At 63.6% G+C, this 55,832-nt stretch carries 54 protein-coding genes and 2 pseudogenes (2 of these 56 only partly in view); 21 read left to right on the top strand and 35 right to left on the bottom strand.

The genetic code is table 11. The annotated features are described in order from the left end of the window. Positions 1–1,176: the 5' portion of an asparagine synthase (glutamine-hydrolyzing) gene (gene asnB / locus JOH52_RS21605; RefSeq protein ID WP_014530173.1), read on the bottom strand. It extends 762 nt beyond the left edge of the window; only the first 1,176 of its 1,938 coding nucleotides appear in the window; its start codon is at positions 1,174–1,176; its stop codon lies beyond the left edge, outside the window. A gap of 355 nt (positions 1,177–1,531) precedes the next feature. Between asnB and JOH52_RS35935 the strand changes: the two genes are divergently transcribed. The 5 genes from JOH52_RS35935 to JOH52_RS21625 all read left to right on the top strand — a co-directional run bounded on the left by JOH52_RS35935 (position 1,532) and on the right by JOH52_RS21625 (position 4,677). After that, positions 1,532–1,654, top strand: coding sequence for a hypothetical protein (locus tag JOH52_RS35935; RefSeq protein ID WP_013850378.1), 123 nt, complete (start codon positions 1,532–1,534; stop codon positions 1,652–1,654). Between the two features lie 342 nt (positions 1,655–1,996). After that, positions 1,997–2,173, top strand: a complete 177-nt coding sequence (locus tag JOH52_RS21610; protein ID WP_015008144.1) for a hypothetical protein — start codon at positions 1,997–1,999, stop codon at positions 2,171–2,173. A 192-nt stretch (positions 2,174–2,365) separates the two neighbouring features. Then, on the top strand, positions 2,366–2,842 hold the full coding sequence (locus JOH52_RS21615) for a VOC family protein (protein ID WP_014530170.1): 477 nt from the start codon (positions 2,366–2,368) through the stop codon (positions 2,840–2,842). Between the two features lie 225 nt (positions 2,843–3,067). Next, positions 3,068–3,982 carry an aldo/keto reductase gene (locus JOH52_RS21620; protein ID WP_014530169.1) on the top strand — a complete coding sequence of 305 codons (915 nt, stop codon included), beginning with the start codon at positions 3,068–3,070 and terminating at the stop codon, positions 3,980–3,982. A 38-nt stretch (positions 3,983–4,020) separates the two neighbouring features. After that, the gene (locus JOH52_RS21625) at positions 4,021–4,677 is read left to right on the top strand and encodes a DUF6064 family protein (protein ID WP_010976182.1); all 657 of its coding nucleotides are present in this window, start codon (positions 4,021–4,023) and stop codon (positions 4,675–4,677) included. A gap of 7 nt (positions 4,678–4,684) precedes the next feature. Here JOH52_RS21625 and JOH52_RS21630 read toward each other — a convergent pair whose 3' ends face one another. The 9 genes from JOH52_RS21630 to JOH52_RS21670 all read right to left on the bottom strand — a co-directional run bounded on the left by JOH52_RS21630 (position 4,685) and on the right by JOH52_RS21670 (position 13,880). Next, positions 4,685–5,584, bottom strand: a complete 900-nt coding sequence (locus tag JOH52_RS21630; RefSeq protein WP_003526374.1) for a carbohydrate ABC transporter permease — start codon at positions 5,582–5,584, stop codon at positions 4,685–4,687. Between the two features lie 14 nt (positions 5,585–5,598). Further along, positions 5,599–6,531, bottom strand: a complete 933-nt coding sequence (locus tag JOH52_RS21635) for a carbohydrate ABC transporter permease (protein WP_014530168.1) — start codon at positions 6,529–6,531, stop codon at positions 5,599–5,601. A 192-nt stretch (positions 6,532–6,723) separates the two neighbouring features. After that, positions 6,724–8,028, bottom strand: coding sequence for an ABC transporter substrate-binding protein (locus JOH52_RS21640; protein WP_014530167.1), 1,305 nt, complete (start codon positions 8,026–8,028; stop codon positions 6,724–6,726). 134 nt (positions 8,029–8,162) lie between these two features. After that, positions 8,163–9,227 (bottom strand): ABC transporter ATP-binding protein, encoded by a 1,065-nt coding sequence (locus JOH52_RS21645; protein WP_014530166.1) that lies wholly within the window; start codon positions 9,225–9,227, stop codon positions 8,163–8,165. Between the two features lie 84 nt (positions 9,228–9,311). Continuing rightward, positions 9,312–10,088, bottom strand: coding sequence for an SDR family oxidoreductase (locus JOH52_RS21650; RefSeq protein WP_014530165.1), 777 nt, complete (start codon positions 10,086–10,088; stop codon positions 9,312–9,314). A gap of 1 nt (position 10,089) precedes the next feature. Then, positions 10,090–11,073: a D-erythronate dehydrogenase gene (denD, locus tag JOH52_RS21655; protein ID WP_014530164.1), complete on the bottom strand. Its 984-nt coding sequence runs from the start codon at positions 11,071–11,073 to the stop codon at positions 10,090–10,092. 44 nt (positions 11,074–11,117) lie between these two features. Beyond that, positions 11,118–11,882 carry a FadR/GntR family transcriptional regulator gene (locus JOH52_RS21660; RefSeq protein WP_014530163.1) on the bottom strand — a complete coding sequence of 255 codons (765 nt, stop codon included), beginning with the start codon at positions 11,880–11,882 and terminating at the stop codon, positions 11,118–11,120. A gap of 299 nt (positions 11,883–12,181) precedes the next feature. Beyond that, positions 12,182–12,859 (bottom strand): 3-oxo-tetronate 4-phosphate decarboxylase, encoded by a 678-nt coding sequence (gene otnC, locus JOH52_RS21665; protein ID WP_014530162.1) that lies wholly within the window; start codon positions 12,857–12,859, stop codon positions 12,182–12,184. Positions 12,860–12,875: 16 nt separating this feature from the next. Further along, on the bottom strand, positions 12,876–13,880 hold the full coding sequence (locus JOH52_RS21670) for a LacI family DNA-binding transcriptional regulator (protein ID WP_014530161.1): 1,005 nt from the start codon (positions 13,878–13,880) through the stop codon (positions 12,876–12,878). A 142-nt stretch (positions 13,881–14,022) separates the two neighbouring features. On the opposite strand from JOH52_RS21670, the gene ltnD reads away from it, so the two are divergent. The 3 genes from ltnD to otnK are packed head-to-tail and all read left to right on the top strand — an operon-like array spanning position 14,023 to position 16,997. Continuing rightward, on the top strand, positions 14,023–14,928 hold the full coding sequence (gene ltnD, locus JOH52_RS21675; protein WP_041862621.1) for an L-threonate dehydrogenase: 906 nt from the start codon (positions 14,023–14,025) through the stop codon (positions 14,926–14,928). A gap of 11 nt (positions 14,929–14,939) precedes the next feature. Next, entirely contained in the window at positions 14,940–15,716 is a 777-nt protein-coding gene (otnI, locus tag JOH52_RS21680) for a 2-oxo-tetronate isomerase (protein ID WP_014530159.1), read from the top strand. A gap of 3 nt (positions 15,717–15,719) precedes the next feature. Then, entirely contained in the window at positions 15,720–16,997 is a 1,278-nt protein-coding gene (gene otnK, locus JOH52_RS21685; protein ID WP_010976194.1) for a 3-oxo-tetronate kinase, read from the top strand. 116 nt (positions 16,998–17,113) lie between these two features. Here the strand turns inward: otnK and JOH52_RS21690 are convergent, their stop codons facing one another. Genes JOH52_RS21690 through JOH52_RS21700 form a run of 3 tightly spaced genes read right to left on the bottom strand, consistent with a single transcriptional unit; the run spans position 17,114 to position 20,978 of the window. Next, complete coding sequence (locus JOH52_RS21690) at positions 17,114–18,082, bottom strand: substrate-binding domain-containing protein (protein ID WP_010976195.1); 969 nt, start codon at positions 18,080–18,082, stop codon at positions 17,114–17,116. Continuing rightward, complete coding sequence (locus tag JOH52_RS21695) at positions 18,079–19,401, bottom strand: ABC transporter permease (protein ID WP_014530158.1); 1,323 nt, start codon at positions 19,399–19,401, stop codon at positions 18,079–18,081. The genes JOH52_RS21690 and JOH52_RS21695 overlap by 4 nt, the downstream gene beginning before the upstream one ends. Next, positions 19,398–20,978, bottom strand: coding sequence for a sugar ABC transporter ATP-binding protein (locus JOH52_RS21700; RefSeq protein WP_014530157.1), 1,581 nt, complete (start codon positions 20,976–20,978; stop codon positions 19,398–19,400). The genes JOH52_RS21695 and JOH52_RS21700 overlap by 4 nt, the downstream gene beginning before the upstream one ends. A gap of 211 nt (positions 20,979–21,189) precedes the next feature. Between JOH52_RS21700 and JOH52_RS21705 the strand changes: the two genes are divergently transcribed. Continuing rightward, positions 21,190–22,209, top strand: a complete 1,020-nt coding sequence (locus JOH52_RS21705; RefSeq protein ID WP_010976198.1) for a LacI family DNA-binding transcriptional regulator — start codon at positions 21,190–21,192, stop codon at positions 22,207–22,209. A gap of 32 nt (positions 22,210–22,241) precedes the next feature. Here the strand turns inward: JOH52_RS21705 and JOH52_RS21710 are convergent, their stop codons facing one another. The 7 genes from JOH52_RS21710 to gcl form a co-directional block, all read right to left on the bottom strand. Continuing rightward, complete coding sequence (locus tag JOH52_RS21710; protein WP_010976199.1) at positions 22,242–22,817, bottom strand: DUF1349 domain-containing protein; 576 nt, start codon at positions 22,815–22,817, stop codon at positions 22,242–22,244. A 25-nt stretch (positions 22,818–22,842) separates the two neighbouring features. Next, positions 22,843–23,763, bottom strand: coding sequence for a DUF930 domain-containing protein (locus JOH52_RS21715; protein WP_041862619.1), 921 nt, complete (start codon positions 23,761–23,763; stop codon positions 22,843–22,845). 98 nt (positions 23,764–23,861) lie between these two features. Beyond that, positions 23,862–24,353 (bottom strand): ureidoglycolate lyase, encoded by a 492-nt coding sequence (locus JOH52_RS21720; RefSeq protein ID WP_010976201.1) that lies wholly within the window; start codon positions 24,351–24,353, stop codon positions 23,862–23,864. Positions 24,354–24,400: 47 nt separating this feature from the next. Further along, positions 24,401–25,669: a glycerate kinase type-2 family protein gene (locus JOH52_RS21725; RefSeq protein WP_014530155.1), complete on the bottom strand. Its 1,269-nt coding sequence runs from the start codon at positions 25,667–25,669 to the stop codon at positions 24,401–24,403. Between the two features lie 114 nt (positions 25,670–25,783). Continuing rightward, on the bottom strand, positions 25,784–26,668 hold the full coding sequence (locus JOH52_RS21730; RefSeq protein WP_010976203.1) for a 2-hydroxy-3-oxopropionate reductase: 885 nt from the start codon (positions 26,666–26,668) through the stop codon (positions 25,784–25,786). A gap of 5 nt (positions 26,669–26,673) precedes the next feature. After that, positions 26,674–27,489: a hydroxypyruvate isomerase gene (hyi, locus tag JOH52_RS21735; RefSeq protein ID WP_014530154.1), complete on the bottom strand. Its 816-nt coding sequence runs from the start codon at positions 27,487–27,489 to the stop codon at positions 26,674–26,676. Positions 27,490–27,543: 54 nt separating this feature from the next. Beyond that, on the bottom strand, positions 27,544–29,328 hold the full coding sequence (gene gcl, locus JOH52_RS21740; protein ID WP_013850363.1) for a glyoxylate carboligase: 1,785 nt from the start codon (positions 29,326–29,328) through the stop codon (positions 27,544–27,546). Between the two features lie 169 nt (positions 29,329–29,497). On the opposite strand from gcl, the gene JOH52_RS21745 reads away from it, so the two are divergent. Then, entirely contained in the window at positions 29,498–30,319 is an 822-nt protein-coding gene (locus JOH52_RS21745; protein ID WP_013850362.1) for an IclR family transcriptional regulator, read from the top strand. 126 nt (positions 30,320–30,445) lie between these two features. Here the strand turns inward: JOH52_RS21745 and JOH52_RS21750 are convergent, their stop codons facing one another. Next, entirely contained in the window at positions 30,446–31,345 is a 900-nt protein-coding gene (locus tag JOH52_RS21750; protein ID WP_010976207.1) for a LysR family transcriptional regulator, read from the bottom strand. A gap of 134 nt (positions 31,346–31,479) precedes the next feature. Here JOH52_RS21750 and JOH52_RS21755 point away from each other — a divergent pair, with 134 nt between their 5' ends. The 6 genes from JOH52_RS21755 to xth all read left to right on the top strand — a co-directional run bounded on the left by JOH52_RS21755 (position 31,480) and on the right by xth (position 38,296). Continuing rightward, positions 31,480–32,316, top strand: coding sequence for a bifunctional allantoicase/(S)-ureidoglycine aminohydrolase (locus JOH52_RS21755; RefSeq protein WP_010976208.1), 837 nt, complete (start codon positions 31,480–31,482; stop codon positions 32,314–32,316). 37 nt (positions 32,317–32,353) lie between these two features. Beyond that, positions 32,354–34,810 (top strand): DNA ligase D, encoded by a 2,457-nt coding sequence (gene ligD, locus JOH52_RS21760; RefSeq protein ID WP_107010439.1) that lies wholly within the window; start codon positions 32,354–32,356, stop codon positions 34,808–34,810. Between the two features lie 92 nt (positions 34,811–34,902). Continuing rightward, complete coding sequence (gene ku / locus JOH52_RS21765; RefSeq protein ID WP_014530153.1) at positions 34,903–35,787, top strand: non-homologous end joining protein Ku; 885 nt, start codon at positions 34,903–34,905, stop codon at positions 35,785–35,787. Next, positions 35,787–36,872 carry a tetratricopeptide repeat protein gene (locus JOH52_RS21770; protein WP_014527778.1) on the top strand — a complete coding sequence of 362 codons (1,086 nt, stop codon included), beginning with the start codon at positions 35,787–35,789 and terminating at the stop codon, positions 36,870–36,872. The genes ku and JOH52_RS21770 overlap by 1 nt, the downstream gene beginning before the upstream one ends. A gap of 1 nt (position 36,873) precedes the next feature. After that, a complete protein-coding gene (locus tag JOH52_RS21775; protein WP_003526414.1) occupies positions 36,874–37,515 on the top strand; it encodes an alpha/beta hydrolase family protein in 642 nt (213 codons plus the stop codon). A 7-nt stretch (positions 37,516–37,522) separates the two neighbouring features. Next, a complete protein-coding gene (gene xth / locus JOH52_RS21780; protein ID WP_013850359.1) occupies positions 37,523–38,296 on the top strand; it encodes an exodeoxyribonuclease III in 774 nt (257 codons plus the stop codon). Here xth and JOH52_RS35940 read toward each other — a convergent pair. The 4 genes and pseudogenes from JOH52_RS35940 to JOH52_RS35210 form a co-directional block, all read right to left on the bottom strand. Next, positions 38,293–38,637: pseudogene (locus JOH52_RS35940) on the bottom strand (PepSY domain-containing protein); the annotation flags it as partial. The gene xth and the pseudogene JOH52_RS35940 overlap by 4 nt on opposite strands. Before the next feature lie 41 nt (positions 38,638–38,678). Next, the gene (locus JOH52_RS35945) at positions 38,679–39,023 is read right to left on the bottom strand and encodes a PepSY-associated TM helix domain-containing protein (protein WP_027991440.1); all 345 of its coding nucleotides are present in this window, start codon (positions 39,021–39,023) and stop codon (positions 38,679–38,681) included. A 187-nt stretch (positions 39,024–39,210) separates the two neighbouring features. Beyond that, positions 39,211–40,017: a glucose 1-dehydrogenase gene (locus tag JOH52_RS21795; protein ID WP_014527775.1), complete on the bottom strand. Its 807-nt coding sequence runs from the start codon at positions 40,015–40,017 to the stop codon at positions 39,211–39,213. A gap of 130 nt (positions 40,018–40,147) precedes the next feature. Next, positions 40,148–40,369, bottom strand: coding sequence for an SDR family oxidoreductase (locus JOH52_RS35210; RefSeq protein WP_307724237.1), 222 nt, complete (start codon positions 40,367–40,369; stop codon positions 40,148–40,150). A 190-nt stretch (positions 40,370–40,559) separates the two neighbouring features. Between JOH52_RS35210 and JOH52_RS21805 the strand changes: the two genes are divergently transcribed. Next, positions 40,560–40,769 (top strand): GMC oxidoreductase, encoded by a 210-nt coding sequence (locus JOH52_RS21805; RefSeq protein WP_017263920.1) that lies wholly within the window; start codon positions 40,560–40,562, stop codon positions 40,767–40,769. A gap of 80 nt (positions 40,770–40,849) precedes the next feature. Here the strand turns inward: JOH52_RS21805 and JOH52_RS21810 are convergent. The 7 genes and pseudogenes from JOH52_RS21810 to JOH52_RS21840 form a co-directional block, all read right to left on the bottom strand. Beyond that, a pseudogene (locus JOH52_RS21810) lies at positions 40,850–41,355 on the bottom strand (RES family NAD+ phosphorylase). Then, entirely contained in the window at positions 41,352–41,837 is a 486-nt protein-coding gene (locus tag JOH52_RS21815; protein WP_014527774.1) for a DUF2384 domain-containing protein, read from the bottom strand. Before JOH52_RS21815 ends, JOH52_RS21810 begins: the two are co-directional and overlap by 4 nt. A 102-nt stretch (positions 41,838–41,939) precedes the next feature. Beyond that, a complete protein-coding gene (locus JOH52_RS21820; protein WP_010976219.1) occupies positions 41,940–43,634 on the bottom strand; it encodes a M20 family metallopeptidase in 1,695 nt (564 codons plus the stop codon). Positions 43,635–43,784: 150 nt separating this feature from the next. After that, a complete protein-coding gene (locus tag JOH52_RS21825; protein WP_014530149.1) occupies positions 43,785–45,437 on the bottom strand; it encodes a DHA2 family efflux MFS transporter permease subunit in 1,653 nt (550 codons plus the stop codon). Continuing rightward, the gene (locus JOH52_RS21830) at positions 45,434–46,531 is read right to left on the bottom strand and encodes an HlyD family secretion protein (protein ID WP_013850354.1); all 1,098 of its coding nucleotides are present in this window, start codon (positions 46,529–46,531) and stop codon (positions 45,434–45,436) included. Before JOH52_RS21830 ends, JOH52_RS21825 begins: the two co-directional genes overlap by 4 nt. Before the next feature lie 86 nt (positions 46,532–46,617). Then, positions 46,618–47,031, bottom strand: coding sequence for a cupin domain-containing protein (locus JOH52_RS21835; protein ID WP_003530515.1), 414 nt, complete (start codon positions 47,029–47,031; stop codon positions 46,618–46,620). Positions 47,032–47,107: 76 nt separating this feature from the next. Further along, positions 47,108–47,860 (bottom strand): SDR family oxidoreductase, encoded by a 753-nt coding sequence (locus JOH52_RS21840; protein WP_013850353.1) that lies wholly within the window; start codon positions 47,858–47,860, stop codon positions 47,108–47,110. A 251-nt stretch (positions 47,861–48,111) separates the two neighbouring features. Between JOH52_RS21840 and JOH52_RS21845 the strand changes: the two genes are divergently transcribed. Beyond that, positions 48,112–49,707, top strand: a complete 1,596-nt coding sequence (locus JOH52_RS21845; protein ID WP_041862614.1) for a winged helix-turn-helix domain-containing tetratricopeptide repeat protein — start codon at positions 48,112–48,114, stop codon at positions 49,705–49,707. Positions 49,708–49,758: 51 nt separating this feature from the next. Here JOH52_RS21845 and JOH52_RS21850 read toward each other — a convergent pair whose 3' ends face one another. Then, positions 49,759–50,220, bottom strand: a complete 462-nt coding sequence (locus JOH52_RS21850) for a YbhB/YbcL family Raf kinase inhibitor-like protein (protein ID WP_003530520.1) — start codon at positions 50,218–50,220, stop codon at positions 49,759–49,761. Between the two features lie 324 nt (positions 50,221–50,544). Here JOH52_RS21850 and glgA point away from each other — a divergent pair, with 324 nt between their 5' ends. From glgA to JOH52_RS21865, 3 genes are all read left to right on the top strand, one after another. After that, complete coding sequence (gene glgA / locus JOH52_RS21855; RefSeq protein ID WP_010976226.1) at positions 50,545–52,005, top strand: glycogen synthase GlgA; 1,461 nt, start codon at positions 50,545–50,547, stop codon at positions 52,003–52,005. 314 nt (positions 52,006–52,319) lie between these two features. Further along, positions 52,320–53,231: a DMT family transporter gene (locus JOH52_RS21860; protein WP_003530524.1), complete on the top strand. Its 912-nt coding sequence runs from the start codon at positions 52,320–52,322 to the stop codon at positions 53,229–53,231. Positions 53,232–53,364: 133 nt separating this feature from the next. Further along, complete coding sequence (locus JOH52_RS21865) at positions 53,365–54,141, top strand: ABC transporter substrate-binding protein (RefSeq protein ID WP_003530526.1); 777 nt, start codon at positions 53,365–53,367, stop codon at positions 54,139–54,141. Between the two features lie 51 nt (positions 54,142–54,192). On the opposite strand, the gene JOH52_RS21870 is transcribed toward JOH52_RS21865, so the two are convergent. Continuing rightward, positions 54,193–55,458 (bottom strand): adenylate/guanylate cyclase domain-containing protein, encoded by a 1,266-nt coding sequence (locus tag JOH52_RS21870; protein WP_003530528.1) that lies wholly within the window; start codon positions 55,456–55,458, stop codon positions 54,193–54,195. Between the two features lies 1 nt (position 55,459). Beyond that, positions 55,460–55,832 carry the 3' portion of a methylated-DNA--[protein]-cysteine S-methyltransferase gene (locus JOH52_RS21875; protein WP_107010440.1) on the bottom strand. It continues 179 nt past the right edge of the window, so only the last 373 of its 552 coding nucleotides appear in the window; the start codon falls outside the window, past its right edge; it ends in the stop codon at positions 55,460–55,462.

The following is a 55,832-nucleotide window of genomic DNA, read 5'->3' on the forward strand; positions in this document are numbered from 1 at the left end:
CGAGCCGGGTTGCCGGCCGCAGAAACGGCGGACGCGCGCTTCCTTGAAGATATCGTAACCGGCGAAAACCTCGTCGGCGCCCTCGCCCGTCAGCACTACTTTCAGACCCGCCTCGCGCACCAGGCCGGACAATTTGTAGAGCGGCGCGGGCGCAGTGCGGATGATCGGCTTCTCGGTAAAGCGGATGACATCGGGAAAGTCCCTGGCGATGTCGCCGGCGCGGCATGCGGCCGCGCGGTGTTCGGTTCCGAGCGCCGCTGCCATCTCCTCCTGGAATGCGCTTTCGTCATGCTCCGCGCTATCGAAGGTGACGGAGAAGGTGCGCAAGCCTTGGGACGTCATCCCGGCCGCCAGCGCCGAGATGATGGACGAATCGAGGCCTCCGGAAAGATAGGCGCCGACGGGCACATCGGCCCGCATGCGGATCCGCGTCGCGTCCGTCAGGAGCGCGCGCAATTCCTCCGCAGCGCGGCTTTCCTCCGCATAGGCTGGGCGCTCGTCCCGGTCCGGATAGTCGAGCTGCCAATAGGGCCTTGTCGTGGTGCCGTTCTGATCGGCGATCATCAGATGCCCGGGCTCGAGCTCGTGGATGTCGCGGAAGGGCGTACGCGGCGCGATCGGCGCCCATAGGGTGAATATCTGGTCGAGCGCGATCGGGTCGATCTCTGCGGAGACACCCGGAACTTCGAGGAGCGCCTTGACCTCGGATGCGAAATAGAGCGTGCCGCCTTTCAAAGTGTGGAAGAGTGGGCGCACACCCATGCGGTCGCGCGCGAGCATCATCCGGCGCCGGCGTGCGTCCCAGATCGCGAAGGCGAAATCGCCGTTGAGGAGAGAGAGACAGTCCTCGCCCATCTCTTCGTAAAGATGGAGGATTACCTCCGTATCGCTGGAGGTGCGGAACCGGCGGCCTCTGGCGCGCAGTTCGTCGCGCAACTCCACATAGTTGAAGATTTCGCCATTGAAGGCGATCGTCAGCTCGCCGCTCGGGTCGGACATCGGCTGCTGGCCGTCCCCGAGCCCCACAATCGACAGCCGAACATGACCGAGGCCCGCACCCGGCGCGGTGAAGATCCCACGCTCGTCCGGGCCGCGGTGGCCGATCGCGGCCGTCATCCTTTCGAGAAGGGGCTTACCGTCCCGTATTGAACCAAGGTACCCGCCGAATCCGCACATGCCTATTCGCTCTCACGCCCGCAATGACACCCTAAATATAGCCTGAATACCGGCGAGAATAGTTAATCAGCGGAGCTTTTTTCAATAATGGTAAATTGTCTTTCTTGGCCTCAATAATAATCGCAGCATCCTTGCGCCGCTTAATATTCGTATTTACTTTGATACGTTTTTACACTTATTTTACTAAAATTGGATCGGCGGACAAATCTTGCAGTCTTAACAGATCGATAACGGGACCGCGCGCCGACAGGTTCTTTCACACTGCAGGACTCGAGGTGTGGAACCGCGTAGTTTCCATTTTGTTAAGAAAAAGCGTCCAATCTTAACGTTTGAGCTGCACATCTCGGAGCACATGATGAGCTACGATTGGACCGGCGAGCGGACACGTCGGATGAAGATGATGAGATATGCGATCGCCATTGCGCTCGCCCTCGGGCTGATTGCCGGCGCGGCGTCTTGGACCCTGCAGACCATCTAAGCCGTATCGCATTCGGCTTGCCCGGCAGGGAAACGCCCCGATACATCTTTCCTAACTCGAATTGAGTAAGCGCTAAACCTTGACGCGAGCGCGCGCCAGGAGTGAAATCCGGGTTGAGGCGTATGCCTTGAGGCCGACCGCCGAATACGATTGAGGAGGCGGCCTCACCAGTTTCGAGGGGGCGATAGGTGGACCCCGCCGCATAACCGATCAGCAGCAGCGCGGGTTCACCTATCGGGTCGGTGCCGGCCAGTTCGACCCTATATTTTCACGATTTGCAAAATGGCGCGGGAACAAAGCAGTTCCTTGCGTGTTCTTCGACGCAGCCGCGTGGAGGGTCGAATGCAGAGAAAATTCATGCCGACGGACGTATTCCTGCGCCTCGAGAGGGAATGGCAGCACATGCGCCATGCAAAGCACAATCTCGAGATCGAGGCCGTTCCTGCGAACGATCAGCGCATCGACGGTATCAATGAACTGGAGCCCTCCGCGACCCCGCGGAACGCGCATAGGAGCTAGTCCGCTTCATCCCTCGAATTACGACGATTATTGCGTAGGTGCAAAAAGGTAGAGCGGATGCGGGCCCAAAGCTGCCCGCATCCGCTCTACCTGGAGGCGTGGAAGATATTCTGATGGTGTCTGTCGGGAACCGCGAATCCCGAACGTCCTTGGGCCGTACAGAATGTCCCCTTATCGAAGGAGATTCCTTCCATGCCCAAGATTATCTCCCATCTCTGGTTCCCGGAAAACGCGCGTGAGGCGGTCGACTTCTACGTATCGACGATCCCGAATTCCGCCATATCGGGCAGCACCACCGTGCCCGCCGAAACGCCCAGCGGCCCGCCGGGCAGCGTCACGGTGATCGAATTCAAGCTCGGCGACCAGAACTTCACCGCACTCGAAGCCGGTCCTCTCGATCCTTTCAACCACGCTTACTCGATCCAGGTCGCCTGCGACAGCCAGGAAGAGCTCGACCGCATCTGGCACGCCTTCCTCGACAATGGCGGCCAAGCGGAGCACTGCGGCTGGCTGAAGGACCGCTGGGGCCTGTCCTGGCAGATCGTTCCCCGCGTCCTCGGCGAGATGATCTCGGATGCGAACCGCGAAAGAGCGAAGCGCGTGACGGAAGCCATGCTTGCCATGGTAAAGTTCGATATCGCCGCACTCGAGCGGGCTCACCGCAGTTAGCTTTACAGCACCGCGCTCACGACTTCGTGGCTGCAGAGTAGCGCCGCAGGGGTTATTATCCCGCCCCGTGAGCCACAGGCTAGCGCGGGATGAGGAAAAGTGTGTGCGGTTTTCCGCCCGCATCCCGCGTCTCAACTTCTTGGAATCGATCATGTTCATGCTTTCAGGTCGACCTGACCCAAAAGCATCGTGATCTGGAGAGCTTCGGGCCGAAGGGAGCGAGCGATGACTTTCACGCGGCGCGCAGTCGTTCAGGGGCTAGGCATGGGTATGTCGCTGCCGCTTGTGCCGCGGGCGTGGGGCCAGGCTGCCGACCTCACGAAGCGGGTCATACCGAAGAGCGAAGAACCGCTGCCGCTCATCGGCCTCGGCACCTGGATCACGTTCAACGTCGGAGACGACGCTGTACTGATGGACGAATGTGCCGCCGTGATCGCTGCCTTCTTCGAAGGCGGCGGTCGCATGATCGATTCCTCGCCGATGTACGGATCGTCCCAGCCGACCATCGGCTACGGCCTCGGCAAGCTCGGATATCCGAAGCAGCTCTTCTCGGCGGAAAAGGTCTGGATATCGGACCCCGGCGAAGGCGCGGCCCAGATCGAAGCATCGAAGGACTACTGGGGCGTCAAAAAATTCGATCTCATGCAGGTTCACAATCTCGTCTCCTGGGAGGAGCACCTGCCCGCGCTCTTCGACATGAAGGCGGCAGGCCGGCTGCGCTATGTCGGCATCACCACCTCGGAGGGGCGCAGGCACCGGGAGATCGAGCAGATCATGGTGAGCCAGCCGATCGATTTCGTCCAGGTCACCTACAATATCCTCGACCGCGAGGTGGAGGAGCGCATCTTGCCGCTGGCGCAGGAGAAGGGCATTGCCGTGATCGTCAACCGGCCGTTCCGGCAGGGCGATCTGATCCGGCAGATTGAAGACGAACCGTTGCCGGACTGGATTGCGGAGACCGGCGCTCGCAGCTGGGCGCAGTTTCTCCTGAAGTTCATCATTTCGCATCCGGCGGTCACCTGCGCAATCCCGGCGACGACGCGCGTCGACCATGTACGGGAGAATCTGGAGGCCGCAAGAGGCATCCTGCCCGACGAGAAGCTGCGCGGACGCATGGCCGCCTATGTGGAGGCGCTCTGAAGCATGATCCTGTCGCGGCGTGATACGGATTTGACGTGATGTCGGACTGGGCGACCTACACGCTCGCGGATTTCCTCATGTTTTCGCCGCGCGTCTATTTTCGCCTCGTCGAACGCTACAATCAGGGACTCTGGCCGCTTCAACTGATCTTCGTTGCCGGCGCGCTTGCCATCCTCTTCGCCACTGCAACGGACGGTCGGCGCGCCCGCGCCGCGGCCATGGCGACGCTGGCCCTGGCCTGGCTCTTCTGCGCGTGGCAATTTCTGTGGCTGCGTTACTCCACCATTAACTGGGCGATGTCCTATGCGACGGCGGCCTTCATGCTGCAGGCCGGTTTGCTGCTTGTCGCGATCCGGTGGACGCAACGCGGCGCATTGCCCGCGAACAGCCTGCGCCGGCGTGGCGGCATCGGCCTGATGGTCTTCGGCTCGCTCGGCTATCCTTTCGGCCCGCTGCTTGCCGGCCGCGCGCCCGCCTCGGCCGAGTCCTTCGGTGCAATGCCGGATCCGACCGTTGCCGTGACGCTCGGCGCCCTCGTGGCGCTCATGCCGCAGAAGCTGTGGCTGCTTCTGCCCATTCCGGTCCTCTGGTGCGTCTTCAGCGCCCTCACCCTTCTGGCCCTGGAGGATGCGGGCGCCTGGGCACCTTTCGCGGTGATCCTCGTGACATTTGCCCTCCTCCTCGTCAGACGATGAGGGAAACTCACTCCTTCACCGCTCCCGTCATCGACGACACGTAATAATCGACGAAGAAGGAGTAGAGAATGACCACGGGCAGCGAACCGAACAGTGCGCCCGCCATCAGCGCGCCCCATTCGAAGACGTCGCCGCGCACCAGTTCCGTCAGCACGCCGACCGGTACGGTCTTGTTCTCCGAGGACTGGATGAATGTCAGCGCGTAGATGAACTCGTTCCACGAGAGCGTGAAGGCGAAGATGCCGGCCGATATCAGGCCCGGCACCGCGAGCGGCAGGATGATCTTCACCAGAATCTGCCAGCGCGTGGCTCCGTCCACCAGCGCGCTTTCTTCGAGTTCGAAGGGGATTGAGCGGAAATAGCCCATCAGGAGCCAGGTGCAGAACGGTATGAGGAACGTCGGATAGGTGAAGATCAGCGCCAGCTTGGAATCGTAGATGCCGAACTTGAAGACGATGAAGGCGAGCGGGATGAACAGGATCGACGGCGGCACCAGATAGGCGAGGAAGATCAGCAGCCCGACGGGCCGCGCGCCGGTGAAGCGCACCCGCTCGATCGCATAAGCCGCGAAAACCGATGCGGCAAGCGACAGGATGGTCGAGCCTACGGCCACCAGCATCGTGTTCCAGAGCCAGCCCGGATAGGAGGTCTCGAAGAGCAGATATTTGATGTGGTCGAGCGTCGGACGGACCACCCAGAAGGGGCTATAATTGTTGTAGTCGGTCAACTGCGCATTCGGCTTCACCGCCGTGATCGCCATCCAGTAGAACGGGAAGAGCAATACGAAGACGAAGACCGCCATCGGCAGGTAAAGCACCACGATCCGCCGCGGCAGGCGGTTCAGATAGCTCATGCCCTCGGCCGTGTCGGTGAGGACCTCGTCGTCGGTTCGTGTGGTCGTGTTCATTTTTGTCCTCCCGCTCAATCCTGGCCGCCCTGCTGCCATTTGCGGCGTTGCAGGCCGAAGAAGCTGAACATGATGGCGGCGAGCAGGAAGGGGATCATGGCGACGGCGATCGCCGCCCCCTCCCCGAGCTGCCCGCCCGGAATGCCGCGCTGGAACGAGAGCGTCGCCATCAGATGGGTTGCGTTGACCGGCCCGCCCTTGGTCAGCACGTAGATCAGCTGGAAATCGGTGAAGGTGAAGAGCACCGAGAAGGTCATGACGACCGCGATGATCGGGGTCAGCATCGGCAGGGTGACATAGCGGAAACGCTGCCAGCTGGTGGCGCCATCGAGCGAGGCTGCCTCCTGCAGCGAAGCCGGGATCGTCTGCAGGCCGGCGAGAAGCGAGATCGCCACGAAGGGAATGCCGCGCCAGACATTGGCGGCAATGACGGAAGCGCGCGCGTTGTTCGGGTCGCCCAGGAAGTTGATCGGCCCGTCGATGATGCCGAGCTGCATCAGCGACCAGGAGATGATGGAAAACTGCGAATCGTAGATCCACCAGAAGGCGAGCGCCGAAAGCACCGTCGGCACGACCCAGGGCAGGAGCACGATCGCGCGGAAGAAGGATTTGAAAGGCAGGTTTTCGTTCAGCAGCAGCGCCAGCCACAGCCCGAGCACGAATTTCAGGATCGACGCAACGAAGGTGTAGAGCAGCGTGTTGTAGACCGACAGCCAGAAGACCGAATCCCGGGCCAGAAACTCGTAATTCTCGATCCCGATGAAGACGCCGTCGCGGCCGATGCGGGTGTCGGTGAAGCCGAGCCAGACGCCCAGCCCGAGCGGATAGGTCAGAAAGCAGATCAGAAAGACGGCTGCCGGCAGCATGAACAGGAAGCCGAGCACATTGTTGTTCTGCATCAGCGAAGCCGTGGTGGATGGCTTTCCGGGCGGCGTTATGGAGGACATCGGGCTTCTCCGGCTGGAGGAACGGGTCTCGAGGCATTTGCCGGCAGCGTTTGCTGCCGGCTTTGAGGCGGCCCTACTGCATGTTTCCTTTAATCCTATCCGATTAAAGGACAAAAACATGCAGCAGATCAAAGTGCTACAGCGACCTTTGCGCGTCTGATAAGACGCGCGGCGCTGTAGGCAGCGGCTGGATCAGACCCGATAATAGCGGTTCGCCCGCCGCTCGGCCTCGATGACAGCGTCTTCCGGCGTCGCCTGGCCGGTGACGGCACTGGCGAACATGTCGACCAGGACGTAGTCGGCCATGACGCCTGCCGAGGCATAGCCGAGCGGTCCGGCATAGCCGTTCGGCCGCAGCGTCTCCGAGGCGCGCGCATAGGGTGCGTGGATCGGGTCCGAAGTCCACACCGGGTTGTCGGCAAAGGCCTTCAGCGGCTGGCAGCAATAGGCGCTCGACCCCTCGATCCAGGCGTTCATCTGGTCGGCTTCCATCATGAACTTGAGATAGGCCTTGGCGGCTTCGGGATACTTGCTGTGCTTGAACAGCAGGATCGAGCTCGTCTGGTGGAGTTCGACGCTCTGGCCGACCGGACCGACCGGGAAGTTGGTCGTGCGGATGTCGGCTGCAAGCTCCGTAAGGGCCGCGTCCTTCTTGGCCGCATAGTAGAGCGACACGCCGTTTGCCGTCAGCGATACCTGCCCCGCAAGGAAGGCGCGGTTGTTGTTGATGTCGAGCCAGCTTTCGGTACCCGGGATGAAGGTCTCGTATAGCGACTTCGCGTAATTGACCGCAGCGAGCGTTTCCGGGCTGTTGATCGTGACCTTGCCGCTCTCGTCGACCATCTTGCCGCCATGGCTCCACAGAAGCCAATGGGCGTAGTTGTTGCCGTCGCCGACCGCTTTTCCATGGGGGAAACCGGCCGGGGTTCCCTTGGCTTTGAGAGCCTTGCAGAGTTCGAGAAAGCCGGCCGTGTCCTTCGGGAATTCACTGAAGCCGGCCGCCTTCATGTGGCTCTCGCGGTAGCAGACGGCGTTGCCGATCGCGGCCAGCGGCATGGCGATGAACTGCCCGTCGCGGCTCGCATAGCCCTTCAGGCCGTCGTACCATCCACCATATTTGTTGCCGAGATAGTCGGCGAGCTCCGTCAGGTCGACGAGCTTGTCCGGATATTGATGTGCGTCGTCGAACCAGCACATCACCATATCAGGGCCGGAGCCGACGTTGGCGGCAACCGCCGCCTTCGGCCGGATGTCCTCCCAGCTTTCCTTGTCGATGCGGACTTCGACGCCCGTCGCCTCCGTGAACTTCTTGGTATTGGCGATCCAGGCGTCTTCATCGCCCTTGACGAAGGGCGTCCATCTGAGAAGCCTGAGGCTTGCCCCCTCCTCCGGCTTGTAGCTCGGCTCGGCCTGCGCGAAGGACGGGCGGATGCCCAGACCCGCAACGCCGGCGAGTGCGGCGGAGGTTGCGAGAAAATCACGTCTCTTTATCGGCATGCTACTCCTCCTCAAAAAGCGGGAGCGTCTTTCTCCGCATTCACCGTCCCGCTTGGCGAATGCGGCTTGAGCGATGCCGGCCACTGCCTGGCATCTTTATTGGCCCACGAAGGCTCCTCCCTTCGTCAGCGACGTCAGGCGACCAGCCGCCGTCCGGTTCCGGCGTCGAACAAGTGCACATGCGCGGCATCGATTGCGAGATGGATCGTTTCGCCGGGCTTGGCATTCACCCTCTCGCGGAAAACACAGGTCACATCGTGGCCGCCGAGCCTTGCGATCAACTGCGTCTCGTAGCCGGTCGGCTCGATCACCGCGATTTCGGCCGGCAGCCCGTTCGGATCGAGAGCCATGTATTCGGGCCTCAGTCCGTAGACGAGATCGCGCCCCTGGGCGGCTGCCGGCCGCGCCACGGGCAGAGCCGTTCCGTCGGCCGTGAGGAAGACACTCGGATCGGCCGGATCGAGGCGGCCCTTGAGCATGTTCATCGCAGGCGAGCCTATGAAACCGGCCACGAAGAGATTGGCGGGGTTGTCGTAGAGCTCGAGCGGTGCGCCGATCTGCTCGACGATGCCGTCATGCATGACGACGATCTTGTCGGCCATGGTCATCGCCTCGATCTGGTCATGCGTCACGTAGACGGTCGTGGTCTTCAGCCGCTGGTGCAGTTCCTTGATCTCGGCGCGCATGGCGACGCGCAGCTTGGCATCGAGATTGGAAAGCGGTTCGTCGAAGAGAAACACCTGCGGGTCGCGCACGATCGCCCGCCCCATGGCGACGCGCTGGCGCTGACCGCCGGAAAGCTGACGCGGATAGCGGTCCAGCAGCTTCGAAAGGCCAAGAATTTCGGCCGCCACACCGACGCGTTTGTCGATTTCGGATTTCGGTCTCGCTGCCAGCATCAGCGAGAAGGCCATGTTGTCGGCGACCGTCATATGCGGATAGAGCGCATAATTCTGGAACACCATGGCGATGTCGCGGTCCTTCGGCGGCAAGCGGTTGACCACCTGGTTGCCGATGCGAATTTCGCCGGCGGTGATGTTTTCGAGGCCCGCCAGCATCCGGAGCAAGGTGGATTTGCCGCAACCGGAAGGGCCGACGAGAATGACGAACTCGCCATCCTCGATCTCGATGTTCACGCCCTTGATGACAGGGAAAGCACCGAAGGACTTCCGGACATCGACAAAATCCACGCCTGCCATTTGCGTTCCTCCCAGAACTGATCTTTATCCTTGCGTCCGCCCAAATCATCGTTTGCGCGACCGCGCCAGGCTGAAAACCTCTTTTTATCCGCGGCCGACCAGCGGCATCCTGGTCGCCATCACGGTCATCGTGAGAACATTGGCCGAGAGCGGCAGGCTCGCCATGTAGACGACCGCCTCGGCGATGTGCTCGATCGGTATCGTCGGCTCCGCCGCAACCTCGCCATTGGCCTGCAGCACGCCGGTGCTCATCCTCGCGGTCATGTCGGTCGCGGCATTGCCGATGTCGATCTGGCCACAGGCGATGTCGTGCATCCGGCCATCGAGCGCCGTCGATTTCGTGAGGCCGGTAATGGCGTGCTTGGTCGCGGTATAGGGCGTCGAATTAGGCCGCGGCGTCTGCGCGGAAATCGAGCCGTTGTTGATGATCCGGCCCCCGCGCGGCGTCTGCGCCTTCATCAGCCGGAAGGCATGTTGCGTGCACAGAAAGGCGCCCGTCAGATTCGCCGCGACGATACCGTTCCACTGTTCGAAGGTCACCTCTTCGAGGGGCACGGGCGGCACGTTAGAGCCGGCATTGTTGACGAGGAGATCCAGCCGGGCGAATTCCGCCCGGACAGCCGCAAAGAGAGCCGCGACCTGATCCGGATTGCCGACATCGCAGACGACCGCGCGGACGATATTGCCGGTCAGCCCGCCGATTTCGCCGGCCGCAGCCTCGAGCACATTCGGACGGCGGCCGGTGATGACGACGCTGTAGCCTTCAGTACTCAAAGCCTGGGCGATGCCGCGGCCGACACCGGTCCCGCCGCCCGTGACCAGCGCGATCCTGCCCTCGCCCGATCCCTTCCCTTGCGCCATCTCAGACCCTCCCTCCGAGTTCGTCTTCGATATGGATGCGGATGATCTCGTCGAAGCTGCTCTCGGCCGTGAAGCCGAGTTCCCGCGCACGGCGGGCATCGAAGTCGGTCGCCCAGCCGGAGACGATCGTCTGGATGACCGGATCCGGCTCGCGTCGGATGAGGCCCACGGCCTTCTGGCCGGCAATACGGCCGAGTGCCTCGATCTCCTCGCCGACCAGCGCCGACAAGCCCGGCATGGTGAGGTTGCGCCGCGGCCCCATGACACCCGTATCCATTCGCGCCGCGTGGATGAAGAAGCCCACGGCCGAGCGCGGGCTCGCGAACCAGTGCCGGACATTTTCGGCCACCGGCAGGATAGCTTCCTGGCCGACGAGCGGCTCGCGCAGGATGTTGGAAAAGAAGCCGGATGCGGCCTTGTTCGGCTTTCCGGGCCGAATGCAGATGGTCGGCAGCCGGATGCCGATACCGTCGAAGAAGCCGCGGCGGGTATAGTCGGCGAGCAGCAGCTCGCAGATCGCCTTTTGCGTCCCGTAGCTGGTCAGCGGCGTGGTGAAGAACTCGTCGCCGATCCTTTCCGGAAACGGCTGGCCGAAGACGGCGATAGAGGAGGCGAAGAGGACGCGCGGGAGGTAGCGCTCGCGTTGTCCCTCGCGGCGGATCGCCTCGAAGAGCGCGCGTGTGCCGTCGAGATTGACCAGGTAGCCTTTGTCGAAGTCGGCCTCCGCCTCTCCCGAGACGATCGCCGCGAGATGGATGATCACGTCCGGCCGCGAGGAGATCAGGCGCTCTGCGCTGCCCTCGCTGGACAGGTCGATCGCAAGCGTCGTCGCAAGCGACGAAAATGCCGGCGGCAGGGGCGGCTCCACCACGTCCGCCAATGTCAGGCTGGCGATCTCGCGTCCTAGCGAACCGGGCTCCGCGGCCAGCCTTTCGACCAGCTTCCGGCCGATCATGCCGGCGGCACCAATGACCATTACATGCATTTTCGGCGAACCTCCTCCTGTTCGGCCACCCGGGCAGTCCTGGCTCAGCTTGACTTTCTGTTCGCTCCGTTTGCCTGCTCGTCCGCCAGCAAAGCCTTCGTCGTCTCATAGATCCGGATCAGATGATGGTGAAAGGCGGCGACGACGGCCGCCCGGTCATGCTGCCTCAAGGCGGCGACGATGTCGCTGTGATCCTTGTAGCTCGCTTCGATTGCTCCGGGCCGTGACATGGCGCTTCGCCGGTAGTCCATCATATAGGTGTAAAGGTCGGTGACGAAATCGGAGAGCAGCGGATTGCCGCAGGCCCGGTAGATCGCCACATGGAACTCGCGGTCGCAAATCAGAAAGCGCATCGCGTCGTCGCCGCAGATCTTCTGCGCGTCCAGAAGGCTGTCAAGCTTGCGCAGCGCCTCTTCATCGATGTTCTCTGCCGCGTCGCCGACCACCTTCAACTCGATGTGAAGCCTTGCGGCGTGAACGTCCTCGAGATCGTAGCTGTCGATCGCGTTCGGGGAAGCGATCGTCACTGTGACATGGCTGAGATCGACATTCCCGACGCGCGTTCGGCTTCCTTGCGACACCTCGACCACACCGCGCGCCGCCAGCGTCTGGATTGCGCCGCGCACCGTCTCGCGGCTCACATGGAGCACGCTCGCAAGCTCGCGTTCGCCCGGCAGCACATCGCCCGGCCTCAGCATGTTGGTCGCAACCAGCACCATAAGCTTGTCGGCAATGAGGTCGCGCGCGGTACGGCGCTCGAGGCTCTTCCCGACTTTAGGCATATGCGTGAGGATTGGACTTCCATTCACCGCGGCGCCTCCAACTGATCCACTGGTTGGTCCAGCAGATCAGTATTACAAATAGAGTGCCTATGGGAGCGCGCGGTCAAGGGAGGTTCGTTGCGGCAGCGCACCAAAAATGCACGGCTCCGTTGTGCAGCGCCGTGGGATAGGAGAGCTCGGCCGCCCCTCATCCGCCCGCCGGCACCTTCTCCCCGCACGCCGGGCGAAGGGGACCCGCGTCGCCCGCCTAAGTTCCCTCTCCCCGCCTGCGGGGCGAGGGGCAAGTCCAGGCTCAGACCGGTTGAGAATAGCCGCTCGGAGGCACTCTATCCGTGATCATGCCCCTCGTGGTCGCCGAGCGACGGCAGGTCGAGGCTGAACGTTTCGACAAGATCGGCCACTTGCTGCGGGCTCAGGTAGCGCGGATTGAGGTTGCGCAGCAGCAGGTAGAGCTTGGCTGTCTCCTCCAGTTCCTCCGTCGCAAAGACCGCTGCCTCCAGACTGTCGCCGGCGACGACCGGCCCGTGGTTGGAGAGCAGCACGGAGGAATATCTGCCCGCAAGCCCGCGGATCGCATCGGCGACGGCCGGGTCTCCGGGGCGGTAATAGGGCACGAGCGCCGTCTCCCCGGCCCGCATGAGGTAATAGGGCGTCATCGGCGGAAGGGCCGCCCGCGGATCGATCTCCGGCAACATCGTCAGCGCGACCGCGTGGGTCGAATGGAGATGCACGATCGCACGGGCGCTGCCGCGCGTTTCGTAGAGGGCGGAATGAAGGGGAATCTCCTTCGTCGGCTTGTCGCCCGAGACGAGCCGGCCGCCGGCATCGAGCCGCGAAATGCGCGCGGGGTCGAGGAAGCCGAGCGAGGCGTTGGTGGGCGTCACCAGCCAGCCGCCGTCTTCGAGTCTCATCGATATGTTTCCGGAAGAGCCGGGTGTCAGGCCCCGCTCGAAGAGGGACCGGCCGTAGCGGCAGATTTCTTCGCGAAGACGCGTTTCTGACATTGGTGGTCCTTTCCGTTCAGGCTGTAGCGCCTTCGATAAGTTCAAATCCAAGATCGGCGACGTGGGACGGGTGATCGTTGATGACCAACTCAGCCGCCAGCTTTCCCGTCGCGACGCGAGGCGTACGAATGGTCGTCAGAGGTTGCGGCGTGGCCTGGCCGATGTCGAGGCCGTTGTGGCCGAAAAGGGCGAGCCTGGTGGGAACGGGAATGGTGCGTGCAAGACAATGAAAATATCCGCCGAGCGCCATGTCGTCGTTCGAGAAATAGACCGCATCGAGCCCCGGAGCCCTTCGAAGAAGCTGCTCGAGTCCCGCCCGCCCGTTCCCGACCGAAGAAGCGCCCGCCCGGATTTCCCGATCCACGAGGGGGACGCCGGCCAGGTTCAGCGCTTCACGAAAGCCCTCGAAGCGTTTGCCGGCGCGCGTGTCTCGGCCGAGATCGTGGCCGACATAGCCGATCCGGCGATAACCTCGCTTCAACAGGAATTCGGCGCTTGCGCGACCCGCCTCGCGATTGGAAAAGCCGACCGCCAGGTCTATGGCGGTCCCGTCGATGTCGAGCAGTTCGACGACACGACAGCCGCTCGCCCGCAGCATCTTGAGCGTGCCCTCCGTATGCTCGAAGCCGGCAAGCATCACCGCCGTGGGCCGCCAGGCGAGCATGGCGGCGACAAGGGCCTCCTCGCGCTCCGGCTCATAGTCCGTCACGGAAAAGACGGCCTGATAGCGATTTTCCTCCAGAACGGCGCCTGCACCCCGCAGCACGTCCGGGAACACGATGTTGGTGAGCGACGGGATGACGAAGGCGACGAGGCGGGACCCGGCCGAGGCCAGGGTGCCGGCGATCCGGTTCGGGACGTAGCCAAGCCGCTCGACCGCATCCAACACGCGCTCCCGGGCCTTGCCGGAGAACGAGCCGTGATTGCGCAGCACGCGGGAAACCGTGCTCTCGCCCACACCCGCGGCTTCCGCCACCTCTGCAAGCGTTACGGTCGTCTGCTGCTTGAAGTCCGTCGTCACTTCGCGCCTGTTCCAGTTTGACGTGGCCGTTCAGGGTCTGATCGCCTTCATAGGCGGAAATTTTTGGCAGCGCTACCAATTTTGGTTGGCAGCGCTGCCAAAGCTCACTAGAACGGGTGCCCTGGCAACTGGAGGAGACGAAATGGCATCGAAGATCGCAGTGCTCGGGCTCGGCTCGATGGGCTTCGGTATGGCGTGCTCGATGAAAACCGCGGGCCTCGACGTCTTGGGCTACGACGTTGCCCCGCCCGCAGTGGAGCGTTTCGTCGCCGACGGCGGTCGCGGAGCGGGAACGCCAGGCGAGGCCGTGACGGGCGCCGACATCATCGTTTCGGTCGTCGTGAGCGGCGCGCAGACCGAAGCCGTTCTGTTCGGTCCAAATGGCGTCGCAGGCGCCATGAAGCCCGGTGCCGCCTTCATATCGTCTGCGACCATGGATCCGGCGATCGCGCGCGACCTGGCGCAGCGGCTCGAAGCACTCGGGCTTCACTATCTCGACGCGCCGATCTCAGGCGGCGCCGCAAAGGCGGCTAAGGGCGAACTGACGATCATGGCTTCGGGTTCGCCGCAGGCCTTCGCAGCCGCCCGACCGGCCCTCGACGCCATGGCCGCCAAGGTCTACGAACTCGGCGGGACCGCCGGGACCGGCGCCGCCTTCAAGATGATCAACCAGCTTCTCGCCGGCGTGCACATTGCGGCCGCCTGCGAAGCGATCGCCTTCGCGGCCAAACAGGGGCTGGACCTCGACAAAGTATACGAGGTGATCACCGCTTCGGCCGGCAATTCCTGGATGTTCGAAAACCGCATCCCGCATGTGCTCGCGGGAGATTACGCCCCGCTGAGCGCCATCGAGATTTTCGTGAAGGACCTCGGCATCGTCCAGGATATGGCGCGCGCGGAGCGCTATCCGGTGCCGCTCGTGGCGGCCGCACTGCAGATGTATCTTGCAGCCTCGGGCGCAGGCATGGGGCGCGACGACGACTCCTCCCTCGCGCGGCTCTACGCCCAGCTCTCCGGGGCCACGCTGCCCGGCACGAATAATCCATAAGGAAGACGCGCATGCCCGTTTTTGCCGCCAATCTGACGATGATGTTCACCGAGTTGCCGTTCCTCGACCGCTTCGACGCGGCCGCCGACGCCGGGTTCGCAGCCGTCGAGTATCTTTTTCCCTACGAGGTGCCGCCGGAAGCGATCGCCGAACGGCTTGCCCGCAACAGTCTCGAGCAGGCACTGTTCAACCTGCCGCCGGGCGATTGGGCAGCCGGCGAACGCGGCATCGCCGCCCTGCCCGGCCGCTTCAATGCGTTGAAATCGGATGTCGACAAGGCGCTCGACTACGCGGCCGCGACCGGCGCCAAGCGCCTGCACCTGATGGCAGGTCTTGCTGATCCGCGCGACCGCGAGGCCGCATCCTGCTACCGCCGCTCGGTCGCCTGTACCGCCGAGCGCCTGGCCGACGAGGGCATCGATCTCCTCATCGAACCGATCAACGGCCGCAACATGCCGGGATATTTCCTCAACGATTTCGGGACCGCCGAGCGGCTCATCGCCGAGCTCGCGCTCCCCAACCTCAAGCTGCAATTCGACATCTATCACCGGCAGATCCTGCACGGCGACGTCGCAATGGCACTCCGCCACCTTATGCCGTTCACCGGCCATATCCAGATCGCCAGCGTGCCCTCGCGGCACGAGCCGGATGGCGAGGAGTTGAACTATCACTACCTCTTTGAAGAAATCGACCGGCTCGGCTATGGCGGCTTCGTCGGCTGCGAATACAACCCGCGCGGCCAGACGCTCGACGGCCTCGGCTGGTTCAAACCCTTTCGACGGAGCTGACCCATGACAATCCTGCTCGGATCGATCGCCGACGACTACACGGGCGCCTCCGATCTCGCCAACACGCTGACGAAGAACGGGCTTCGCACCGTGCAGACGGTCGGCATTCCCGATCCGTCGCTCGCCCTTCCCGACGTCGATGCAGTGGTCGTTTCCCTGAAGATCCGCTCGGTCGCAGCGAAGGACGCCGTGGCCGCCGCCCTCGAGGCCGAAAGCTGGCTGCGTGGCCGCGGCGCCGGCCATGTGCTCTACAAGATCTGCTCTACCTTCGATTCGACGGATCTCGGTAATATCGGGCCGGTGACCGAAGCGCTTCTGAGCGTCTCGGGCGGCCACATCGCCCTCGTCACGCCGGCCTTTCCGGAAACGGGACGCACCGTCTATCTCGGCCATCTTTTCGTCAACGGCCAGCCGCTCGACGAAAGCCCGTTGAAAGACCATCCCCTCAACCCGATGCGGGATGCCAACCTGGCAAGGGTGCTCACCCGCCAATCGCGCGGCAAGGTCGGCCTCATCGACCTGCCGACCGTGACGGACGGAGCCGATGCGGTAAGGGCGCGGCTCGATCGGTTACGCGCCGAAGGTGCCGCCGCGGCGATCGCGGATGCGGTTTTCGAACGCGATCTCGAAACGCTCGGAAAGGCAGCGCTCGAAATGCCCGTTTCGACCGGCGCGTCGGGCCTCGGCCTCGGCCTCGCCCGCGCGCTTCTACGCTCCGGCCGGGCTTCGGCAAGCGACGGGGAAAACGAAGCCATCCGCCCCGTCGGCGGTCTTGCCGCGGTGGTCGCAGGCAGTTGTTCGGCGGCAACGCTGAAGCAGCTCGATGCGGCGGAACTGCATATGCCGGTGCTGCGGCTCGACACGGAAAAGCTCCTCGCCGGATCGGACGAGATTTCCGCAGCGATTGCCTGGGCCGGGGAACGGATTGGCGAGGGCCCGGTGGCCATCGCCGCGAGCGCCGCACCTGAGGTCGTTTCGCGTTTGCAGGCGCGATACGGGCGAGAGGCATCCGGGCACGCGGTCGAGACGGCAACCGCCGCGATCGCGGGCGAACTGGTCGAGCGCGGCGTGAGACGCCTCGTCGTCGCCGGCGGAGAGACCTCCGGCGCAACCGTCGACAGGCTCGGCATCCCGGCTTTCCTGATCGGTCCGGAGATCGCCCCCGGCGTCCCTCTGCTGAGGACGATCGGCACTGGCGGAAACGACATGTTGCTGACGCTGAAATCGGGCAATTTCGGCGGCGAGGATTTCTTCGCCACGGCGCTGTCGATGATGCGATGAGAGGTAAGGCGGGCGGTCCCTCGTATCCGCCGCCCGCCCGCTGCACGCTTCCTCAAATCGGACCGAGGAGAGCATGCAGACTTTGCGTTTGCCGCAGCGCGTCCGCGCTAGGGCTCTTAAAGGCCGTTGTCCTTCAGGATCTGCGCGGCGTTTTCCTTGGTCACCTTCATCGTGTCGAGCGTGACGGTCTTTTCGACCTTTTCCCCCTTCAGGAACTTCACCGCCTGGCGCAGACCCTCCGCTCCCGGCGTCGCATAGAGGAAGGTCGCGGTCAGTTCGCCGTTGTTGACCCAGGTCACGCCTTCGTTCGGGAGCGCATCGATGCCGATGAACTTCATTTCCTTCTCACGGCCTGCGTCCTTCGCCGCCAGATAGGCGCCATAGGCCATCGGATCGTTGTGGCCGTATACGAGGTCGATCTTCTCGTTGTTGCGCAGCGCCGTCGCCATGATGTTGTAGGCCTGGTCCTGCTTCCAGTCGCCGGATTGCTGATCGAGCAGGTTCTTGATGCCGGGCTCCTTGTCGGTGAACTCGTGAAAGCCGTCGTGGCGGTCATGCGCCGGCTGGGTACCCATGCCGCCCCATATCTCGACGATATTGCCTTCAGCCTTGCCCTTGCCGCCGAGAAGCTCGACCGCATACTCGCCGGCCGCGCGGCCGATCAGTTTGTTGTCGCCGCCGACGAACTGGGTGTACTGGTCGGTCTCGACATTGCGGTCGAGAACGAAGACCGGGATCTTGGCATCGATCGCCTGCTGCACCACGCCGGTGAGCCCTGCGGACTCTTTCGGCGATACGAGCAATGCGTCCACCTCCTGGCGAATGAGGTTCTCGACGTCGGCCACCTGCTTTTCCGTCCTGTCCTCACCGTCGGTTATGATCAGCTCGACATCCGGATGCTTTGCCGCCTCGGCGATGATGTCCTTGTTGAACTGCGCGCGCCACGGCTCGATCGTCGTCGCCTGGCTGAAGCCGATGCGAAACTTCTTGTCCTGGGCCAGGGCGTCGTCCGCCGGCATGAGCGCGGTCGTCGCGGCGAGCACGGCGGCGACCGCCGTCAGTTTCAGAATGTCACGGCGTTTCATTTCTTCTTTCCTCCCATTGTTATGGACAGCGACTCTCTCGACGTCCGCTCCTCCACGGACGTGTCTCCTTGAGCCGGGCGCCGGCTTGCGCCCGGCAGCCGCAACTGCGCGAGAAGATCGTAGGCATTGCGCTCCTGAACGAGCACGGTGCCGATGATGATCACGCCCTTCAGCACCAGCTGAAGATTGGAATTGATGTTGTGGAGCTGCAGGATGTTGGAGAGCAGGCCGAAGATCAGGACGCCGCAGAACGTCCCGGCAAGGCTCCCGCGTCCTCCCATCAGGCTCGTCCCGCCGATGACCACTGCCGCGATCGCATCCAGTTCGAGGCCCGCGCCAGCGTCCGGCTTGCCCTGGCGGTACTGCGCCACATAGAGCACCGCTGCGATGCCCGCGAGAAGACCCGATACCGCATAGGTGACGATCTTCACCCGGCCCGCATTGATGCCGGAAAGGCGCGCCGCCTCCTCGTTTCCGCCGATGGCGTAGACATAACGTCCGAAAGGCGTGAAGCGCAGCACCGCACCGTAGAGAAGAATCGCGACGATGAAGAATATGCCGGGCATCGGCACGATGCCGAAGACTAGCTGCCGCAGCATATCGAAGTCGGCGGTGGCATTGCTGCCGGTATAGACCGGCAGAACGGCGTTGTTCTGCCCGGCGGTGAGCCGGGCGATGCCGAGCGCCGTGACCATCATGGCAAGCGTGACGATGAATGGCTGCAACCGTCCGACCACGATGATCACGCCGTTGACTGCGCCGAACATGAGGCCGACCGCCGGCGCAACGAGCAGAACGCCGAGCACGCCGAATTTCGTCTGCATCTGAGGCAAGAGGAAGCTCAGAACCAGGGCACAGAGAACGATGCCGGCTGCGGCAGGCAGAACGGTACCGCGTCTCCGGTCAAGCTGGATGTCGCGGATATGCGTCACGCCCGCACGGGATTTCTCGATATTCAGGAAGACGAAGCGTACGGCCGCCGCACCGACGACCAGGACGGCAAGCCCGACGGCCGGCAGCCCCAGATAGAGGGCGGCCGTGTCCCCCGGAACGGTCAAGAGCATCGCGCAGACGACGGTGCAGATCGCCATCAGCGAGCCGACAGAAAGGTCTATGCCGCCGGTCAGAATGACGGCCGTCATGCCGGTGGCGATCAGCCCGGTGGTCGATACCTGCCGCAACACGTCGAGGAGATTGCCGGAGGAGAGAAAGATGTTCCTGCCCGATGACGTCAGCGGTGAGGACAGGACTCCGATCAGGAAAATGGCGATCAGCCCCCAATAGAGTTTCGTGCGCGAGAGAGCCTTCAGGAAATTCATGCAACCGCCCTTCCGCGCGCGCTCCGCGGTGCGGCGAGCTGCATGATGCGCTCCTCGCTCGCCTCCTCCCGGGAGATGAGTCCGGTCTGCCGCCCCTCGGCCATCACCAGAATGCGGTCAGCGAGGAGCAGAAGCTCCGGCAATTCGGAACTGACCACCACGATCGCCAGCCCGTCGCCGGCGAGCTTGAAGATGAGATCATAGATCTCGCGCTTCGCACCGACGTCGATGCCGCGCGTCGGCTCATCGAGAAGAAGGACACGCGGACCGGTCGCCAGCCACTTGCCGATGACGACCTTCTGCTGGTTGCCGCCGGAGAGGGTTCCGGCCGCCTGACCGGTCCCGGCGCAGCGAACGCCGAGCGCATCGACCGCCCCTTTCGCAAGCGCACGCTCGCCTTCGAAGGAGCGCAGGCCGAATCGTGCGAGCCTTCCAACAAGCGGCAGGGCCACATTGTCTCTGATCGATTCATGAAGATGCAGCCCCTTCGCCTTGCGGTCCTCCGTCACCAGAGCAAAACCGAGGCGGCGAGCATCGCGTGGCGAACGGATATTGACGGCGATGCCGTCCAGCCGGATTTCGCCGCCGCGAAGGCCTTCATTCGATGCAAAGATCGTCTCCAGGATTTCCGTGCGCCCCGCGCCGAGCAAGCCGCCGATGCCGAGGATCTCGCCGGCGCGAACGTCGAAGCTCACCCCCGTCAGCACGTCGCGCCAGCCATGGCGTCCGGATACGGCAAGCGACAGGTCCCTGACCGAAAGGACGGGCTCGCCGCCGCCTTTGCCCTGGTCGGGCCGGTGCGCATCGAGGAGGTTGCGGCCCACCATTGCGGCGATGATCGTATTCTCGTCCAGTCCGGCCATCGGCCGGGTCCAGACATGACGGCCGTCGCGGAAGACGGTGACCCGGTCGCTGAGTTGCATGACCTCGTCGATCCGGTGCGAAATATAGATGATGCCGACGCCGTCGGCTGCGAGTTGCCGCATGATCTTGAAGAGGCGCCGACACTCGCCGGGCGAAAGCGCCGAGGTCGGCTCGTCCATGATCAGAATGCGCGCTTCCACGGACAGGGCCTTCGCGATCTCGACGAGCTGTTGCTCGCCGACCCGCAATTGCCCCACGCGCGCCTCCGGGTCGAGCTCGATCCCGAGGCGGTTCAACAGCCCTCGTGCGGCCTCCAGGCTCGCCTTGCGATCCACGAAAAGACCGGCGATCACCCGTTCGCGGCCGAGAAAGATGTTGTCGGCGACGCCGAGTTCGGGGACGAGGTTGAGTTCCTGATGGATGATGGCGATCCCGGCTGCCTCGGCGTCGCGCACATTGGAGAAGCGGGCGGTTTCTCCATCGACGCGGACGGTGCCCTGGTAGTCCGGGTAGACGCCGGACAGGACCTTCATCAGCGTCGACTTGCCGGCGCCGTTCTCGCCCATGAGCGCATGGATTTCGCCCGCGCGCAGTTCGAAGCGCACATCCTTGAGCGCCGCGACGCCGCCGAACGATTTCGAGATCGCTTCGGCCGCCAGAATTGGCCGGTCGGATTCAGTGGTGACCGAATCACGGGGGATAGCATCGCGCATGATATTGGCAGCCTCCCTACCGCCGACATCTGACGCTCTATTCGCCTATTTCCCGCAGCCTATTCTAAACGTTTCGACACTGTCAAGCGGGGCGCTCCGGCCTGCATTGCGTAATTTCAGCGATTCAAATACAGTTTAGCGAGCAAATCATCAAAACGTTTCGGGCGAGATGCAGCAACGACGAAATTCAAGAAAGTCCGGTGCACCGACCATGCTCGACGTCGCCAAGGCGGCGCATGTCTCCGTGGCGACGGTCTCGGCCGTGATCAACGGTTCGGCCCCGGTCAGTCCGGAATTGCGCAACCGCATCGAGCAGGCGATCGGCCTCATAGGCTACAAGCGCAACGCCATCGCCCGCAGCCTCAAGCTCGGCACGACCCGCACCGTAGGCCTGATGGTTGCCGATATCACCAATCCGTTCTTCACCGATGTCGTGGCCGTCATCCAGGACGTGCTGCATCGGGCCGGCTACGCCGTGATGCTCTGCTGCAACGACGAGGACGTCGCCCTGCAGGACGAGCAGATCGCCCTGTTGATCGACCGGAGCGTGGACGGCCTGATCATCGCGCCCGCCGGAGACGACGAGACGCTGAAACGCATGATCGCGAGCGCCAATCTTCCGACCGTGCTGATCGACCGGCTTTGCGACGGCATCGACACCGATGCGGTCGTGCTCGACAATCGCCGCGCGGTTCAGGACGCAACCATCTATATGCTCGGCCTCGGCCATCGGCGCATCGGCTATATTTCCGGCTCCCTCGACACGTCCACTGGACGGGAGCGTCTTGCCGGCTATCGGGCAGCGTTGGAGGCGGCGGGGCTCCCCTGCGAGGAGGACCTGATCCGGATCGGCAATTTTCGGGAGAAGGACGCCTATACCGCCGCGCTCCAGCTGCTGACGAGTCCCGAGCGTCCAACGGCGATTTTCTCTGCCAACAATCTGATGGTCATCGGGGTGATGAAGGCGATCCGGGATATCGGCCTTCACTGCCCGGACGACGTTTCGGTCGCAAGCTTCGACGATTTTCCCTGGGCGGACGTCTTCCAGCCGCATCTGACGACGATCGCCCAGCCGGTCCAGGCGATCGGCGAACAGGCCGCACAGCTCGTGCTCGACCGCCTTTCCGGCGCCAGCCCGGAAGCGCCGCGAAGGCTCGTGCTCCAGGGAAGACTGGTAATCCGCGACTCCTGCCGGCCGGTCGGCAGCCTGGCGCCGCGCGCGATCGCCTGACCTAGTTTCCCAGAAGCCCCGGTGTCGGGACTTCAGTCGTCGTGCAAGGCGCGAGCGATCGGCGGGCCGAGACTCAAGTCGCGGAACCTTGCCGCAAAGCCTGCGCGCTCCGGAGAGCAGGCAGTGACACCGACCTCGGCATCGGCGGCGGAAAAGGGACAGAGCCGCGCCATCTGCCAGCGTTCCTCGCCAAAGCGGAATTGCACCCGCACCGCATCCCCATGCCGCGTCAGCCGCACCTCCAGCGGGTCCGAAGGCGCCTTGGCGTGCAACGGGATGACCGACCAGTCCGATACTCCCCGCGTCACGACCACGCTGAAATGCATCAGCCCGTCGGTATATTCGATACCGCATTTGATCCAGTTCTGCTCGTCGACCCGCAGCATCAGACCGGCCTGATCGTAAAGCTGCTCATACTGACCGACGATCGTCGCCGAGGCGGTGAAATCGCCAGAAACCGGACGAAGATAGGCATGTCCGCTATCGCGCACGAAGCCGTAGAAGGTTTCGCGCCAGAAGTCCGTATTGCCGTCGGTCTTGAGCGACAGATCGCGTTCGTCGCCCTCCCAGCTTGCCGGCTCGTTCAACCAGCGATACGCGCTTGCCATTCAGTCCCTCCATCCATCCCACTGTTTAATTGCTCGGCAGTTGTCGCGCACCCCACTCGCTCTTCGGGATCGCCTTGCCGATCGCGAAGCTGAAGGAAGTGACCGATGTCGTCTCGGGGCTCACTTCGCATTTGAAGTCGATGGCGTACCATGTCGACCGGCTGCGGAAGGCGCCGCCATCGGCGTTCAGTCCCGTTTCCGAGATGAAGCCCCCGGAAGGGCCGAAGGGAACGAGCATGTCCGGAAATGCACCGGGCATTTCGCGCCGCACCTGCTCGAGCGCCTCGATGCTGCAGAGCTGTACGATCCGCTTTTTCGGCGGCAGCCTGCCGATCGCCTGTTTCACGCGCGGGTCCGACAGGGCGTTTTCAGAATAGAGTTCCTTCGCCTGGACGAGCTGGCTCGCCTCGCGCTCGGCCTTCGCCTCGGGTGGCTGCGTCGGCTCCGCCCTTGCTTCCTCCAGAACCGGTTTCTCCTGGGGAACAGCTGCAGCCGGCGGCGCGGCTGCAGCGTCGGCCGCCTCGTTCGCTGCGCTCCGGGCATCGACGCGCAATTCCGCAAGCGCTGTCCTGCTTTCCGCCGGCTTTTCGCTGGCGGTATTCTCCGTCTTTGCCGGGGCGCGCCGCGAGGCCTCCGGCGTCTCGCTCGGCGTTTCGGTCTTCTTCGGCGCGGCCGGAGGCAACTCGGGCTGAGGAGGCTTTTCCTTTTCGGCCGGCGCTGCCGCCGACTCGAACGCCTCAGGCTGAGGGCGCGCCTGCTCGCTCTTGGCCGCGTTCGGCTTTTGCTCGGGCTTTTCCGCACTCTTCGGCTGCGGAACGAGCTCGACGCTGACGCTTTGTTCCTTTGCCGGCGCAGACAAATCCGGCAGCCGAACCAGCAGCAGAAAGGCGAGCGCCAGGTGCAGGGCGAGCGAGGTCGGCATGCCCCAACCGGTTTCTCCCCACATTTTCCTGGCGAAGTGCTGCATTGCTCAAAGGTCACGGACTCGGAAGCACCGAACCTAAGAGTTCGAGCGCCCCGCAACAAGTGCGGGACGCGCGTCGGTCAAGCGTATTCGACCTGGTAAGGCTTTTCGAAGAAATGCTCCTCGAGATTACATCCGCTGCCGCCGCGGTCGATGACGACGAATTCGGAGGTCGAACGAAGCGGCGTCAGAATTCCGTGCCAGACATTTTGCGCGATGTTGACCCCCTGGCCCGGCCCGGTCTCGAAGGCGATCGGCTCGCCGGGCTCCCCGCCTTCGTCGGGCGCCACGACCACGAGGAAGGGATTTCCCGTCAGCGGGATGAAGGCCTGGCTTCCGAGCGGATGCCGTTCCACCATCTTCAGCGTCAATGGGATGTCATAGGGTTCGCCCTTCAAGAGGCTGACCAGCGTTCGGGCTTCCGGGCCGCTCGTCTCCACCCTCGCAAGGTCGTGATAGCGGATGCATTTGCCGGCGTTGATCGGAAAGCTCTTCGCGTCGTCAGGCTCGATGACATCGCCGAAGGGTGCGAACTCGCTGTGCGAAAGCGGGCGGATCGGTAGAGGTATCATGGTCTTTCCTCCCTGGTGGACCAATTGTCTTTGGGCGCCGGCACCGATCACTGGATCAGCACCGCCCTGAAATCATTGACGTTCGTGCCGGTCGGGCCCGGCTTGAAAAGGTCTCCAAGCGCATCGAAGGCCGCCCAGCTGTCGTTTTTGTGAAGCAGCGCAGCGGCATCCAGGCGCCGCGCCAGCAGGCGGGCGATCGTCGTATGATCGGCGAAGGCGCCGGCATTGTCCTCGGATCCGTCGATGCCGTCGGTGTCCGCAGCGAGCGCCGAGATCCCGCCGATGCCGTCTATGCCGAGCGCCAGCGACAGCAGGAACTCGCTGTTGCGCCCGCCGCGTCCTTCGCCCCGGACCGTCACCGTCGTTTCGCCGCCCGAGAGCAGGAGGGCGGGCTTCGGAAAGGGCCGGCCGCGCAGCGCCGTCTCGCGCGCAATCGCCGCATGAACAAGCCCGACGTCGCGCGCCTCCCCTTCGATCGCATCGGAAAGAATGACGGCCTCGATACCCGCGGCCCGGGCCCTGGACGCCGCGGCCTCCAGCGAGACGCCTGCCGAAGCGATCAGCTGCACCTCGTTGCGGGCAAAGCGCGGATCGGAAGGTCTCGGCGCATCCGCAGCAGCGCTTGCCAGCCAGCGCATGACCTTTTCCGGCAAAGCGAGACGATAGCGCTCGACGATCTTCAGGGCGTCCTCGCGGCTGGCTGCGTCGGCGATCGTCGGGCCGGATGCGACCAGCGCCGCGTCGTCGCCGGGAATATCGGAGACGACGAGGGAGACGACCCTGGCCGGATGGGCCGCAGCGGCCAGGCGGCCGCCCTTGATCAAGGAAACGTGCTTGCGTACCGCGTTCATCGCGCTGATCGGCGCGCCTGACGCGAGAAGCGCCCGATTGACGGCAATTTCATCCTCGAGCGAAAGCGCCGGTGGCGGTGCGGGCAGGAGCGCCGAACCACCGCCGCAGATCAGCGCCACGACCAGGTCGTCCCCGGTCAGGCCGCTGACCGCCGCGAGGAGCCGCTTCGACGCCTTCAGCCCGCCCTCGTCCGGCAAGGGATGGGAGGCTTCGAGCACCTCGATATTCTTGCAATGCGCACCGAAGCCGTAGCGCGTGACGACCACGCCGCTGAGCGGCCCCTCCCAGACGGATTCGAGCGCCCGGGCCATCTGAGCAGCGCCCTTGCCGGCTCCGATGACGACCGTGCGCCCCTTCGGCCGCTCCGGCAGATTTGCGGCGATGACTCGTTCCGGATCAGCGGCGGACACGGCAGAGGCGAACAGGCTCTCCAGGAATTGACGCGGGTTGGCGATGGCGGCCATTGTTCCTCCCGTTTGAGAAATGCGCGGGCGGCGGCTCCTCCTTCCGCCGCCCGGATGCATGATCTCCACGGCGGATGAGGCCGCCGGCCGATCATGCGCGTCCTCGATCGCGACTTATGCGACCTCGTGGTTCGCCATCCGCTCGAGCGCCCGCACGAGCCCGGAATGGTCGAGCCCGCTGTCGCCATTGGCGGCGCAATTGTTGAAGAGTTCCTGGGTGGCCGCCGTGTTCGGCAGCGAGATGCCGAGGCTTTTCGCTCCCTGCAGCGCGAGATTCAGGTCTTTCTGGTGCAGCGAGATGCGGAAGCCCGGCTCGAAGGTACGCTTGATCATCCGATCGCCATGGACTTCGAGGATGCGCGACGATGCAAAGCCGCCCATCAGTGCCTCACGGACGCGGGCCGGATCGGCTCCTGCCTTGGACGCGAAGACCAGCGCCTCGGAGACTGCCTCGATGGTCAGCGCCACGATGATCTGGTTTGCGACCTTGGTGACCTGGCCGTCGCCGCAATCGCCGACGAGCGTGATGTTCTTTCCCATCAGCTTGAAGAGCGGCAGGGCGCGTTCGAAGGAGCTCGGCTTGCCGCCGGCCATGATGCTGAGAGAGGCGTTCTTGGCGCCGACCTCGCCTCCGGAAACCGGCGCGTCGATATATTCGGCACCGGTTTCACGGACCTTCTTGGCGAACTCCTTCGTCTCGATCGGCGAGATGGAGCTCATGTCGATGACGAGCTTGCCCTCGCCTAGGCCGTAGTAGACGCCATTCTCACCGAACAGGACGTCCTTCACTTCCGGCGTATCCGGTAGCATGAGGATGATCGTGTCGACCGTCTCCGCGAGCGCCTTAGGCGTTTCGACGATTTCCAGCCCGTTCTCGACGAGCTCCTGGCGCGGCGGGATGACGAATTTCGACGTGATGATCTCGTGGCCGGCATCCTGAAGGTGGCGCGCCATCGGCGTGCCCATGATACCCAGTCCAATGAAACCGATAGATGCCATCGTGCTTAGCTCCTGATTTGGATGATGTCTGCGGATTGTTTGCGCTGGCGCTCGGTGCCGAGCCACCCAAGTCCTTCCGCCGTTGTCGTCAGCGGCTTGTATTCGCACCCGATCCAGCCGTCGTAGCCGCTGGCTTCCAATGCGTCGAAGACGAAGGGGTAGTTGATCTCGCCGGTCCCCGGCTCGTTGCGTCCGGGATTGTCGGCAAGCTGTATGTGCGCGATCTTTTCGCGGTAGCGCCTGTAGGTGCCGACGAGTTCGCCCTCGGTGCGCTGCTGGTGGTAGAGGTCGTACTGGATGAAGAGGTTATCGCTCCCGACCTCCTCGATGATCGACGACGCCTGCCCGACCGTGTTGAGATAAAAGCCGGGGATATCGAAGCGGTTGATCGGTTCGATCAGAAGGCGGATGCCGCACTTGCCGAGTTCGGCCGCCGCAAGCTTCAGATTGGCGACGAGGGTCGTGCGCAGCACGCTGTCGGGTACACCGTCCGGGGCAATCCCCACGAGGCAATTGACCTGGCGGCAGCCGAGCGCAGTCGCATAGTCGATGGCCGTTGCGACCCCCTTGCGGAATTCGTCGATCCGATCCGGCAGGATCGCGATGCCCCGTTCGCCGCCGGCCCAGTCGCCGGCCGGCAGGTTGTGCAGCACTTGCGTCAGGCCGTGGCGGTCGAGTTCGCCGCGCAGCGCCGTCTTATCGAAGTCGTAGGGAAAGAGATATTCAACGCCTTCGAAACCCGCCCTGGCGGCCAGTGCGAAACGGTCGAGAAACGGCGCCTCGTTGAACAGCATCGTCAGGTTCGCAGCAAATCTCGGCATGCGATCACTCCTCTGTGGTAAGCGGGATGCGGGCGGAACCGCGTAGGACGTTCTTCAATCGAGAAGGGCGGCAATCGCGGTCGGGGCATCCTCGCCGCGCTCGGCGAGTTCCTCGAACTCGACGACCGCGTTGATGTCCGCGCCCATGGCGATGTTGGTGACGCGCTCCAGGATGAACTCGATGACGACGGGCACCTGGTGCTCTTCCATCAGCGCCTGCGCCCGGTCGAAGGCGTCGGCGAATTCATTCGGGCTCCTGACACGGATCGCCTTGCAGCCGAGCCCCTCGGCAACCGCCACGTGGTCGACCCCGTAACCCTTCTCCGCGTCGCCGTCGGCATTGATGTTTTCAAAGGCCAGACTGACCTCGAAATCCATGTTGAAGCCGCGTTGGGCCTGACGGATAAGCCCGAGATAGGAATTGTTCACGACGACATGCAGGTAAGGCAGCTTGTGCTGGGCGCCGACCGCGAGTTCCTCGATCAGGAACTGGAAATCGTAATCGCCGGAAAGAGCAACGATCTGCCGGTTCGGATCGGCGGCCCGCACGCCGAGTGCTGCCGGCAGAGTCCAGCCGAGCGGACCGGCCTGGCCGCAATTGATCCAGTTGCGCGGCTTGTAGACGTGTAGGAATTGCGCGCCGGCAATCTGGCTCAAGCCGATGGTCGAGACGTAGCAGGTGTCGCGGCCGAAAATCTTGTTCATCTCCTCGTAGACGCGCTGGGGTTTCAGCGGGGTCTGATCGAAATGGGTCTTGCGCAGCATCGACCGCTTGCGCTCGCGGCACTCCTCGGCCCAGGCCGACCAGTCGCGCAGCTTGCCGGCCGTCTTCCATTCGGTCGCGACGTCGAGGAAGAGCTTGAGCGCGGCACCCGCGTCGGAGACGATGCCGAAATCGGGTGCGAAGACCCGGCCGATCTGCGTCGGCTCGATATCGACATGGATGAACTTGCGGCCTTCCGTATAGGTCGGGATGTTGCCGGTGTGGCGGTTTGCCCAGCGATTGCCGATGCCGAAGACGAAATCGGAGGCGAGCAGCGTCGCATTGCCGTAACGATGCGAGGTCTGCAGGCCGCACATGCCCGCCATCAGCGGGTGGTCGTCCGGGATGACGCCCCAGCCCATCAGCGTCGGAACGACCGGAACGCCGGTGATCTCGGCGAATTCGGTAAGGAGATCGGAGGCGTCCGCATTGATGATGCCGCCGCCGGCGACGATCAGCGGCCTTTCTGCCTCGTTGAGCATGGCGAGCGCCTTTTCGGCCTGCGCACGGGTGGCGGCAGGCTTGTAGGCGGAAAGGGGCTCATAGGTTTCCGGATCGAATTCGATCTCGGCAAGCTGGACGTCGACCGGCAGGTCGATGAGGACCGGCCCGGGCCGACCCGAGCGCATCAGGTGGAAGGCCTTCTGGAAGACGAAGGGGACCAGCGCCGGCTCCATGACGGTGACCGCCCATTTGGTGACCGGCGCCGCGATCTTCGCAATGTCGACCGCCTGGAAGTCCTCCTTGTCGAGACGCGCACGCGGCGCCTGCCCGGTGATGCAGAGGATCGGGATTGAGTCCGCGGATGCCGAATAGAGGCCGGTGATCATGTCCGTGCCGGCCGGCCCGGAGGTTCCTATGCAGACACCGATATTGCCGTGCCTGGCGCGGGTGTAGCCCTCCGCCATGTGCGAAGCGCCTTCGACGTGGCGAGCGAGTATGTGACGGATCGATCCGCGCGCCCTCAGGGCCGAGTAGAATGGATTGATCGCCGCGCCGGGTACGCCGAAGGCGCAATCGATCCCTTCTTTTTCCAGAACATAAACCGCTGCATCGACTGCGCGCATCTTGGCCATGGGAACTCCTCCTGTTTGAATGGAAGGTAAATCCATGCCGCATCCATTTCAACGCATTTATGGAAATCATTCCCATTGTATGGAAATAAAGATTTTCAACAAATAGGAGAAAATCGGATGCAATGGCTGTAGAGCATGATCTCAGGCGGCAACTGATTTGGAGACTGGCATGGAGGCGAACGGCAAGGGGAAGAGGGGGCGCAAGGCGGGAGAGAACGCCGCGCCGGCTTCCGTTCAGGTGCTGGACAGGAGCCTGTCCCTGCTGGCGATCATCGCCGAAGGCGACGGCTCGACCTTGACCGCACTTTCGGAGCGGTCAGGCATGGCGCCTTCGACCGTGCACCGGCTGCTGACGTCGCTCGCCCAGCACGGGATGGTGGCGAACGACGCGGAGGCCGGCACGTGGACCGTCGGCGTCAAGGCGTTCGAGATCGGCAACGCCTTCCTGCGCTTTCGCAAGCTCGGCACGATCAGCCGTCCGTTCCTGAAGCGGCTCATGGACGAAAGCGGCGAGACGGCGAATATCGGCATAGAGGAAGACGGCGACGTGGTTTTCATCTCCCAGGTCGAAAGCCACGCGCCGATGCGCGCCTTCTTCCGTCCCGGGCGGCGGGGGCCGATCCACGCTTCCGGCATCGGCAAGGCCATTCTTTCGACCTGGTCCGATACGGAGATCGCCAAGACCCTGAGCGGCAGAACGCTCGCGTGCTTTACCGGGCGGACGCTCGCCACGCTGCCGGACCTGATCCGCAACGTTCAGGAGATCCGCTTTCGCGGCTGGTCGGTCGATGACGAAGAGCACACGCTCGGCATGCGCTGCATCGCCGCCCCGCTCTTCAACGAGTACGGTGAGGCGATCGGCGGCATCTCCATCTCCGGCCCCACCGTCCGCATCGACGACGAGAGACTCGGCGTCCTCGGCCCCGCCGTGCGCCGCATGGCGGACGAGTTGACGCGCGCGATCGGCGGGCACAGGCCGGAAGAAGGCTGAAGGCGCTTCGCATCCAGCTACTCTTGTGTGCTGTGCTTCGAAGTCAGTATCCGCGGCGCGCCCTCATCCGGCTTGCCGGCGACCTTCTCCCCGCAAGCGGGGCGAAGGGGACTCGCGGACCTTCACCTATCCCACCTCGGCATCGATCCCGTTATCCGGCGAGCCTTGCGCTGCCTCCAGAAAGGCAGCGATGACGGGTCCGGGGTTCGGCCGGCTGATGACGTACACGTCGGCTTCCGGCGCCGGCTCGGCGAGCGGCCGGTAGACGACGCCCGGCCGCGAAAGAGTGCTGATGCATTCCGGGACGAGTGCCACGCCGAGCCCCGCGGCAACGAGGCTGGTGAGGGAATAGGATTCCACCACCTCGTTCGTGATATCAGGTACGAACCCCGCCGCCACGCAGCAATCATGCAGGTAGCGGGCAAAGCGGGAGTCCGCGAGCCTCAGAAAGACGAAGTTTTCCTTTCGCAGATCACCGAGCTCGATCGTCTCTGAACCCGCCATGCGATGGTGTTCGGGCAGGGCCACGCCCACCTTCTCGTGCCAGGCGACATGCGCAACGAGGTCCGGATTGTTTCGAGGCCGGCGCACGAAACTGAGGTCGGTGCGATGGGAAAGCAAGGCCGCCTCCTGCGCCTCGGGGTCCATTTCATGGATACGGACGAACACGCCGGGCCATGCACCCCGGAACCGCGCGATCAGGTTGGACAACGGCCCCAGCAGCACCGAGCCGGTCGTCGCTATGTTCAGCGTTCCTACCTGCCCGGAACCGATGGCGCGCGCCTGCTGAACCGCGTGCTCGACCTGACCGAGAATCATCCGGGCATGTTCGAGAAAGTTGGCGCCCGCCTCGGTCAGCTCGACATTGCGGCTGGAACGCTCGAACAGCCGCGTGCCGACTTCCGCTTCCAGATCCCTGATCTGCTGGCTCAACGGCGGCTGGGAGATGTTGAGGCCCCTGGCGGCTGCCGTAAAACTTGCGGCATCGGCAACCGCAACGAAATAGCGCAGGTGACGTAGCTCCATGGCATAGCCCTATCGATACATTGTTACTCTGGATCGAGTTGAACAATATATTGGACGTATCGCGGAGCAAGCCGGTAAAGTCGTTGCAGAGAGGCGGAGGCACCGTCTCCGCCACGCATCTCGATGGGACACACATGCAGAAGAACTACTATTTTCCGGTAGGCGGCCATCCTCCTCAGACCAACCTGCTTTCCGACCGCGCCATCTTCACCGAGGCCTATGCGATCATTCCAAAGGGCGTCATGCGCGACATCGTGACGAGCTACCTGCCCTTCTGGACGAATACACGGCTCTGGGTACTGTCGCGCCCGCTTTCCGGCTTCGCCGAGACCTTCTCGCAATATATCATGGAGGTCGGCCCTTCCGGCGGCAGCAACCGGCCGGAGACGGATCCCCGCGCCGAAGCCGTGCTGTTCGTGGTGGACGGCGAGTTCCATCTGACGCTCGGCGATGAGACGCATCTGATGCAGTCCGGCGGCTATGCCTTCATCCCGCCCGGCACCGAATGGAGCCTCAGAAACGAATCCGGTGCGCCGACGCGATTCCACTGGATCCGCAAGGCTTATGAGAAGGTCGACGGGGTTCCCCTTCCCGAACCGATCGTTACCAACGAACGCGACATCCCCCCCTCGCCCATGCCGGAAACGGATGGGCGCTGGGCCACCACCCGCTTCGTCGATCCTTCCGACATGCGCCACGACATGCATGTCACGATCGTGACCTTCGAGCCCGGCGGCGTCATCCCGTTCATGGAAACCCATGTGATGGAACACGGACTCTATGTGCTCGAAGGCAAGGCCGTTTACCGACTCAACAACGACTGGGTGGAGGTGGAAGCCGGAGACTATATGTGGCTCAGGGCCTTCTGCCCGCAGGCCTGCTATGCCGGCGGACCGGGCAAATTCCGCTACCTGCTCTACAAGGACGTGAACCGCCATATGACGCTCGGCAATCCGGGCAGACTCGCCTGATATTGCAGCCTGCCGTGATCCGCCATAGCTTGGGCGCATGGCGACGCCTAAGCTGGAGGCCTACCGCAAGAAGCGGGATTTTTCGAAGACGCCGGAGCCGGTCGGAAATCTGACCGCCGGCGGCAACCGCTTCGTCGTGCACAAACACCATGCGACCGCCGACCACTACGATTTGCGGCTTGAGGTCGACGGCGTGCTGAAAAGCTGGGCGGTGCCGAAAGGTCCGTCGCTCAATCCGGCCGACAAGCGGCTGGCGGTGGAGACGGAGGACCATCCCCTCGACTATATCGACTTCGAGGGCGTGATCCCCGAAGGCGAATATGGCGGCGGTCCGATGATCGTCTGGGACAAGGGCGTCTGGGCGCCGATGGGCGATGTCGACGACGACCTGCGCAAGGGCGCCTTCAAGTTCCGCCTGGCAGGGGAGAAACTCAACGGCGGATGGATGCTGGCCCGTCTGAAGCGTCGCCCGGGAGAGGAGGACCAGCGCAACTGGCTCCTTTTCAAGGAGCGCGATCCGGCCGCCGACACATCGATCGATATCCTTGCCGCCCGGCCGGAAAGCGTCAAATCCGGCCGGCGGATCGAGGAACTGGTGGAGAAGCCGATGGCCCCGCCAAAGCCGGTCAAGCTCAATCCCGGCGCGCTTGCCGGTGCGGTCAAGGCCGCACAACCCGAACGCATCGAACCTCAACTCGCAACACAGACGATTCTCCCCCCGGAAGCCGAAAAGGACTCGAAAAAGCCCGAGCGCTGGCTGCACGAGATCAAGTTCGACGGCTATCGCACCATGGCCCACGTGGCGGACGGAAAGGTGCGCCTCGTCACCCGCGGCGGGCTCGACTGGACGAAGCGCTACGGAGACCTGCCGGAGGCTTTCCGGCGGCTGCCGTGCCGCGATGTGATCATCGACGGCGAGATCGTCGTGCTGGACGAGACGGGGGTCAGCCGCTTCGCGCTGCTGCAGGATGCGCTTTCCACCGGCGCCGGCAACAGCCTCGTCTTCTACGCCTTCGACCTCCTGCATCTCAACGGCTGGAACCTTTTCGACGTCCCGCTCGAAAAGCGCAAGGCACTGTTGAAGCAATTGCTTGCAGGGCAGGTCTCAAGCCGCTCGGCGATCCAGTTCAGCGATCATGTGCTGGGTGAAGGGCGCGCGCTTTACGACCGGGCCTCCGAGATGGGCCTGGAAGGGATCGTCTCCAAACGCATCTCGGCACCCTACCGAAGCGGCCGGTCGAAGACCTGGACCAAGACGAAGGCTTTGAAGGCGGAGGATTTCGTGATCGTCGGCTACACCGTTTCGGAGGCGGCCGAGGGCATTGCGTCGCTTGCACTCGGAGAGTGGGCCGACGGCGAGCTGGAATATCGCGGCAAGGTTGGAACCGGCTTCGACGCGCAGATGCTCAAGGAGTTGCTCGCAAGGCTCGAACCCTTGCGCGCCGGCGCCGCAAAGCTCGAGGGAGCGCCGAGGGAGATCATCTGGGTGCGGCCCTTGCTCCGGGCGCATATCCACTACGGCAACCGGACGACCGATAACGTCCTGCGTCACGCCGTCTTCAAGGGGCTCCGCGACGTCGAGCTGTCGACGCCGGTTTCCATGTCGAGAAAGCGCCTGATCTCGGACGCGGACCTCGCCGGCATATCGATTACCAACCCGACCCGGCGGCTCTTCGGCAAATCCGGCCCGACCAAGCTCGACCTTGCCGTCTATTACGCGATGATCGGCGACTTCATGCTGCCGCATATTCTCGGCCGTCCCGTTTCGCTGGTACGCTGCCCGACCGGCCGGACGCAGGATTGCTTCTTCCAGCGCCACCCTTTTACCGGCATGCCGCCTTCGGTCGCGACGTTCCAGGCAACCAACTCGGAGGGCGAGGCGAAAACCTACCTGTCGGTCGAGGACGCGAGAGGATACCTGGCGCTGGCGCAGTTCGGCGTCGTCGAATTCCACAATTGGGGGACGACGCGCAAGCTGCTCGGCAAGCCGGATCGCGTCGTCTTCGATCTCGATCCCGGCGAGGGCATCGCCTGGCGCGAGGTGGTCGAGGCCGCGATCCACATCAAGGCCGAACTCGAGGCGCTCGCGCTGGTACCCTTCGTAAAGACATCTGGCGGCAGGGGAGTGCACGTCGTCGTACCGGTCGTGCCGAAGCTCGACTGGAAGAAATTCCATCAGGCGACGAGCGCGCTCGCGACCCGTCTCGCGGCCACCGCTCCCGCCACCTTCACCACCACCATGGGCAAGGACAACCGCATAAGGCGCATTTTCATCGACTTCCATCGCAACGCCCGCAGCCATACCTGGGCGGCCCCCTATTCGCTGCGCGCCCGCACCAATCTGCCAGCCTCCACCCCGCTCAGCTGGGCGGATCTGGAGACTATCGACGCTCCGGCGGATTTGAACTATTCTTCGCTGCCGGGCCTTCTGGCCACGTCCGGCGATCCCTGGGCCGATATCGACGACTCCGCGAGGGATCTGCCTATACTGTAGTCGTTGAGGCGCGGGATGCAGGCGGAAACCGCATGCACTTTCCTCATCCCGCTCTGGCAGATGTGATCGTAGTGCCGCGTAGGGAGAAAACCATGGCACCCAGGGCAAGTTGGAAGGGCTATATCAGACTGAGTCTCGTGAGCTGTCCGGTGAGGCTTTACCCCGCCACCAGCGCAAGCGAGCGCATTTCCTTCAATCAGCTTCACAAGGACACCCATAACCGGATCAACATGAAGCCCGTCGATCCGGAGCTCGGCCTCGTCGAGCGTTCGGACCTCGTGAAGGGCTACGAATACGAAGACAAGAAATACATCATCATCGAGGATTCGGATCTGGAAAGCGTCCGGATCGAATCCAATCACACGATGAACATCGAGGCTTTCGTCGACGCCGGTTCCGTTGACGTCATCTATCAGGACGCCCCTTATTACCTGGCGCCCGACGGGGCCATGGCCGAGGAAACCTTCGTCGTCCTGCGTGAAGCTCTGCGCCGAAGCGGGAAACTCGCGATCGCCCGTCTCGTGCTGTCCAGCCGCGAACGGGTGGTGACCATCGGTCCGCGCGAGACCGGAATGTTCGTCTGCACCTTGCGCAATCCCAACGAGGTGCGCTTCGCGGCGGATTATTTCGGCAACATTCCGGTCGGCAAACCGGATCCCGAGATGCTGCAGCTTGCCGAAGCGCTCATCGAGCAGAAGACGACCACCTTCGATCCGAAGCAGTACGAGGACCGCTACGAGGTCGCGCTGATGCAGATGATCCGCGAGAAGCTCAAGGGTCACAAGCCGATCATTGCGCAGGCGCCCGAACGCGGCAACGTCGTCAATCTCATGGATGCCCTGAAGGCGAGCCTTTCCCAGGCCAAGCCGCCCGCTCGGAGCAAGCCCAAGGCGGAGCCCGCAGCAAAGGAGCCCGCTGCCAAAGCCGCGGCGGCGAAACGCGTAACTGCTAAACCCGCGGCCAAGAAGAAAGCCTGATGGCGCTTGCCGGTCGGACATTCGGTATCGTGGGCGCGCTCGCCGCCTTTCCGCGGCGGCTGGCGGCTCGCGAGGTCGAGCGCCAGGGCGGGCACCTCAGGCGCGGTGTCAACAGGCAGACGAAGTTCGTGGTCTTCGGGCGCGGGCTGCTCGCAAAGGCGTCCGAAGCAGAGATCGAGGCTCGCTTCGACAGCGAAAGCGGGCAGCGTCGGCGCGTGCTCAGCGAAAACGGCTTCCTCCGCCTGCTCGGACTGGCGAGCGCCCCGGAAACATCGGCGCTTACGCGGCAATCGCTCGTCGACCAGTCCGGGCTCTCCCCTCGCCACCTCGATCTTCTGTCGTTGTTCGACGCTTTCGAGCATGACGGCGAGCCCTATTCTTTCCGCGATCTGATCCTCGCCAGAAAATATGCGGGACTGATGGCCAGCGGCGCCGGCTGGGGCGCGATCGCGCGCTCGGTCCACCGCTCCGGAAACGTCGCCTCCCTCACCGCGCTCTCGCTGCACCACGAAGGCAAGGATACGATCTATGCGCGACGCGCCGAGGGCTTGAGCGAGCTCGACGGTCAATTGCTGCTCGACGTCGGCTCTCCCGACGAGGAGGCGCTCGAAGATCTCTTCGCTCAGGCCGAAGCGGCCGAAGAGGCGGGGGAATACGACCAGGCGGCCGCGTTCTACCAGCGCTATCTCGCCATCGACCGCACCGACGAGGTTGCAGCGTTCAACCGGGCCAACTGCCTCAGAGCCGCCGGGCGGGAGGCCGAAGCGGCGCATGACTATGCCCGCGCCATAAAGCTCGATCCTTGCTTCGTCGAAGCCTGGTTCAATCTTGCCGGGCTGATGGGCGAACGTGGGCGCACGGACACGGCCAGGCGGCATCTGAGGAGAGCGATCGAAATCGATGGCGATTACGCCGATGCCATCTTCAACCTGGCGAAGCTGGAGTTCGATGCCGGCAATCTCGCCGAAGCCCGCCGCTGGTGGATGCGTTACCTCGCGCTCGATCAGCATTCCGAATGGGCACGCGCCGCCGAGCGCGGCGTGCAGTTCGTGAACCTTCATCTCCTCTCCAGAACGGCTGGCTGACATGAGCGGAAAATTCCTGTTCGACGGGCCGGGCGATGCGCCCGTCACCATTCTCCTCGCGCATGGAGCCGGCGCGCCGATGGATTCGACTTCGATGACGGCGGCCGCCATGGCGCTTGCAGGGGTGGGTTTTCGCGTCGCCCGCTTCGAGTTCGGCTATATGGCAGCCCGGCGCACTGCCGACGGGCGCAAGCCCCCGCCCCGCGCGGAAACGCTCAATCCGGAGTATCGGGCGGCCATTGCCGAGCTCGGCGCCCAAGGCACCCTCGTGATCGGCGGCAAGTCCATGGGCGGTCGCGTCGCCAGCATGGTCGCCGACGACCTTCATGCCGAGGGCAAGATCGCCGGGCTCCTTTGCCTCGGCTATCCCTTCCATCCCCCCGGAAAACCGGACCAGTTGCGCACCCGACATCTTACCGATCTCAAGACGCCTGCACTGATCTGTCAGGGGACCCGCGACGAATTCGGCACCCGCGACGAGGTTTCGCGATACGCCTTGTCCGACAGGATCGAACTTCTCTGGCTGGAGGACGGCGACCACGACCTCAAGCCGCGCAAGACAGTCTCGGGCTTCTCGACCGCAGATCACCTGAAGACGCTGGCCGAGGCGGTTGCGCGATGGGCGGATCGCCTCGCGCCTTGAGCTCCTCATGAAGATCGCGACCTTCAACATCAACGGCGTGAACAAGCGGCTCGACATCCTCTTGACCTGGCTCGGTACGGCCGAGCCGGACGTGGTCTGCCTGCAGGAGCTCAAGGCGACTGACGGACAGTTTCCGAGAGCCGCGATCGAGGCGGCGGGTTACGGTGCCGTCTGGCGGGGCCAGGCCGCCTGGAACGGCGTTGCCATTCTCGCCCGCGATCGTGAGCCGGTGCTCACGCGAACCGGGTTGCCCGGCGATTCCTCGGATACGCAGAGCCGCTACATCGAAGCTGCGGTGAACGGCATCCTGATTGCGTCGCTCTATGCGCCCAACGGCAATCCGCAGCCCGGGCCGAAATTCGACTACAAGCTCGCCTGGCACCTGCGCTTCAACCAGCATGCCGCCGCGCTGCTCGAGACGGGTGTGCCGGTGGTGCTCGCCGGCGACTACAACGTCGTTCCGGAACCGCGCGACATCTATCCGACCCGCTCCTACGACGACAACGCCCTCGTCCAGCCGGAAAGCCGCGCAGCCTTCCGGAGCCTTGTCGATCAGGGCTGGCTCGACGCACTGCGCAAGATCCACCCGAAAGAGCAGCTCTTCACTTTCTGGGACTACCGCCGCAACCGCTGGCAGCGCGACGCCGGCCTTCGCCTCGACCACATTCTCCTGAGCCGCAAGCTCCGGCGCCGCCTGACCGGCGCCGGCATCGACCGGGAGATCCGTGCGCTTGAAGGGTCGAGCGACCATGCGCCGGTATGGGTGTCGATGCGGGATTAGTTCCTGCACGTTTTGCAGCTTTCGCTGGCAGGCGACCGGACGGCCAGCTTCCTCCACCGGCGTGCCTTGCGTTTCTTCCACCAGATGATGACGCCGGTGGCGGATAGCATGGCGACCAGCGCGCCCATCAAGGTCATGGAGACCTTGAACGGAAGACCCCACACGGCTGCCATGTGCAGGGCAGTCAGCCAAGTCGTGACGGTATCGCCGGCCGCTTGCCCGGTGGGCAGGTAGATTCCGAGAAATGCGCCGCTGTCGCCATGGAAAGCGAGACGCGTATTCCCGCCTTCACGGAACTCACCCGCGTCACAACTCGATGTCACGATGTCACGATGTAGGTGTAAACCGCGCCGAGGGTCGTACCCCGCCCAGTCTTCCCTTTCTACGGCAGATCCGCGTGCCTTGCGTGCTCGGCGACAAGTCGCCGCGCCACGGCGAGCGCCTCCTTGCGATCGATCAGCGGCTCGTAGCGCGGCTCGGCGAGCCTGGGAACATGTTCCCGGAAGCGAGTGGCCGCCTGCGTCGGCAGGGGCGCCTTCGTCACCGGATTATAGACTTCTTTCAGATTGAGAGAGACCGAAGACCAGGCCAGCACGAACAGCATAGCCCAAACCCAAAGCCCGCCTGCGCGGTGGAGATCGAAGCTGGACTTGTGCGGCCCGCCATAAATCCGCAGCCGCCACGCCTTGCCCCATTGCCGCCGGAAGTTCTTGGCCCGCGGTGTCATGTTTAGTGACTGAAATTGCTCGCCTTAGCGTCCGAACGACTAGTCAAGGCGTGCGGGACTCCCCAAATCTGCATTCGCACTTTCTTGGCAAGACGTTGCTATTTTACCACAAACCAGGCGATCAACCACTAGCGGAAGCTCTCGCCGCAACAGCCTTCGCTGGATTCAGCTGCAGGAAATGTTCGCCTCAAAGGCAGCTGGTGATGCCACCGTCGACATAGAGTATGTGACCGGTGACGAAGCTCGATGCGGCCGATGCCAGGAACACGGCGGCCCCTGCCAGCTCGCCGGTATCGCCCCAGCGGCCAAGCGGCGTTCTCTGCTCGAGCCATGTCGAGAACTTCTCGTCCGAAACCAGCGCACTGTTCAGTTCCGTCTTGAAGTAGCCTGGCGCAAGCCCGTTGACGCGGATGCCGTATCGGCCCCAGTCGAGCGCCATGCCTTTGGTCAGCATTTTGAGCCCGCCTTTAGACGCGGCGTAGGGCGCAATCGACGGACGTGCGAGTTCGCTCTGGACCGAACAGATATTGATTATCGTCCCCTCGCGGCGTTCGATCATCCCCTGAACGACCGCCTGGCCGACAAGGAAAGCACTCGTCAAATTGGTTTCGATGACGCGCCTGAAGGCGTCTTCCGGGAATTCGTGAAGCGGCGTGCGGTGCTGTATTCCCGCATTGTTGACCAGAATGTCGATACGGCCTCGCTCGGTGAGAATATCGGCCACCGCTCGGCCGATCTCGGCCGACTTGGTGACGTCGAAGGCCGAGGTTCCCACGGTGAAGCCGTGCTCTTCGAGTTCCGCACGCGCACCGGCAAGGCGCGCCTCGTCGCGACCGTTGAGGATAACTGACGCCCCCGCCTCGCAAAGAGCGTGCGCCATGGTGAGGCCGAGCCCGCCGCTCGATCCGGTAATCAGGGCGACCCGGCCGCTCAGATCGAAAAGCGCGGGAAGACCGCTTGTCCGCGGCGCGGGGTTTGAGGCGCCATCCATCATGTCTCGGGCTCCTTGGACCGGCGTGCCACTCGGCACGGCGGGCATGGCGGAGCTTTGGCTTCGCCACCCACCCGGAACATAAGAGAAAACAGGGCTGTGGTACAGTTCCTGACCGGCGGTCGAGGTGGGATCAGCGTCCCATCCAGCCGCCGTCCACGGTGAGGATCGTGCCCGAGACGTAATCGGATGCCGCCGAGGCCAGAAAGACCGCCGGGCCGGCAAAGTCCTCGGGCCGGCCCCAGCGGCCCGCGGGATGCGCGCGAGAATGGATTCGGCGCGGCTCGGATCGTTGCGCAAGGCCTCGGTATTGTCGGTGGCGATGTAGCCCGGGGGCAATGGCATTGATCTGAATGTTCCGGGCTGCCCATTCGTGGCGAAAGCCTTGGCGAGCTGGCCGACCCCGCCCTTCGAGGCCGCGTAGTCCGGCACGGTGATGTTCCCTGGAAGGTCAGGAGCGAGGCGGTGAAGATCACCTTCCCGCCCTTCCCGCGGGCGATCATGCCGCGGCCCACTGCCTGGGTCAGCAGAACTGCGCCGTAAGATTGGTTTCGATCACCTCGTCCCACCAGGCCCGCATGGGTGCCGACGGCGACCCGATGGCGGCGCTCGATGCGCGCATGCGCGTGCGGGTGATAGAGGGCTTGCGCGTGGCCGACATGTCGGCCGTCCCCGACATCAATGCCGGCAACACCAATGCTCCCGCCACGATGCTGGGCAACCGCTGCGCCGGTTTCATTCTGGGAACGGCGTAAGAACGCAGCGCCTCGTCACGCCTCTGAGCCGTTTTCAGGAGCGTCTCGAGCATTACGACAGGGTCGGCCAATGAGGGCGTTCATGTTCCCGGTGGATGCAATCGCGTGTCCAGCGCAAATGACTCTTGGAATTTGAGGGCATAGGCGGCCGGCGCGGCGCCCCCGAGAAAGACCAGGTTCCAGCTATGCGGCGAGACCGCGCTCGGGATTGCGACGAACCGATGGCGTCGAAGCAGATCATCCCCATAGGCTTGCTGTCCCGCGCCGGGAATGCCCGGCCGTGCCCAGTTGGGATTAGGCACGCTTTTCGGATCGACGACATAGACATCGCCGGCGTCCGCGATGGCTGCGGCCGTCATTGTATGCGCCACCATGTCCAGCGCCCGAAAACCCTTATGAACCGCGACCTCAAGGATCGCCGTCGCAGGGTCGAGTGAGCAGTAGACCGCACGACCCCCTTACTGTTCCAGCGGCCGCCCACTCGGTAGGCGCCTTCTCCGCTATCCCATGTCGGTGCGTGGACGGCTTGGTCGAGCCGCCAAGCCACCAACTCGGTCCCGCCGAGCGCAACCGGCAGAAGGGTCATGCATAGATGCCGTATTCGAGGCGGTCGAGATGATCCTCGACCAGCTCGACGCCGGGCGGCGTCCCGAGAAGATCAATCGGGCGGCGTTGGTCTAGTCCGACCGCCGGACGCTCCAGCCATTGTTCGGCTTCCGCCTGCGATCCAAAAATATCCGTCGCCTTTGCGAGTATTTCCGCAAACTTCCACGCGCGACCACTCTGCTCCTGGCTAAGCGGCTTGTTGGGTGTCTCCTTGCGCCGCTGCCACGTGCGCAAACTCATACCTACTGCCTTTTCGAGCGACTCGGTCTTGCCGATGAAGACGAGATTCCCGACAAGGTGATCCAGTGCCGATGCCGGCAGACCACGCAAGAGAAGCTCGTGCGCGTCGAGCGCATTGGTCAGGTGATGCGCCAGAACACGCGAACCGCCGAGTAAGGTCTCGATTTTTTGCAGCTCACCACCGCCTGCCGCTGGTGTCGGTGCTTTTGCCGCGAGAGCCATAATTTTTCTCCTACGTCATCTGTCGCTCAAAATATGCACACCTGTCGCGACCGGTTTCAAGGGTTTCGGAGGACAGGCGGCTTTTTTGCCTATCTGCGAGCCTCAGTCCCTGTGTCTGTCGTCGCCGAGGAAGGTCCTGGCGATTTCGGAAACGAGCTCCGGGAGGACCCTGAACGCGTAGGGTTCATGGACGCGCTCGAACTTCTGGTGGAACTCCCGTCCCCAAGGTCCGAGATTGACGGTCGGAAAACGCAGCGCGTTTTCGGATGGCCGATCGACCAGACGTGAGATCGGGGTGTTGTCCGAAACGACCTGGCTGCCGCTGGCGGCAAGCCCGAGGAAACTCATGTCGGAGATTCCGTAAAAATGCGGCTTCCAGATGAGGCTTCGCGCGGGATCGTTGCCAAGACCGGCACGCGCCTTCTCGATCGCCTGATGAAGGGAGCGGTCGTTTCCTTCCGCCAGGCGCAGATGGCTGGGCGGATAATGCAATCCCGAGAAGCCGATGACGATGGCGGGGCCGGAAAGGCGCGCGATACCGACGAGCCACTCAGTAAGTTGCCGCGTAGCGACGAGCGGGTTGTCGCTCTGGGCGAATTCCCTTTCCTTCTCGGCATAGAATGCGTCGAAGCCGTGCCCGAAAACGCGTGCAGCCGCCGCCCGCAATTCCTGGAACGACAGAAGGCGCGGCTTGGCTGGTAGGCCGCCCGCACTTCTGCCGACGAGCTTGCCGTATTCCGCCGACTGTGCCGCAAACGTCTCGATGGCCTCGTTCGCGCCGGTCAGCACCTCCTCTCGGAAGCGCTCAAAGAGTGCGTCCGCCGTCATCGAATGGTAGAGCCAGTTGAAAGCTATCCAGAAGCGCTCCGGCGTCGTCACTTCGTAACCGTCGCGCAGATCCTTCGCCTCGAGGCAGATCGGCGGCGGCGAGATGTCGTTGTCGTCGCGATCCGCCAGGGAAGCATTCCCTTCCAGGCGTGCCAGGATCCCGGCCGCCATGGCCTGTGCGCTCACCCCTTCGAAGGGGTAGCTCGCATGAGAGCTGCAGCCGATCACCAGGGCAAAGGGTAGGAGCTTGCCGATCGTGCCGGCGTAAACGGCCCGCCCTTCGCTGCCGTCGCCCTGATCCGAGGTCACGTCGAGGTTGATGCCCCCGGCTATTTCGATGTCGAAATCCCTGACCAAGCCGGGCAACGCGTCCCGGAGCGATCGCATTCCCCGGCTTTCCCGTTCCTCGTCGGGGGTGGCGACCAGCATGAGATTGCCCTGTCGGTCCGTGTCGGCCGCGAATTGTTCGAGACAGGCTATGGCCACGGCGAGTCCGCTCTTCATGTCGAGCAGGCCGCGGCCGGGGAGGAAGTCGCCACTCGCCAGGTCCTGCAGGGCCCGCTCTTCCTGTTCGGATCGGCCGGTTCGCGCCGACAGGCTTTCGATGAGTGCATCCTTGAGCGCCAGGCTGTCGCATGCCAGCGCCTTGAGCTCGTGATAGTTGTCGGTCGACACGGTGTCGAAGTGGCCGGCCATGACCAGTGTTCGCTTGCCCGTGCCGCGAACGAGCGCAACGACATTGCGGGTCAGCGGTTCGCCGTGACTTGCAAGGAGGCCCAGGTCCTGCGGATGCTCCCGAAAATAGGGGAGTTCGCCGAGAAGCCCATGGAGGCGATCCGCGAAGGATGCTTCGCCCGGCGTGCCGGTTTCACTGGGCCAGGACGTCATGCGCAGAGCGAATTGCCGGACGCGCTCGCTGTCGATCCGGCTTCCAGCGCGAGAGACAGTCTCTTCTTGTGCATTCGTCATCGCAATTCTCCGTCTTCAGTTCGACAGGTGCTTTCGAAGGAACCCACGCGTTCGTCTTCACCAACGGTGTGTGGGCCATGATTGCGTCGGAACTGAACGAGCTGATCTCGACGATACGGGTAACTGACGGTGTCTCGAAAAGCGAGACGTTTATGATGCGGGGACGCGCTTGATCGGAAGGGTGTGGTCACCCGACGGCTTGGCCGCCACGCCGGCGCGGCCTTTTTCAGCACGCGCTTTTGCATATCGCGAGAGGCCGATCTTGATGCCGACCAGCACGGGGGCGGCGATGACGAAGAGGAGGCCGATCGCGTTGAATGCGGTGTCGAAGGCGATCACGGTGGACTGACCTGCCACGGCCCGGCCGAGAAGACTGGCCGCCCCGCGGCTCGCGGCAGCCGCGTCCATCCCTTTTGCCGTTAGCAGGGCAGCGGTGGTCGTCAGCCGATCGGCGACGGCGGGAGCTCCTGCGGTGACGTTGGCGCCGAGGACCGCGAGATTGTCGGAGACGTTGTGCTCGATCAGGGTCTGGAGTGCGCTGACCCCTATGAGACCGCCGAGCTGGCGGCCCGTATTGAAGAGACCGATACCGGAGGCGAGATTTCGGCTGTTGAGATTGCTGAAGGCGATCAGGGTGATCGACAGGAACAGGAAGCCAAGGCCGGCGCCGCGCAAAAGGATCGCTGCCATCATGTCGCCCGCACCGCTTTCGCTGGTCGACCCGGACAGCATCCACATCGCCGCCATGATCATCAGGATGCCGAAGGGCACGGTGGCGACCGGAGGAACACGGCGGAGCTGCATGAGAAAGGCGGCGATGAGGAGCGCGCCGATGAAAAGTGCCCCGCTCGGCAGCAGGAGCTGCCCGGCGTCTGTCGGCGTGAAGGCAAGGACGGACACGGCAAAGGACGGGATCAGGAACGCGCTCCCGAACAATGCGGCGCCGGCGACGAAACTGACGATGAAGGCGAAGCAGAAATCCTCCGTTTCGAACAGGGTGAAGTCGAACAGGCCCTGTCCTTTGGCGAGCACCTGCTGACCGAGAAAGGCCAGAAGCGTGGCTGTACCGATCACTGCCAGCCACAGGATTCGCGGCTCCTCGAACCAGTCCCACCGGCTGCCCTGGCTGAAGACGTAGGTGAAGCAGAAAAGCGCAATGGAAATCAGGGAGAAGCCGATCCAGTCAAACGGCCGCCGCGCGGCTCGTGCGGGCATCGGGGCATCCGCGATCAGCAGAAGCCCGGCAGCCACCAGCGCCAGCGGAACGATGCTGAAGAAGATCCATGTCCAGGACTGGCTATCGAGCAACCAGCCCTGAAGCGCCGGGGCAATCGTCGCGGGAGCGACGACGGACCCCATCGCGAACAGGGCCTGGAGGATCGGCTGACGGGACCGCGGAAAGGCGAGAAAGATGATCGCCTGGCCGCCGACGAGCAGGGTGCCGCCGCAAAAGCCCTGAATCATTCGAAGAGCGACGAGGAGGTCCAGCCGGGCCGTTATGGCGGCAATGCCGCATGCCATGCCCATGGTCAGGGTCGAGCCGACGATCAGGCTGCGCGGATCGAAGCGGCTCATCAGCCAGGAGGCGGCCATGAACCCGATAAGCTTGAAAGCGGTGTAGCCGACATCCAACCAGGCGAACTCGTCGGGCGTCGCATATGTGTCGCCGATGATATCGCCGCGCCCGAGCGAGAGCACGGTGCTGGCGATCGCCTCGGTCAGCGTCGCAAGCACTATGCCGGCGACGAGAAGGCCCCCTGCCATGGATATGTCGCGGCCCGGCGTGACGGTGGGGATGGTCATGAACCGCTCTCCAGATCGATCTCGACACGCGCTGACAGGCCCGGCAGGAGGCGGCCCGACAGCGGATTGCCGGCGAACCGGATCTTCACCGGAACGCGCTGGACGACGCGGACGAAGTTGCCCGTGGCGTTGTCTGCGGGCAGCAGGCTGAAGGCAGAGCCGCTGCCGGGTGAAAAACTGTCCACCACGCCTTCAAGCGCTCCCCTCGGGTAACCATCGATGGTGATGCTGGCGCGCTGACCGGGCCGGATATGTTCGAGCTGGGTTTCCTTGAAATTCGCGACGATCCATACATTGTCGAGCGGAACGATATCGAGCAGGGAAGCGCCCGGCGCAACGAGCCGGCCGACGCGCACCTGCCGGTTGCCGATGACGCCGCCGACGGGGGCGCGCACCACGGTGCTCTCCAGATCAATCCCGGCGAGGTCGCGCGCGGCCTCCGCCTGTGCCACCGCAGCGACGGCGGCTTCGCGCTGCGCGGCAAGCACGGCGATGCGCTGCTGCTGCGCCTCCACCGTTGCGGAAGCCGCCAACACGTTCGCCTCGGCCCTCGATTTCGCCGCGTCGCTTTCGTCGACATGGGCCTGGCTGATCGTGTTGCTGCGGATAAGCTCGCGGCGGCGGTCAGAGGCCTTGGCCGCCAGGTTCAACTCGGCCACGACCGAACGTCGCTGCGCTTCGGCCTGGCGGATCAGGGCATGCTGAAGCGCCATCTCCGCATCGACGTTGGTCAGCCGTGCCTCTGCCGCTTCGACATTGGCCACCGCTTGCGCAAGCTTTGCGCGGTAGTCCCGATCGTCGATCCGGAAGAGCACGTCGCCCGCCCGTACCGCTTGGTTGTCCTCGACTTCGATAGCCGTGACGTAGCCTGCGACCTTTGGGGCAAGCGAGGTAACATCCCCGCGGACATAGGCGTTGTCGGTCGACGCCGCTCCGCTCTCGCGGGCCCAGGTCCACCCGGCAACGACGACGACGACCGCCCCCAGGCACAGCGCCAGGCCGATCATCTTTTTCCTGTTGGGTCGCGCCACGGCGACACCGTTCCCGGACCTTGCGCCGGTGATGATGGCGACCTTCTCCTCCAGCGATTCCATCTTCTCAATTCCTGTTGGGCGTCGATTGCCGCAGCCCTGCCGCAGGGATCTGCGCCAGGGCTGCCGCGCTGATGAGCGTCTAGCCGTCACTCCCCGACCGGCGTGGTCAGTTCCGTTTCGTCAGTGTCCAGAACGAACACCGCCAGCAGCCGTGCAGGTTCCGTGTCGCTGGCGTTCGCACTTACTTCATGTTGCGAGCCTGGATCTTCGTAGAAGTTTTCGCCGACCTGATAGACCTTTTCCGGGGAGCCGTTGACGCTGCTGCGGATCGCGCCTTCGAGCACCGTCGCATAAATGAAGGCAGACTTCGGATGCGTGTGGGCGGGCGAACCGCCGCCGGGTCCGTATTCGACAAGGACGCCCCTCATGCTTTTGCCGGGCACGTTCGGAAGGGCGTGGTCGAATACGACGGTCACCTTGCCGGCAGGCCGGTCGCCGGCCGAGGCTGCAGTGAACGAGAGTGCTGCAAGAGCAACGGCCGAGAGGAATCGCGTGAACATTTCAGTTCTCCTTTGAGAGTGCTTTGGTGTGGCGCGGCCCGGTGCCGGGTCGCCTTTTCGATTGTTCGCGGGAGCCTCAGCCCGCGGCTTGCCGGCCGAGCCAGTCCTCGAAGCGGATCGCGCCGAGGCGCGGGTTCTTGCCGGGGGTCAGCGATTGATCGTCAAGCACGGCGCCGAAGTAGCGCGCGTGGACATCGGGCAGGACCTTGCGCGGGTCCTCAGTCGACCGCAGGAAGCGCCTGACCAGTTCATCGAGCGGTATCGCCTCGGGACCGGCGACCTCGAGCGTGCCGTTGACCGGCGGTGCGACCGCGACCTCGGCGAGCGCCGCCGCCACGTCGTCGGAGGCGATCGGCTGGATCAGCGCCGGCGACAGGCGGATCTCGTCGCCGACGGCCGCCGCCTGGGCAATGCCGCCGACGAACTCGAAGAATTGCGTGGCACGCAGGATGGTGTAGGGAATGCCGGATGCCTTGATGAGGTTTTCCTGCGCGACCTTCGCACGGAAATACCCGTTGCCGGGAAGACGTTCGCTGCCGACGATCGACAGGGCCACGTGGTGGCGGACGCCGGCGGCAGCTTCAGCAGCCAGCAGGTTGCGGCCCGACGTCTCGAAGAAATCGAGAACGGCCTTGTCCTCCCACACCGGCGCGTTCGCCACGTCGACGACGACATCCGCGCCGTCCAGCGCCCCCGCGAGGCCCTCGCGGGTGATGGTGTTCACGCCCGTATTGGGGGCGGCTGCGAGCACATCGTGGCCGCGCTCGCGAAGGTTCTGCACAAGTTTCGATCCGATGAGGCCGGTGCCTCCGATAACGACGATCTTCATCGCTTGTCTCCGCTTCTCTCGACTGCAACCATTGCCGTCGGTCTGAACGGAGAGTGCCTGCGCGCGTCAGGGAAGTCCCTGTGGCGGGCTTGAATTGCCCTTCAAGGAAGCTTGGAATTCCGTCCAAAGGAGCGGTTGTTCGACCGGCATGCCTTGCTGCCGGCGGTGCAGCCAGTTACGCGATGCCGTGCTATCAGATATTATTCGCCAGTTGCCCGGATAGCGAGCGCGGCCGGCCAGGGGATGCCGAAGTGCGATTCATGTTTGGAGACTACGTGCTCGACCAGGAGCGCCGGGAACTCACCCGGCGCGGACAGGTCGTGTCCGTCGGACCGCAGGTCTTCGACCTCCTGCTGCATCTGGTCGGCACCCGCGACCGTGTCGTCAGCAAGGACGAGTTGCTCCAGGCGGTGTGGGGCGGCCGCATCGTCTCGGAATCGACGATCACCAGCCACATCAATGCGGTTCGCAAAGCCATCGGCGACACCGGCGGGGAGCAGCGCCTGATCCGGACGGTCGCCCGCAAGGGCTTCCGCTTCGTCGGCGACATCAGGATCGGCGGGATCGGAGAAGTCCGACAGCCCGTCGGGCCAGGCGCCGCGTTAACGGCCTCCGGCGGATCGGGAGAAACAGCCTCCGCGCTCGTCCTTCCGGACAAACCCTCCATCACCGTCCTGCCTTTTCAGAATCTCAGCGGTGATCCGGAGCAGGAATATTTCGCAGACGGCATCGTGGAGGACATCATCACGGCCCTCTCGCGCATCCGCTGGCTGTTCGTCATCGCCCGCAATTCGAGTTTTAGGTATAAAGGCCGGGCGGTGGAGGTGAAGGACGTCGGTAGGGAGCTTGGCGTGCGCTATGTGCTGGAAGGCAGCGTGCGCAAATCCGGAAACAGGGTGCGCATAACCGGGCAGCTCATCGACGCGACGACGGGGACGCATCTCTGGGCGGAGCGCTTCGAGGGCACCCTGGACGACATTTTCGAGCTGCAGGACCGGATGGCGGAAAGCGTCGTCGGCGCTATCGCACCTCAGGTCGAGCGGGCGGAAATGGAGCGCGCCAAGCGCAAGCCGACGGAAAGCCTCGACGCCCACGACTATTATCTGCGTGGAATGGCAAAACTGCACAGCGGAACCCATGAAGCAATCGAGGCGGCACTGCCCTTGTTCTATCGGGCGATCGAGCTCGATCAGGAATTTGCGTCTGCCTATGCCGGGGCCGCCTGGTGTTACTTCTGGCGCAAGTTGAATGGCTGGATGGTCGATCGGGCCGAGGAGATAGCCGAGGGCGCGCGCCTGGCGCGGCGGGCAGTGGAACTTGGCCGGGACGATGCGGTAGCGCTGACAAGAAGCGGTCACGCGCTCGGACATCTCGTCGGCGACCTGGACGGCGGCATTGCGCTCATCGACCGGGCACGGCTGCTCAACCCCAACTTCGCCCCCGCCTGGTTCCTCGGCGGCTTCCTGCGCGTTTTCCGCGGTGAACCGGAGAGTGCGATCGAGCATATCGAGCATGCCGCACGTCTGAGCCCCCTGGACCAGGAAATGTTCCGGATGCAGGCCGGAACGGCACTCGCGCATTTCTTCGCCGGTCGCTTCGACTCCGCCCTGGTCTGGGCGGAAAAGGCGCTGGGAAACCTGCCCAGCCTGCTCGTCGCGGTCGCCCTGGTGGCGGCGAGCCACGCGCTTGCCGGGCGGACGGAGGAAGCGCGAAAGACGATGCAGCGCCTGCGGGCGCTCGACCCGTCATTGCGCGTGTCCACCCTTCGGGACTGGCTGCCGATTCATCGCCCGGAAGACCTCGCCCGATTTGCGGACGGACTGCGGCTGGCCGGATTGCCCGAGTGATCGGATGCGGGGGAAAGCCGCTAGACACACCGTTTCTGGAAATGCTTACATCTACCCTTCGTATGTGCCGACGATCTCCGCCTCGCCGATGAGATGCTTGCAGGCCCTCTCCCAGGCTTCTGCCGCGCCCACGTCGTCGGGGATCGAAAGATTGGCCGCGTCGAGGGCGGCAAGCCTGAACCGGTAACGGTGCACGCCTGTTCCGGAAGGCGGCTGCGGCCCGTCGTAACGGGCGTTTCCGAAATCGTTTCTGATGAACTTGATCCCACGTTCGGGTCCGGTATCGACCGCTTGCGGAAGCTCGGTCCAGCTGCCGGGAATGTTGATGATCGAGCAGTGGCGGAACAAACCGCTCACCGCATCGGGATCCTCGACGATCAACGCGAAGCTCTGCGTTGCCTCGGGCGTCCCCGTCCATTTCAGCGGCGGGAACAGGTTCTCGCCGAAGCGGGTATATTTCTGCGGTATCGGCTGGCCATCGGCGAATACGGGACTGATCAGACTGAAGGTCATCAGTTGCCTCCTTCCATGTACGAGCAAATGCCGCAGCGATCTTTGCATGTCCCACGGGACGCACAGGCGCGGCTGCTACGAAAGCGAGAGCGCGGGGGCATTGCCCCATCGGCGCGTCCTCGCGCGAATAGGAGAACCAAGAGCCGCGACTTGTGTTCCCGAAGGCGGCAGGCGCCGCGAATCCCAGCCGCACGAACAGCGCGCGATAGGCAGATAAAATATCATCGGATGGCGGGAACTTTGTTGCTCATGATTGTGTTGATGGAGGGCACATCGGCGGCGAGTGGGCCGGTCGCATTCAAGACGTTTCCCGGAACATGAACGATGCAGATACTGTCTGTCACGGCCGAAATTTTTCCGCTCGTCAAGACCGGGGGCCTGGCAGATGTAGCGGGATCGCTCCCCAAGGCACTCAGGGCCCACGGCATCCACACGCGCAGCTTCGTTCCGGGTTACCCCGGCGTCATGCGCGCGCTCAGCGACGCGACCCCGGTCGCCGAGTTTGAAAGCCTGTTCGGCGAACGCGCCACTCTCATCGCGGCGCGGGCTCACGGGCTGGATCTCTTCGTGCTCGATGCGCCGGCCTTCTATGACAGGCAAGGGGCCCTCTACGTAGACAGGCATGGCCGGGATTATGCGGACAACTGGAAACGCTTCGCCGCCTTCTCGCTGGTCGCATCGCAAATCGCGCGCGGGCTCGTTCCCAACTGGCGGCCGCACATCATTCACGCACATGACTGGCACGCGGCGATGAGCCTCCTCTATCTGAAGTACGCCGGCGACGACACCATTCCTCGCGTCCTAACCGTGCACAACCTTGCGTTCCAGGGGCAATTCCCGGCCCACTACTTCCCCGAGCTCGGCCTCCCGGCGGAAGCATATTCGATCGACGGCGTCGAATATTACGGCGATATCGGGTTCCTCAAGGGCGGCCTGCAGGCAGCCGATGCGATCACGGTCGTCAGCCCCACCTATGCGCGGGAAATCATGTCCCCGGCCTTCGGCATGGGGCTGGAAGGCGTGATGAACGAACGGCATGCGGATGTCGTGGGCATCGTCAACGGCATAGACCTGGAAGTATGGGATCCATCCTCAGATCCCTGCATCGAGCATCACTATTCGGCGCGCGTGCCGCTGCGCCGCCTGCCCAACCGGCAGGTGCTGCTCCGGCATTTCGGCCTGCCGGACACCTGCGGACCGATCTTCGCCAGCGTCAACCGGCTGACATGGCAGAAGGGCATGGACCTTCTCGCTGCGACCGCCGGCGAGATTGTCAAGAATGGCGGCACCCTGATCATCCATGGGCAAGGCGAGGAGAAGCTGGAAGCCGCATTCATGGATCTCATGCGACGGTTCCCGCAAAACATCAGTGTAAGCATCGGTTATGACGAGCACCTCGCCCACAGGATTCATGCCGGCGCGGATGCAATGCTCGTTCCGTCCCGGTTCGAGCCCTGCGGCCTCACGCAGCTTTACGCGCTGCGCTACGGCTGCGTACCGGTCGTCGCCCGCACGGGCGGCCTGTCGGAGACCATCATCGATGCCAACGATGCCGCGCTCCATGCCCATGTCGCGACGGGCATACAGTTTGCGCCCATCGACGAGGACGGACTACGCCATGCACTACGCCGCACCTTCCGGCTCTACCGGCTGCGACGCGTCTGGGAGGGACTTCGCCGCCAGGGCATGAAAACCGACTGCTCGTGGCATCGCAGTGCGGCCCGCTATGCGGACCTTTACAGCGAACTCCTCAATCCCGACATGCGCCTGGTCGGCAGCGCTTGACCTGGAAACTCCAGGAAAAGTGCGCAGCGGTTTTCCGTCCGGAATTTCGGAAGCAAAAGGGCTGGGCATTCAGGGGAAAGCGGAAATGCTCCAGCATGCGCCGGCGCCGTCCCTCGCCTTTCCCGGAATTCCGCAATTTCGCAAATTGCTATCATTCGCAAAGGTGATGAATTGATAAGCAGTGCGGCATGGATTGCGCCGCCCGAATATGCGAATGGCTGCGCAGGTTGCCGCGCCGGATTCTCTGAAATCCGTGCCTCGCGACCGGAAACGTTCCGCGGGACCGCGGACCCGCTCTGAAGGAATTCGCATCCATGGCCGTCGACAGCGTCCCCGGCAACCTTTCCCGTGAAAACGGCGCCGCCCGCGCCGGCGTGGTCGTTATGCTCCTCGGCATGTTGATGTTCTCGGTGAACGACGTCATGGGGAAGTGGCTCGTCGCCACCTACTCGGTCGGCCAGGTGGTGCTTATCCGCAGCATCGCCGCTGCCCTTCTGCTCGCGCCCTTCCTGTGGGTAAGCGGCCCGAAAAAACTCTTCACTCTCGAGCGGCCCGGCCTTCAGCTTGCCCGCGTCGTCGCCTCGACCGCCGAGGTGGTCGCGTTCTATTTCGCCGTCGTCTACCTGCCGCTGGCTGACGTCATGACCTATTGGCTGGCGGCGCCGATCTATGTCGCGGCCGTTTCGCCGCTGGTGCTGAAGGAACCTGTCGGCTGGCGGCGCTGGACGGCGATCGGCATCGGCTTCGTCGGCGTCGTCGTCGCGCTCGAGCCGTCGTCACAGGCCTTCACGCTGCCGGCCGTCATCTCGATTCTCGGCAGCATGACCTTCGCCTTCATGATGATTTCCGGGCGTTCGCTGCGCGGCACTCCGGATACGACGCTCGCCTTCTGGCAGATTGTCGGCGCCGCGGTCGCCGGCCTCGTCTGGGCACCCTTCGACTGGACACCCCTCAAACCACTCGACACGGCGCTCATCTGCCTGCTCGGCGCCGTAGCAATGATCGCCCATGTCCTCGTCAACCGGGCGCTGAAGCTCGCCGATGCCGCGACGGTCGCCCCGTTGCAATATACGCTACTCTTCTGGGCAATCTTCTTCGGTTGGCTGATCTTCGGCGATACGCCGCGGCTGTCGATGGTGATCGGCGCCGCCCTCATCGTCGCCTCCGGTCTCTTCATCTTCTTCCGCGAACAGCAACTGAAAAGGCAGGGGCGGCTAAAGGGCTAATCCCGGGCACGACTTCCACACTTCATCAACGCTAAGAATATCGATTATCGCGCCTATCGATTTCGCTTATGTAACGTCTGCCCCTACAGTTCCCTGGAAGCGCCGAACAAAGGCGCAACCGAGGGGAAAGAACATGCGAAAGCTCATTCTGGCGCTGGCACTCGCCGGCACTGCACTGTCTTCTTCCGCCGTTGCTGCGGAGAAGCTGAAGATCGGAACCGAGGGTGCCTATCCGCCCTTCAACTTCGTCGATTCCAGCGGCAAGATCGGCGGTTTCGACGTGGAAATCGGTCTCGCGCTCTGCGAGCGCATGAAGGTCGAGTGCGAAGTCGTCGCCCAGGATTGGGACGGCATCATTCCGGGCCTGCTTGCCAAGAAGTACGACATGATTATCGCCTCGATGTTCATTACCGAGGAGCGCAAGAAGCAGGTGGCTTTCACCAATCCCTATTACCTGGCCGCGATGACGCATGCGGCACCGAAGGGTGCCGGCATCAGCGCCTTCAGCAACGAGGCGCTCCAGGGCAAGGTGATCGGCGCCCAATCCGGCACGACCCAGGCCGACTATATCGCCGCCGTCTACCCGGATGCCGAGATCAAGCTCTATCCCACCCAGGACGAAGCCAATCTCGACATGGTCAACGGTAGGCTCGACCTGCAGGTCGGCGACATGCTGCCGCTGCTCGATTGGGTCACCAAGAATGACGACGGCAAGGGTTGCTGCGAGCTCGTCGGCGAGCCGATCACCGACAAAAAATTCGTCGGCGACGGCGTCGGTATTGCTGTCCGGCAGGAGGACAACGAAATGCGCGAGAAGCTGAACAAGGCGCTTGATGAGATCCGCGCCGACGGGACCTACAAGAAGATCAACGACAAGTATTTCACCATTGACGTCTATACGATGAAGTGACGGCGCATGCCTCTCATCCGGCCTGCCGGCAGGCCGGATGAGAGGCAAAATCTATTTTTTTCCCGAGAAGGCAAAGACGTCGACCGGCTCATCAAGCCCCCGCAAGGCATAGGAACCCAGATTTTCCATCTGCCCTGCACAGCCTGCCTTTTCGACGAAGGCTCTTGAGAGCAGAACCGGACGCTTCAGCTCCTTCGTAAGGGTTTCGAGACGCGAGGCGATGTTGACCGCCGGTCCGATCACCGTGAAGTCCAGACGCCGGCGCGAACCGATATTGCCATACATCACATCGCCGACATGGACGCCGATGCCGTAGCCGAGCGGATCGTGGCCCTTGCGCAGGTTCTCCTCATTGAGAACGGCAAGAGCGGCCTGCGCCTCGCCGATGGCTCCGAGAAGCTGACTGCAGGCACAGGGATTGCTGAGCGGAAAGATCGCCAGCAGCCCGTCGCCCATGAATTTCAGGATCTCCCCGCCGTGCCGCTCGATCGGTTCCGACATGGCGTCGAAATAGCCGTTGAGGAGTTCGATGACGTCGTCCCTGGGCCATAGGTCGGACAGCTTCGTGAAGTCGCGCAGATCGCAGATGAGGATCGCCGCGCCTACCGTCACGCCGCTGCCGCGTGTGGTCGCTCCGGCCAGGATCTGCTCGCTCGCATGCGGCCCGACATAGGTCTCGAGAAGCGTGCGGGCGAAGCGGTTCTTCAGCCGGATTTCACTGACAAGCGCCAGGGCCGGCAGAATATCCTTCAGGAAGGCGAGATCATCGGAGCTGAATCCGCCCGGCCTGTCGCTCGCAAAGGTGACCGCGTGCCGCTTGCCGAGCGTATGGAGCAGGGGCCAGATGATGTACTCGGTCAGTCCCTCCGCGCGCAGTTCATCATAGAGCGGGTAATCCGGACCCGCCGATGTCGGGTCGTCAAGGCGTCTGCGCACTTCCTCCGCCCCCTCGTTGAAATCGCGCAAGGGGCTGCTCAGATATTGCGTGGTGTCCTCGACGCCGTAGGCATAGGTATCAAGCTCCGCCTCCGCCAGACCCTTTCGCCATAGAATCCGTGCACCGATCCACTGCGGGTGGTGAATTCTGAAATGCAGGGTGGCGCGGGCGACGGGCACGCCGGCCTCCACCAGCTTGTCGCACATCTCCACGAAGATGTTGTCGATAAAGCGTTCGCCGCGCGTCTCGATGACGAGCCAGTCGATGATCCGGCGCCGCCGCGCCGGCCATGTCCCCTCGCTTTCGCCGGGCAAAGGCGGCTGTGGCTGTGTCGGAGACTGAACTGCGACGTTCGCCTCGCTCGGATTCGTGGTGGCCATTTCAAAACCCCAGGGATTGCTGCGCGGGCTCCGGCGGAGCGACCTTGACGCCTTCCATTTCGAGCATTCCGAGCTTCGTGGAAGAACCGCCCGGCGCCGAGAAACCGCCGATCTTGCCGCCGGCTGCGAGAACCCGATGGCACGGGATGATCAGTGCCACGGGATTCTTCGCCATCGCTTGGCCGACATCCCGGGCCGCCTCCGGGCCTGCGCCGAGCTCCTTCGCAAGGGCGCCGTAGGTCGTCGTGCTGCCCCACGGGATCTTTCGCGCGGCCTGATAGATCTTCTCGAAAAAGGCGCCCTGTCCCTGCAGATCGAGATCGAAGCGGGAAAAATCCGTCTCCCTTCCCTCGAAATAGTCCTTCACCGCCGCG

Source organism: Sinorhizobium meliloti (assembly GCF_017876815.1).
GTDB classification, from domain to species: Bacteria; Pseudomonadota; Alphaproteobacteria; order Rhizobiales; family Rhizobiaceae; genus Sinorhizobium; species Sinorhizobium meliloti.

Bases quoted from the DNA above. Each gene is read 5' to 3' on its own strand.
- JOH52_RS21625 (WP_010976182.1), top strand. From the start codon at position 4,021: ATGTCGGACTGGGCGACCTACACGCTCGCGGATTTCCTCATGTTTTCG.
- JOH52_RS35935 (WP_013850378.1), top strand. From the start codon at position 1,532: ATGAGCTACGATTGGACCGGCGAGCGGACACGTCGGATGAAGATGATG.
- JOH52_RS21865 (WP_003530526.1), top strand. From the start codon at position 53,365: ATGCGAAAGCTCATTCTGGCGCTGGCACTCGCCGGCACTGCACTGTCT.
- JOH52_RS21840 (WP_013850353.1), bottom strand. From the start codon at position 47,860: ATGAAGATCGTCGTTATCGGAGGCACCGGCCTCATCGGATCGAAACTT.
- JOH52_RS21720 (WP_010976201.1), bottom strand. From the start codon at position 24,353: ATGATACCTCTACCGATCCGCCCGCTTTCGCACAGCGAGTTCGCACCC.
- JOH52_RS21630 (WP_003526374.1), bottom strand. From the start codon at position 5,584: ATGAACACGACCACACGAACCGACGACGAGGTCCTCACCGACACGGCC.
- otnK (WP_010976194.1), top strand. From the start codon at position 15,720: ATGACAATCCTGCTCGGATCGATCGCCGACGACTACACGGGCGCCTCC.
- JOH52_RS21835 (WP_003530515.1), bottom strand. From the start codon at position 47,031: ATGTTCACGCGATTCCTCTCGGCCGTTGCTCTTGCAGCACTCTCGTTC.
- JOH52_RS21775 (WP_003526414.1), top strand. From the start codon at position 36,874: ATGAGCGGAAAATTCCTGTTCGACGGGCCGGGCGATGCGCCCGTCACC.
- JOH52_RS21705 (WP_010976198.1), top strand. From the start codon at position 21,190: ATGCTCGACGTCGCCAAGGCGGCGCATGTCTCCGTGGCGACGGTCTCG.
- gcl (WP_013850363.1), bottom strand. From the start codon at position 29,328: ATGGCCAAGATGCGCGCAGTCGATGCAGCGGTTTATGTTCTGGAAAAA.
- JOH52_RS35945 (WP_027991440.1), bottom strand. From the start codon at position 39,023: ATGACACCGCGGGCCAAGAACTTCCGGCGGCAATGGGGCAAGGCGTGG.
- JOH52_RS21820 (WP_010976219.1), bottom strand. From the start codon at position 43,634: ATGACGAATGCACAAGAAGAGACTGTCTCTCGCGCTGGAAGCCGGATC.
- ligD (WP_107010439.1), top strand. From the start codon at position 32,354: ATGGCGACGCCTAAGCTGGAGGCCTACCGCAAGAAGCGGGATTTTTCG.
- JOH52_RS21730 (WP_010976203.1), bottom strand. From the start codon at position 26,668: ATGGCATCTATCGGTTTCATTGGACTGGGTATCATGGGCACGCCGATG.
- JOH52_RS21635 (WP_014530168.1), bottom strand. From the start codon at position 6,531: ATGTCCTCCATAACGCCGCCCGGAAAGCCATCCACCACGGCTTCGCTG.
- JOH52_RS21640 (WP_014530167.1), bottom strand. From the start codon at position 8,028: ATGCCGATAAAGAGACGTGATTTTCTCGCAACCTCCGCCGCACTCGCC.
- JOH52_RS21770 (WP_014527778.1), top strand. From the start codon at position 35,787: ATGGCGCTTGCCGGTCGGACATTCGGTATCGTGGGCGCGCTCGCCGCC.
- JOH52_RS21710 (WP_010976199.1), bottom strand. From the start codon at position 22,817: ATGGCAAGCGCGTATCGCTGGTTGAACGAGCCGGCAAGCTGGGAGGGC.
- otnC (WP_014530162.1), bottom strand. From the start codon at position 12,859: ATGTCAGAAACGCGTCTTCGCGAAGAAATCTGCCGCTACGGCCGGTCC.
- JOH52_RS21715 (WP_041862619.1), bottom strand. From the start codon at position 23,763: ATGTGGGGAGAAACCGGTTGGGGCATGCCGACCTCGCTCGCCCTGCAC.
- ku (WP_014530153.1), top strand. From the start codon at position 34,903: ATGGCACCCAGGGCAAGTTGGAAGGGCTATATCAGACTGAGTCTCGTG.
- glgA (WP_010976226.1), top strand. From the start codon at position 50,545: ATGCAGATACTGTCTGTCACGGCCGAAATTTTTCCGCTCGTCAAGACC.
- JOH52_RS21815 (WP_014527774.1), bottom strand. From the start codon at position 41,837: ATGGCTCTCGCGGCAAAAGCACCGACACCAGCGGCAGGCGGTGGTGAG.
- JOH52_RS21750 (WP_010976207.1), bottom strand. From the start codon at position 31,345: ATGGAGCTACGTCACCTGCGCTATTTCGTTGCGGTTGCCGATGCCGCA.
- JOH52_RS21645 (WP_014530166.1), bottom strand. From the start codon at position 9,227: ATGGCAGGCGTGGATTTTGTCGATGTCCGGAAGTCCTTCGGTGCTTTC.
- denD (WP_014530164.1), bottom strand. From the start codon at position 11,073: ATGCATGTAATGGTCATTGGTGCCGCCGGCATGATCGGCCGGAAGCTG.
- ltnD (WP_041862621.1), top strand. From the start codon at position 14,023: ATGGCATCGAAGATCGCAGTGCTCGGGCTCGGCTCGATGGGCTTCGGT.
- JOH52_RS21610 (WP_015008144.1), top strand. From the start codon at position 1,997: ATGCAGAGAAAATTCATGCCGACGGACGTATTCCTGCGCCTCGAGAGG.
- JOH52_RS21860 (WP_003530524.1), top strand. From the start codon at position 52,320: ATGGCCGTCGACAGCGTCCCCGGCAACCTTTCCCGTGAAAACGGCGCC.
- xth (WP_013850359.1), top strand. From the start codon at position 37,523: ATGAAGATCGCGACCTTCAACATCAACGGCGTGAACAAGCGGCTCGAC.
- hyi (WP_014530154.1), bottom strand. From the start codon at position 27,489: ATGCCGAGATTTGCTGCGAACCTGACGATGCTGTTCAACGAGGCGCCG.
- JOH52_RS21690 (WP_010976195.1), bottom strand. From the start codon at position 18,082: ATGAAACGCCGTGACATTCTGAAACTGACGGCGGTCGCCGCCGTGCTC.
- JOH52_RS21830 (WP_013850354.1), bottom strand. From the start codon at position 46,531: ATGGAATCGCTGGAGGAGAAGGTCGCCATCATCACCGGCGCAAGGTCC.
- JOH52_RS21725 (WP_014530155.1), bottom strand. From the start codon at position 25,669: ATGGCCGCCATCGCCAACCCGCGTCAATTCCTGGAGAGCCTGTTCGCC.
- JOH52_RS21620 (WP_014530169.1), top strand. From the start codon at position 3,068: ATGACTTTCACGCGGCGCGCAGTCGTTCAGGGGCTAGGCATGGGTATG.
- otnI (WP_014530159.1), top strand. From the start codon at position 14,940: ATGCCCGTTTTTGCCGCCAATCTGACGATGATGTTCACCGAGTTGCCG.
- JOH52_RS21650 (WP_014530165.1), bottom strand. From the start codon at position 10,088: ATGGCGCAAGGGAAGGGATCGGGCGAGGGCAGGATCGCGCTGGTCACG.
- JOH52_RS21795 (WP_014527775.1), bottom strand. From the start codon at position 40,017: ATGATGGATGGCGCCTCAAACCCCGCGCCGCGGACAAGCGGTCTTCCC.
- JOH52_RS21825 (WP_014530149.1), bottom strand. From the start codon at position 45,437: ATGACCATCCCCACCGTCACGCCGGGCCGCGACATATCCATGGCAGGG.
- JOH52_RS21615 (WP_014530170.1), top strand. From the start codon at position 2,366: ATGCCCAAGATTATCTCCCATCTCTGGTTCCCGGAAAACGCGCGTGAG.
- JOH52_RS21870 (WP_003530528.1), bottom strand. From the start codon at position 55,458: ATGGCCACCACGAATCCGAGCGAGGCGAACGTCGCAGTTCAGTCTCCG.
- JOH52_RS21695 (WP_014530158.1), bottom strand. From the start codon at position 19,401: ATGAATTTCCTGAAGGCTCTCTCGCGCACGAAACTCTATTGGGGGCTG.
- JOH52_RS21850 (WP_003530520.1), bottom strand. From the start codon at position 50,220: ATGACCTTCAGTCTGATCAGTCCCGTATTCGCCGATGGCCAGCCGATA.
- JOH52_RS21755 (WP_010976208.1), top strand. From the start codon at position 31,480: ATGCAGAAGAACTACTATTTTCCGGTAGGCGGCCATCCTCCTCAGACC.
- JOH52_RS21700 (WP_014530157.1), bottom strand. From the start codon at position 20,978: ATGCGCGATGCTATCCCCCGTGATTCGGTCACCACTGAATCCGACCGG.
- JOH52_RS21745 (WP_013850362.1), top strand. From the start codon at position 29,498: ATGGAGGCGAACGGCAAGGGGAAGAGGGGGCGCAAGGCGGGAGAGAAC.